Here is a 55,565-nt window from a genome sequence, read left to right on the forward strand (position 1 = left end):
GCCCGGAATTACCGGGCCGTCGTCACTCTCGCTGCCATCGTCCTATGGCTGCGATAAGTGTCCACACCACCTAGCGCTTGCCTTCGATTGCGATCTCGACGAGGTACGGCCGCTGCGCCGCGACAGCCTTTGCGACGGCACCGGCAATGTCGTCGGCCTTCTCGACCCTGACCGCCTCGACGCCCATGCCGGCCGCGAGATGCACGAAGTCGAGCGCGGGGCCGGTGATGTCCATGTTCTGATAGGGATGCTGGGTACCGGCCTCAAAGTTCTGGCGCCAGACGTCCACATTGTGCTTGAGGATGCGGTACTCGCGGTTGGCCAGCACCACGAACACGATCGCAAGCCTGTGGTGCGCGGCGGTCCACAGCGCCTGGATCGCGTACATCGCCGAGCCGTCGCCGGAGATCGCGACCACCGGACGATCCGGCATCGCGACCTTGACGCCGATCGCCCCGGCGAGGCCCTGGCCGATGCCGCCGCCGCGGCCGCCGAAATAATCGCCGAAGCCGCGATAGTCGAAGGCGCGCGCGAGATCGAGGCTCGCCGTGATGCTTTCATCAACGATGACGACATCATCGGGCAGGCCGCGACGAAGCTCCGCGGTGACACGCGGCATCGCGGTCGGCTGCCGGTCCCGGCTTTTCTCGACCCGCGCGCGATAAGCCTCCTTCTCCTTCGCCTGCAATTCGGCCAGCGCGGCATTGCGGTTCTGCGCGGCCTGCCTGAAGTCCGCGCTGGCCTTTGCACGTACCGCCTCCGTCAAGGCACCGACGCTGACGGCGATGTCGCCGACGATGCCGGCATCGAGCCGGTTGTTGAGCGCGAGACGCTCGGCCGAGGCTTCGATCTGCAGCACGGACGCGCCGTGAGGGATGTGGCCGCCAGGCGCAAACCAGATGTCCTCAAAGAACGGGCCGCCGACCAGCAGCACGAGATCGGCATCGCCGAGCGCCTTGCGCACCTGCCTTGCGTCGCCCGGAAGCGACTGACGATAGCTCGGATGGCTGGTCGGGAACGGCGCGTGATGGCGGAGCCCCTCGAACCACACGGTGGCGCCGATCGCTTCCGTGAGCACCACCAGCGCCTGCTCGCCGCCCGATCGTGCCACGTCGTCGCCAGCGATGATGGCCGGCTTTTTCGACTTCAGAAGCAGCGCGACAAACGCTTCGATGCCGGCCGGATCGGGGCGCGGCGAGCGCCACAAATTGTCCGGCGCCAGAGCATCGACCGCGGTCTCCTGTTCCATGACGTCGATCGGCAGCGACACGAACACCGGCCCCTGCGGCGCATCGGTCGCCACCTTGAACGCGCGGCGCATGATCGGCGCGATCTCGTCGGCGCGCTCGATCTGCACGCTCCACTTGGTCACCGGCGCCGCCATCGCGACGAGGTCATGGCCGAGCAGCGGATTCTTCAGCCGCATTCGCGTATCCTGCTGGCCGGCCGTCACGACCACGGGCGAACCCGCCTTCAGCGCGCCGTACAGCGAGCCGATGCCGTTGCCGAGGCCGGGAGCGACGTGCAGGTTCGCGACCGTGACACGCCCCGACGCCTGCGCGTAGAAGCTGGCGGCGCTGACCGCGACACCTTCATGCAGTGCCATGATGTACTCGAGTTGCGGAAATGCCGGCAGGCTGTCAAGCAGTGGCGTTTCGGTCGTGCCAGGATTGCCGAAGATATGACGCACGCCGTGCGACACGAACGATTCCATCAGCACACGACGCCCGCGCATTCGCTCCCTCTCGATTGTTCTGATCCGTTTTGCGCATCATCGGCCGGGGAGCGCCCCGTGGCAACCGTGCGAGACGGCCAGCATCCGCGCGCCCGGCTGCGTCTTCCGCATGGCTACAAGGCGCCGCCGCGCCAGCGAGGCCGCGGCCCTGCCACTTCCGCGGCCGAACCAGCCAAAGAAAAGGGCCACCGTTTAGGTGGCCCTTTTGCTTATTTCTTGAGGTTGGCGGCAAACAGCTTTGCGGCTTCGGCCTTGGATTCCTGATCGGCCTTGGCGTCGTATCTGAGCGGCAAATTGAACTTCTTGCCGAGCTCGGTGGCTTCGGGGTTGGTGAACGCGTGAACCGCGCCGGGATACTCGACGATGCGGTAATCGGCCTTCGCGGCGTCGAAATCCTTCTTCAGCGCATCATACTGCTCGCGCTTCACGAACGGGTCGTCCGCGCCGTTCAGGATCAGGATTTTCGCCTTGACGGTGCCCGGCGCCGGTGCGGGGGTATTGAGACCGAGCGAGGCGTGGAAGCCCGCGACGGCGGCAAGATCGGCGCCAGTGCGCGCCATGTTCAGCACCACCGCGCCGCCGAAGCAGTAACCGACGGCGCCGATCCGCTGCGGATTGACCGAGGCCTGCTTGGCGAGTTGCTCGCGCGCGGCATTGAAACGCTGCTCCATCACCTTCGGGTTCTTCATCACCGAGCCCGAGAGCGCGCCGGCATCCTTCGGGTTGTCGGCGGTCTTGGCGTCGCCGTACATATCCGCGACGAACGCCACGTAGCCCTGCTCCGCGAACTTCCGCGCCTCGCTATGGATATGCGGGGTGATGCCCCACCATTCGTGCACCATGACGATGCCGGGCCGCTTGCCCTGGGTCGCGTCGTCATAGACGACGAAGCCCTTCATCGTGGTCTCGCCGTCGGTATAGGTGACCGGCTCTTCCTTGACCGCTGCGTGCGCGCTCGCGACCATCGCGATGGCGCAGAGTGCTCCCACTATGTTCGTTATGATCGTTCGCATGCTGACCTCCTGCGGGTTTGGCACGACGCGACATTGGCATACCAGCGAATCCTGCGCTAGGCTTTGGAAAGCGGAGCCGCTTCGCTCGCCGGCTGCGCATCATCTCCCGAGCGCGCCAACATTTCTGTCGGTTGCTGATCTGTGAACGATGTTGCGTCAAGGTCAGCGCGTCGCCGTTGCTGAGCTTGTCGCGCTATCGATGAACGCAACCGGCGTGCCCTTCGCGACACCGGCCGCGACGCGCTGCGCGTCCCAGTTGGTGAGCCGGACGCAGCCGTGAGACTCCGCCTTGGAGACCTTGCCGGGATCGGGCGTGCCGTGAATGCCATAGCCTTCGTCCGAGAGGTTGATCCAGACCACACCGACCGGGTTGTTCGGACCGGGCCTGATCGTGAACGGCGTCTTCGATCTGACGCCCTTGAACGCGTATTTCGGATTGTAGCGATAGGTCGGGTTCTTGTTGATCGCCGTCACCTTGAGCGTTCCGCTCGGCGTCGGCTTCTCCGCGCTACCGACGGTCGCAGGATAGAAGCCGAGCAGCTTACCTGCTGCATCGAACGTGCTGAGCGCCTGCCGCGTCTTGTCGACCTCGACGCGCGCGACCTGCGGCGGTTTTCCGGCGTCGACGACGTTAGCAACCGCAATGGTCTCGCCGGCCTTGTCGAACTTCTGTCCCGGATTGAGCGCCTGAAGCAGCGCCTCGCTCATGTGGAATTTTTCGGCGAGCGCTTCGCGCGGACTGGTATAGCCCAGCGCCGGCAGGCTCTTCATGCTCTCCATCCTCGCGGGGATCCTCTTCGCGAACGGCCCCTTCACGTCGGCGTCGACGATCGTGTAGCTGACGATCGCAGGCCCTTCGCTGGCGGTTGTGAGCCCGCTCCAGAGCTCCGGCGTCACCGCCTTGTCGAAGGACAATCCATTCGCGTCGGCAAACGCCCGGAGCGCCTTCTGCGCGTTGTCGCCCAGCTTGCCGTCGATCTCGCCGGGAGAAAAATGCGCGCGGTCGAGCAGGATCTCGAGCTTGGCAACGAAGGCGTTGAGCTGACGACGGTCCGGCAATTTTGCCGGCGGCGCCGCCACGTCGTTGATCGCGGCCGCATCAAGACCCGCGGCCACCGCCGGCGCGGCCGACACAAGCAAAAGTGCAATCGCAAAACGTGCAACGGAAAACGGTCGGAACATCGTGCATCCCAACGTGATCATCTTCCGTAAAGCTACGGAAAGCGTCGAAGTTCCAATGCGAACAGCGGCGAAGTTCCACGGCGAAACAGCTGATTTCGCGGCTTCGCCGCAATCGACCCGCTAAAAAGTCGTGATCCGAAGTGCATTTGCGCGCAACTCACATCACAATTCAGGTCTCTGGAAGCAAATGCGATTTGTCATCGCGGCGCTTGCCGCGTTTCTTGTCTTGATGCTCGACTTCGATCGTTCGCCCGGCTCGATCAACGCCTCAACCCAAGCCCCGACATTCTCGCGCGACGCGACATCCGACGCCGTTCCGTTTGCCGCGCGCTTTATCGAAAGCGCTGATGCCAGCGAGGCGCCCGCTGCGACGGACGCGGACAAGACGCCCGCGCCTGCGGCGCAGCCGAGCGATGCCGCGGCCGAGCCGCAGCTGTCCGCGATCGACAAATTCTGCCACAGCCTGAAGGACGCGGCGCAGGCGAGCGAAATCCCCGTTGCGTTCTTTGCGCGGCTGATCTGGCAGGAGAGCCGCTTTCGCTCGAACGAGATCAGCCATGCCGGTGCGCAGGGCGTTGCGCAGTTCATGCCGGAGACGGCGGCCGAAGTCGGGCTCGACGATCCCTTCGATCCGCTGCAGGCGTTGCCGGCATCCGCAAGACTGCTGCGCAAGCTGCGCGACGATTTCGGCAATCTCGGCCTGGCGGCGGCCGCCTACAATGCCGGCAGCGGCCGCGTCCAGAAATGGCTCGCCCGGCAGAGCGAGCTGCCGCGCGAGACCCGCGACTATGTCCGGATCATCACCGGCACCAAGGCGGAGGACTGGATCGAGCGTGCCGACACGCTCGCCATCCGCATCGACTTGCCGGGCGAAGCGCCGTGCGAAGGCATAGGCGGCCTCTCGAAGGCGAAGGATGTCGCCTTCGTCGCGGCGTCGCCGGCGTCCGCGGTGACGACGATCATCCGCAAGGCCGAGGCCGCGCGAGAGGCGGCAAGGTCGGTCGCCGGCCGCGCGCGCAAGCGGCTCGCGCTGCTGCTCAGAAAGAGCTCGCCGGGCGCGGCCCGGCTCGGCAAGGCGCGCCCGACCGTCGTCGCCGCCAAAACGAAATCCGGCAAGACCCGCGCCATTCACGTCGCCTCGCGCGCGCGTTCGTCGAGCTGAGGCCGCGTCACGACGCGTGCACCGCCGCAAGCGTGGGCCGGCGATATTTCCGCTCAGGAAACTGAGCGCACTGGTGTATGTTGCCGGTCGTTTTCAGATCGGTTTGCTTACAATTTTCGTTTCCCAGTGGGCGTTGTCATGACGTTGATCGATGGTTTGGGTTATCTGGCGTCGGCGCTTGTGTTGCTGACGTTCTGCATGAGTACGATGTTGAGCCTGCGCGCTGTCGCGATATTCAGCAATCTGGCATTCATCAGCTATGGATTGGGCGACCGGATCTACCCGGTGCTCATCCTGCATATCATTCTGCTGCCCCTGAACGTGGTGTTGCTGTTCCAGATGGTTCGGCTGCTTCGGAAAGCGAAGCGTGCTGCAGCGACGGACCTTTCTCCGAACTGGCTGCAGCCGTTCATGCAGCCGAAGCATCTCAAGGCGGGAGAAACGATCTTCCGGAAGGGCGACGACGCCGACCTGCTGTACATGGTCGTGTCCGGCGAGGTCAGGTTTCCCGAGATCGATCGCGGGGTATCGGCGGGTGAACTGTTCGGCGAGATCGGGCTGTTTTCGCTCGAGCGCCGCCGCACGCAAACCGCTCAAGCCGCGACCGATGTAGATCTGCTCTGGATCAGCGACAGCGCACTGAGGAAGCTGTGCGAGCGCAACCCGGGACTGTCGCTGTATTTCCTGCGCCTGACGGCGACGAGGATGACGGAAAACGCAGCTCGCGCAATCGGGGTCGGCGAGGTGGCGCCCAGTCCGGCGTAAGGTGCGCCGCCTCGCTTGCCGGCGCTACGGCGCGGACGACGCCGCAAGGCTCGGCAGCGGCGCAAACTGCATCTCTGCAACGGCCGAGCCGGCGTATGCACTGGCGATCAGGATCATGACTCGAATGGCGACGAACATGGTGCCTCCTCAGTCTTGTTGTTGGTCTTTCAATGCCAAAGACTTCTTTCCCGCCGGTGAGGAAAGCTGGTTGCCGCAACCTTGAAGGCATTGGTAAGCGGGCCGTTTACGCAAGCTTCTGTTCATGAGTTGGGAACCGTATCGGCCGATCGGCCTCGGCCCTAAACGCGCGGTTCACCGTCACCGGGCATTGTTCGCCTCAATCAAGAAGGCGCAAGCACAATGCCGATTTTCAGGACGATCCTTGTTGTCGTATCGATTTTTCTTGCCGGTTTGTACGTCTACGACAGCTGCCACAGTGATGGGCTCGCCATGCCGGTTTCGGTAAACGAAATCCTTGCACGGCGCTGGCCGGAACCGGACGCGTTTCATCCGACGGCGGCCCCAGCGTCCGCGGCTGCCGGCACAGTGACGCCGGCCGCGCGCGTTAGGGAAACGTTTGCGATGTTCATCCCCAAGGATGCGCGACGCCATCCGATGCAGCGCAGCCTTTAGAGCATGATCCGGAAAAGTGGAAACCGGTTTTCCGAAAAGATCATGCTCAAACAAGGAGATGAGATCATGATGCGATTCTGTGGAAACGCATCATGATCTAGCGGCCTCGAGTCAGCCCAGCGACGCGCCGGCCTTGGCGCGGCTTATTCCGAGCGTCACGATGCGCTGCAGGAGATCCGGATAGTCCAGCCCGTCATGCCCGGCGGCCGTCGCGAACTCCTGGCTCTTGGCGATTTCGGGGTTGGGATTGGCTTCGATGAAATACGGAACGCCATTGGTGGACAGGCGGAAGTCGATGCGCGCATAGCCATCGAGCCCCAGCGTCCGGTAGATGCGCTTCGCCAGCCGTTGGATATGGGCGGATAGTTCCGGCGTGAGATCCTCGGCCGGGCCATCGACAATCCCGACGCGCTCCTGATAGCTGGTATCGTGCTTGACCTTTTCGGTGGCGATCTGGCGCGCGGCAGGGCCGCCCATGCTGCCGAATTTCAATTCCCACACCGGCAGCACCCGCAGCCGGTTGTTGCCGAGCACGCCGACATAGAGCTCGCGTCCCTCGATGAACTGCTCGGCGATCGCGGCCGTTCCGATCCGCTCATGGATGAAGGCGACGCGCTCCGCGAGCTTCTCGTCGGTATCGACGATCGACGCCTGCGAGATACCCAGCGATCCATCGCTGCTCAGGCTCTTGACGATCAGCGGCAGCTCGAGACGCGGCGGCCGCTTGACCTTGCGGCGCATCGGAAACACGGCGAAGGCCGGCACCGGGATCCGGCGATGGTGCACCAGCGTCTTGGACAGATCCTTGCCGCGCGCCAGGATCAGGCCGCGCGGATTGCACCCGGTATAGGCGATCTTCATCAGCTCGAGATAGCTCGCGATGTGCTGGTCGTACACGACGTCGTAGTGAAACTCCTCCAGCAGCGTGAACACGACGTGCGGCTTGAAGCCCTCGATCTCGTCGCGTACCGGCTTGATTTCCTCCTGCACGCCGAGCGGACGTACCTCATGGCCGGCCGCGCGCAGGGTGCTGACGACGTCGTATTCCGTCTTCCACTCGTTGATCTCCCGCGCGCTGTATCCATCGCTGGAGTCGGGCGGCACACAGTCCGGGTGCATCAGCACCAGAATGCGAAGCTGTTTCATAGCGCGATCCATTTCCGGCGCGACGGGCCGAACAGCGCGTGCATGGTCTTGGCGGTCAGCAGAATGGTGAAGTTTGTCACGAGCTTCTGCTCGGGGCCGACGGCACGCAGATTGAGCTCGCGGCAGCGCGAGATCATATCATCGAGCACGGCATCGAGCGTCAACTGGTTCTCGCCGGTCCACCGCGCCACCAGCTGCCTGATCTGGGCGCGGTGCCGCCTGATGAAGGCCGCGGCCGGCGGACGCCGATAATGCCGCGGATCGGCGGAGAACAGCTTGGAGAGATCGCGGTCGTAGGTCTTCGGCGGCGTGAAGGCGTAGAATGCCTGCTTCTTCCTGTAGTGCTCGGCGAGCGTTTGCTTGAGCGTATGCAGCGGATCGACCCGCTCGCGCGTCGGGAGCAGCGGCCGCTTGCCGGCGATCTCGCCCATCAGCTCGTCGACATATTCGAGCTTCTTCAGCGCGGGCCAGCCGGCATAGCGCGTCCGCCAGTTCGAGCGCGGCCGCAGCCACACCGCGAAGGTCTCGGCGAAGTCCTCATCCGGATGGCTCTGCGCGTACCAGAGGCGAAGATGCTGGACATAATTGCGGCTGGCCGGATTGGGCCGGTAGTAGCGCGGATAGTGCTGCGACGACGGGCCGAACAGCTGCTGCCAGCGCCGGCGGCGCTGCAGCTGGTAGCCGTGCTGCACGGCATGCCCCGCCTCGTGGCGGAGAATCGCCATGCACTCGGACCACGAGGCGCCCTCGACGTCGAGCATCATCTTCTTCTCGAGCTTCATCAGGCGGGGATGGGCGAGGTAGAACGGGATCGCGATGCCGGGCACATCTGCCGGGCTGAACCATTCGCTCGAGATCCACGTGTGCGGCCGCAACCGGATGCCGCGCTCCTCGAGCTCCTCATAGAGCGTATTCACACAATCGGCGAGCCAGGTGCCCTCGACGGCAACCCTCAGACGATTGAGCGGTTGCGCGAGCAACTGCTCGTCCGTCAGCTTTTCCCAGGCAAATTTGCGGCGCGGCATAGGCTTCCAAAGTCTAAAACAAATCGGACTCTGGATGGTGTCATAGGTTGCCGCCGGCAACAACCGCCGGGCCTTCGCGGCGAGCCTCCGGCCAATGCCGGCATCGGGCCGGCCCGAGTGTCCGCCTTGGGCGGCGGGCAGCGCGCCGAGCCCGATTCGCCGGCTCAAGGCGACGCCCATCTGGCGTCCTACGGCCTGACCCAGCGTTGCACGGCCGCGGCGGTGTCGGCCGGCCTGGTGTTGAAGCAGATGGCGGCATCGGGGGCGAGCCGGTGCACCAGATTCAGGATCGTCTCGAACAGCAAGAGCCGCTCCGGCGGCTCGCGCAGCCCGGCACCGATCACGACGCAGTCGTAGCGGCGCGCGTTGAGGGCCGCCGCCGTCACGGCTTCCGCCGTATCGCCGAGGTCGATCAGGCAGCTCTCGACGTCGTAGCCGAGCGTCCGCAGGCCGTCGATCTGCGCGTCGAGATAGCTGCGCACCAGTTCGGGCGTGAACTGCGGCATGACGGACAGATCGACGAAGGTCGGGTCGAGGCCGATCGCCAGCACGGATGGCTTCGTCATGGTGGCAGTTCCCGGTCCGAGAGAATTTCGTCCGAGCATGCCGCAGGTTTGAGTCGAAATCGCGGACACGACGACCCGCAGCAACCTTGTGAAGCCCGGGTGAGCGAAGCGACACCCGGGGTTGCTCGTCGCAAAGACCCGCATGTCGCTTCGCTCATGCGGGCTACATGGTTTCGCTCCGCCGGAATCGCGGAGCCGTCAGCGGCAGCCATGATCCTGCGCGGCACGCGCAGCGATTGCGGCGCGCCGCTTGAGGAACTCGCGCTCGCGCGAATTGCCGGCTAATGCGGCGGCGGCCTCGAACGCGGCATGCGCCTCCGCGAAACGGCTCAGCTTATTCAGCAGATCGCCGCGCACGCTCGGCAGCAGATGATAGGATTTCAGCGCCGGCTCATCGGTGAGGCCGTCGACGATCGCGAGCGCAGCAAGCGGCCCCTCGGCCATGCCGATCGCAACTGCGCGGTTGAGCTCGATCACGGGTGAATCCAAGAGCGCGGCGAGATCGCCGTACAGCGCGGCGATGCGGCGCCAGTCGGTCGCGTCCGGTGTTCCGGCTTCGGCGTGGCAGGCGGCGATCGCGGCCTGCAGCACATAGAAGCCGCCGGCGCCGCCGAGCTCGCGGGCACGCGCCAGCGCGAGCTGCCCGCGGCGGATCTGCAGGCGATCCCACCGCGCACGGTTCTGGTCCATCAGCAGGATCGGCTCACCGGACGCATCGGTGCGCGCCGCCATCCGCGAGGCGTTGAACTCCATCAGCGCCAGCAGGCCGTGCGCCTCCGGCTCCGATGGTGCGATCGAGGTCAGCACGCGGCCCATGCGCAGCGCCTCGTTGCAGAGCTGCGGCCGCAGCCATTCGTCGCCGCTTGCCGCGGTATAGCCCTCGTTGAAGATGAGGTAGACGACCTCGAGCACGGAGGCGAGCCGCTCGGACAGCTCCTCGCCACGCGGCGTCTCATAGGCAAGGCCTGACTCCGACAACGTGCGCTTGGCGCGCACGATGCGCTGGGCGATGGTCGCCTCCGCCTGCAGGAAGGCGCGCGCGATCTCCTCGGTGGTGAGGCCGCAGATCATCCTGAGCGCCAGCGCGGCGCGCGCCTCCCGCGACAGGCGCGGATGGCAGGCGGTGAAGATCAGCCGGAGCAATTCGTCGCCGATATCGTCGTCGAGCGCGGCATCGAAGTCGGGCATGGTCTCCTGCTCCCGCGCCAGGTCGTGCGCGATCACGCCGTGCTTTTCGGCCAGCATGCGGTTGCGGCGCAGATGATCGAGCGCGCGGCGCTTGGCCGTCGCCATCAGCCAGGCACCGGGCTTTTCCGGCACGCCATCGGCCGGCCAATGCTCGAGCGCGGCGACCAGCGCTTCCTGGGTCAGGTCCTCGGCGAGCGGCACGTCACGCAGCATCCGCGACAGGCTGGTGATCAGCCGCGGCTGCTCGATGCGCCACACCGCAAGAATCGTGGCCTGGATGTCGGCGGCCGTCATCGCCGCCGACCTGGATTCTCGTCCTGACGCGTTTTCTTCACGCGAACCGGCGTCCACTTCGCTTGCGAACGCCCTGTTCGCGCGGCGCATCAGGCGCAGGCGGACACATCGACCTGACAACCGCCGTCGGCGCCCGGGGTGGCGAATGGGCGAACCTCACAGGTTCCCTCCCAACCCGGCATATGCTCCTTGTGCAGCTGCATGAACTCCACGGCGGCGGCGACCGCCTCTTCCTTGTTGCGGAGCTCGAAGATCGCATAGCCGCCGATCATCTCCTTGGTCTCGACGAAGGGCCCGTCGACGACGTTGAGCTTGCCGTCGGTGATGCGGACCTGGGCGCCCATCGCGACCGGCAACAGCCCGCCGGTGTCGATCATGCGGCCCGCCTTGATTTCCCGCTCGGCAAGCCTGCCCATCGCCTCCATCAGAGCCGGCGTCGGCGGGCCCGGGGGCTGGGGCGAGGTGACGATATACATGAAGCGCATCGGAAAACTCCTGTTGGGCGAGACGCGGCGATGATCGCCGCAAGACCGGCTCGCTATGGGGAACGACGATTTGGGAGGGGGTGAATCGACAGCGGAAAGGGAATTTTTTTCAGGCAGAAGCAAATCCTTGGCGTCCCTGCGAAAGCAGGGTCCCATAACCACAGGGTTGAGTTGCTGAAGCGAGCCATGGCCACAGCCGCGCAAAACCAACCGGCATCGTGGCTATGGGTCCCTGCTCCCGTGCGCAATTTCGCACTAGGCGCGGACGACACGGAGCTTGTGGCAATCCCGTAGCCGGGTGAGCGAAGCGATACCCGGGGAATGCACCGGCGAAATCCCGCATATCGCTTGCGCTCATGCGGGCTACGAAGCCAGCCCCGACCTACTGCTCCCGCAGCATGATCAGCGGATCGGCGCTGTCCGGGACACGGCGCCACTGGGCGTTGTCGTCGGCCTCGAACTGCCAGGTCTCGCCTTTGGCCGACATCAGGATCATCTGGCCGTGATCGAGCCGCCACATGGTCGGGTTGAAGGAAGCGACCGCGGGATCGCATTTGCCCTTCAGGAACACCTGGAAATTGTCGTTGCCGGCGTCGGTGTTGGTCAGCACCAGCGTGCAGATCGCCTGGCCGTTGCCGCGCACCATCGACCAGTCGCCGATCATCTGGTCCATCGATTTGGCGAGCGAGCGCGCCGCGGCAAGGTTTTGCAGGATGTAGACGCCCTCGTTGGTGCGCATGCCTTCGAAGATGCCGGTTTCGACCTCGGTGAAATCGATCACGGTCTCGCCGGCGGCATTGTGCAGCCGCACGATGTCGCCGAGGCCCTTGATGCTCCAGCCGGTGATGTCCTTGGTGAAGGGCAGCGCGGCGGCGCAGGCGGGCTCGAGCTCGAGCTTGAAGCCTTGCGGCGCCGTATCGCCCTTCAGCGTCACGACGCAGGTCTTGCTGCGCTCGGTGGTGGCGAGCTCCCACTGCCCGATCATGTCCTTCTTCAACGTCGTGACGTCCTGCGCCGCTGCCGGACCGCACGCGGCCAGCAGCAGACACAGCACGGCGTTGAAGCGGGACAACGACATCAGCGATCCTTGACGGGCGTTTCGGCAACCGGCGTCAGCGGCGGCTTGCCGGCGAACCAGTTCTTGATATTGTCGACCACGAGCTGGTCCATCGCGTTGCGCGTCACCACCGAGGCCGAGCCGATATGCGGCAGCAGCACGACGTTCTGCATCGCCTTCAATTCGTCGGGCACGTTCGGTTCGGCCGCGAACACGTCGAGACCGGCGGCCAGGATGGTGCCGGACTTCAGCGCCGCGACCAGCGCCGGCTCGTCAACCACCGAGCCGCGCGCGACATTGATCAGCACGCCGCGGGGACCGAGCGCCTTCAAGACGTCGGCATTGATCATCTTCGCCGTCGAGGCGCCGCCCGGCACGATGACGATCAAGGTGTCGACCGCCTTCGCCATCTCGATCAGATCGGGATAGTGCTTGTAGGAGACGTCCTTGGACGGATTGCGCGAGTGATAGGACACCGGCACCCGGGACGCATCGAGCCGGCGTCCGATCGCTTGGCCGATCCGGCCCATGCCGACGATGCCGATCTTGCGGTCGCGCAGCGAGCCGACGCTGAGCGGATAATTCTGGGTCTGCCACAGCCCGGAGCGCACATAGCGGTCGGCCTTAACGAACTCGCGCAACGTCGCGATCAACAAGCCCATCGCGACATCGGCGACCTCCTCGGTCAGCACGTCGGGCGTATTGGTGACCACGATATTGTGATCGCGCGCATAGGCGGAATCGACGTGGTCGTAGCCGACGCCGAAGCTGCCGACGATCTCGAGCTTCGGAAACATCGCCAGCGCGGTCTTGTCGGTCGCCATCGTGTGATAAGTGACGGCGATGCCGCGGATCTTGGCCATCGTATCGGGCGTCAGCCGCTCGAGGTCGCCGCGGCTCTCAGCGCGGTGCAGCACGTATTGATCGGGAAAGCCGTTTTCGAGGATTGGCCGGATCGGTCCATAGATCAACAGATCGATCTTTTCGGAAGAAATCGGGGCCATCAACTGTCCTTTCCTAACGCGCTTTCATGCCAACGCCGCAACAACAGGTGCGAAACTAGCGCCAGCAACCCATAAATGACAATCCCGGCCAGCGATAGCAGCAGAAGTGCCGCGAACATGCGGGGAATATTCAGCCGGTAGCCCGATTCAGCGATCCGGAAGGCGAGGCCCGAGCCGGCGCCGGCGCTGCCCGCCGCGATCTCCGCGACCACGGCGCCGATCAGCGACAGCCCGCCGGCGATGCGCAGACCGCCGAGGATATAGGGCAGCGCCGCGGGCAGCTTCAGGAACAGCAGCGTCTGCAGCTGCGAGGCGCCATAAAGTTGAAACAATCCGGCGAGGTTGCGATCCACCGAATTGAGGCCGAGCGTCGTGTTCGACAGCACCGGAAAGAACGCCACGATCCAGGCGCAGACGATCACCGCGGTCTGCTGCTGCAGATAGATCAGGAGCAGCGGCGCGATCGCGATGACGGGCGTGACCTGCAGCACCACCGCATAGGGAAACAGCGAATACTCCAGCCATTTCGACTGGTTGAACAATAGCGCCAGCACGATGCCGCCGACTGCCGCGGCAACGAAGCCTTCGAGCGTGGTCAGCAGCGTGACGCCGAGCGATTGCGACAGGATGGGCCAGTCCGCAACCAGCGTCTTCAGCACCAACAGCGGGCTCGGCAGCACGTAAGGTTGGATGCCATAGCCGCGGACGATGGCTTCCCAGAACAGGAGGCCAGCGGCGAACACCGCAAGCGGCAGCAGAAAACGGACGAGGTCCTGCGGAGATTTCATGCGCCCGCCTGCCCTGCATAGGATGGCGCCAGCGCGCTGGAGACCTCGCGGCAGAACGCGGCGTATTCGGCCGAGGTGCGGAACTCCTCGCCGCGCGGTTCCGGCGAGGTGATGCGAAACTCGGCGCCGATCCGGCCCGGGCGGGCGGTCATCACGATCACGCGCTCGGACAGATAGACCGACTCGAACACCGAGTGCGTCACGAAGATGACGGTCTTGTGCAGACTGCGCCACAGCGACAGCAAGTCGTTGTTGAGCCGAAACCGCGTGATCTCGTCGAGCGCCGCGAACGGCTCGTCCATCAGAAGGACATCCGGATCGGTAACTAGCGCCCGCGCCAGCGACACCCGCATCTTCATGCCGCCGGACAGTTCGCGCGGATAGGCTCTCGCGAACTCCGCAAGCCCGACCTGATCCAGCGCCGCATCGACCCGCGCGTCGGCGTCGGTCGCAGGCAGGCGGGCAAGCTTCAGCGGCAGGCGGACATTGTCGCGCACGGTAGCCCACGGCATCAGGGTCGGCTCCTGAAATACGAAGCCGATGCGGTGGCTGCCGCGCTGCTCCGCGCCATGATGCGAGACCTCGACCGTGCCGGCGCTTGGCGTGGCGAGACCTGCAATCAGCCGCAGCGCGGTGGACTTGCCGCAACCGGAGGGCCCGAGTAGCGAGACGAACTCGCCGCGCCTCACGTCGAGGTCGAGCGGCCCGAGTGCCCTCACGCCGCTGTCATAGGTCTTGCTGACGCCGCGCAGGCGCACAGCCGACGCTGCATCAGATCCAGACAACGCAGGCTCCGCCATCGCCCGTCCGCACCCGTCAGTTCTTCGGCCGGAGCTCGGCGCCGACAGCCTTGTTGACGAAGCGCAGCGTGTAGCCCTGGCGATAGTCGATAGCGCTCTTGACCACGCCGGCGCGCACCATCTTGTCGAAGAAGCTCGCCATCCGCTCATCGGTCATGGCGCCGATGCCGTTCTTGATGGAATCGCCGGAATCGACGATGCCGTGCTCGCGCATCTTGGCGACGCAATAGGAGAGCAGCTCGTCGTTCATGTCGGGATTGAGCTTCTTGATCATCGCATTGCCGGCCGAGTTGTCACCGTAGACGTAGTGGTACCAGCCGACGATCGAGGCATCGACGAAGCGCTGCACGAGGTCAGGCTTCTTGTCGACCAGGTCGCGGCGGGTCTCGATCAGCGTCGAGTAGGAGTTGAAGCCGTAATCGGCGAGCAGCAGCACGTTCGGCCTGAAGCCGGCGGCTTTCTCGACCGCGAAGGGCTCCGAGGTGACGTAGCCCTGCATCGCGGTCTGCTTGTTCACGATGAAAGGCTGCGGGTTGAAGGTGTAGGGCTTCACCTTGTTCTCGTCGAAGCCATATTCGGACTTCAGCCACTGGAAGTAGCTGGTGATGCCCTCCTTCGAAATCAAAAGCGTGAGCGGCTTCAGATCCTCGATCTTCGTGGCCTTGACCTCGGGATGGGTCAGGAAGACCTGGGGGTCCTTCTGGAACATGGCGGCGACGGCGACCAGCGGCACGTTGTTGGTGACGGCGTCGAAGGTCTGCAGCGAGTTCGCGCTCATGAAGAAGTCGAGCTTGCCCGCGATCAGCAGCATGCGGTTGTTCTCGTTGGGACCGCCGGGCACGATGGTGACGTCGAGGCCGTATTTCTTGTAGGTGCCGTCGGCGAGCGCCTGGAAGAACCCGCCATGCTCGCCCTCGGCGACCCAATTGGTGCCGAACGAGACCTTGTCCAAGGTCTGGGCCCGCGCCGGGGCAAGCGCCGCGGCAACGCAAAGCGCGGCGGTCAGAAGGCTTGTGGTTAACGCTCGCAGCAAAAAGGCCGGGATCATGGTTGGACTCCGTCGATCATTATGGCCCATGATGGAAGGCGGGAAGACGTGGACCGCGCCCGGAGACGCGAACCCGTTATGATGTTAAACAAACTAGCCTGCAAATCCATCCCGTGAAACGCTTGTATTGAAACGACCGGCTTGATGACTTCTCAGCTTCCGCCCCGCGACTGGACCGCCATCCACTGGTCCGATATCGCCAGGGATACGGCCGCGCGCTGGATTGCGGTGCTGCCGCTGGCCGCGACCGAGCAGCACGGGCCGCATCTGCCGCTCGGAACCGACGTCATGATCGGCGAGGCCTATCTTTCGCGGGTGCGAGAGTTGCTGCCGGCGCCCACTCCCGCCACGTTCCTGCCGTTGCAGCCGGTTGGCATCTCAACCGAGCACATCGATTTTCCGGGTACCTTGACCTTGCCGACCAACGTGGCGCTGAAGAGCTGGATGGCGCTCGGCGAGAGCGTGGCGCGCGCAGGCGTCAGGAAGCTCGTGATCGTGACCAGCCATGGCGGCAATTCCGCCGCGATGCAGCTGGTGGCGCAGGATCTGCGCGCGCACCATCAGATGCTGGTGGTGACCACGAGCTGGTCGCGCTTCGGCGCGCCCGACGGGCTGTTCGACGCTGGCGAACTGCGCCACGGCATCCATGGCGGCGCGGTCGAGACCTCGATCATGCTGGCGAAATATCCGCACGCCGTGCGCAAGGATGCGATCGCGGACTTCAAGCCGGCCAGCGTGCGGATCGAGAAGGATTATCGCTTTCTGTCGACGCAGCGGCCGGCGCCGTTCGCCTGGCAGGCGCAGGACCTCAATCCGAGCGGCGCGATCGGCGATGCGACCAAGGCCTCGGCCGAGAAGGGCGAGAAGCTGATCGAGCACGGCGCGCGCGCGTTCTGCGAGCTGCTCGCCGACGTCGACAGGTTCGATCCCAGCGTATTTCGCGGCAAATGACCGCGATTGCTTCGTCCTGACAAGCGCGACGAAACAATTCGCGAAACCAAATTTCCGCCCCGGTCTTCGAACCGGAACCGGACAGCCTCCGTCCAACGGGCATGCGGACCACACCGGTGCCGCCCACACAGGATGGAGTATTCCATGTCGATCAAGACCAAGTTCGCCGCCCTCGCCCTCACCGCGCTCGCCGTGACCGGCACCATCGCGTCCACGACGTCGCAGGCTGAAGCGAAGCCCTATGGCTGGGGCTGGGGCGTTGGCGCAGGTCTCGTCGGCGCTGCCGTTGTCGGCAGCGCGATCGCGGCCAGCGACGGCTATTACTACGGCGGTGGCTATCGGCGCTGCGGCTGGGTGCGCCAGTTCGACGCCTACGGCAATTACATCGGCCGCGTGCGCAGCTGCTCCTACTGATCGACGCAATTCCCAGGGTTGCGGATCCTGTGTTCGGCACGGGTCCTCATCCACCCCGTGCCGCAACCGACCCGTCCGGTGATCCCCCCGGGCGGGTCAATTCTTGAACGCGGCAATCACAGATACTTCGCGACCAGTCTGAAATCGCGTAGCACGGCTCGCCCTTTCGGCCCCGATGCCTTCAGCGTGTCCTCGAGGCTGTGCCCGATGTGATCGTGGATCAGCGCCTTCTTGGCGCTCTCGATCGCGCTCTCCACCGCCTGCAATTGCTGGGCGATCTGCGCACAGGGCCGGCCCTGCTCGATCATCTCGACGATGGTGTCGAGATGGCCGTTGGCGCGCTTCAGGCGCCTGGCGATCGCAGCGTGCGGATGGTCGTCGGACATCTGGCTCTCCTATCCTCCCCGGAGGATAACCGTGATCCTCCCCGGAGGATAGCGGAATCGGCTTGACAGGCCATTGTCGCGGGCGTAGTGCCCGATGATCGGAACGTTCGTTCCGCGCCGGGGGTTCTATCTCCGGAGACAAGTCGATCCACGAGCCAGCACAGAAGGCACATGGGCAGTAGCAACTCAGGCGACAGTAGTCCGGCGATGCCGGGACTGGTGACGCCGTAACACAGCAAGACTGATCGCGCAGATCTCGCCTGCGTGGACGGGTGGTCGGGCCCAAGCTGACCACTGCTTCTCACCGGCCTGCCGCGACCAGCGGAAGTGGAGGTGAGCGATGTTCGAAAAGCTCGCAAAATTCCGGCAAGCAAGCCCGCGGCGCGTTGTCGAGCCGCGGCGCATGCCGCCGCCGGCCGCCATTCATTGCAATGACAACCTGCCGGGCTTTCGCCGCCTGGCGGGCCGCCGCCGGCGTCCAACCCCGGCCTGTCATTGGGTCCTGATCGACGGCCGCCTGGAATGCCGTTGGATCGTCGACGACAGCGGCGGTGATCTCGATCAGCAGCGACGCGCCGCAGCGAAGCCACGGCTGTGCGCTTAGGCCGACCGTGAGGGCGGGCTTGATAACGACAGTGCTGGCCGCTCCCTCTCCCCGTTCTTGCGGGGAGAGGGTTGGGGTGAGGGGCCGTCTCCGCGCACACGGTAATAGCTGAGTTCGCGGAAGCTCCCCCTCACCCGGATCGCATCTGACGATGCGATCCGACCTCTCCCCGCACGCGGGGCGAGGTGAAGCGGCGCCCGCTGCTCGGTCGGAAGTAGTCGTCTTGGTTTAGGAGGCCGACATGGACGAAGGACCTAGTCGTCCCGTTGCGCGCCATCGCGGCGCGGCAGCGGGATCATTGAGCTGCATCAGATCTGGAAATGCCGCTGCTCAGGGCAGCGGAGACGTGCGCGCCTGACGACGCCTGCGTCCCTCCCGCCGTGCCGAAAGGCGGCGAGGAGACGCGAAATGACCGAAAGCAAGACCACACAAACCGCCATTCTCGACAGCGCGCATGCCGGCGACATCCACGGCGCGCTCGGCAGCATCGCGCGCGACGACACCGCGCCGCGCGCGACCTTGCTGGCCCGGCTGAAGACGCTGCTGGCGATCGTCGGCCCCGGCCTGATCGTGATGGTCGGCGACAACGACGCCGGCGCGTTCGGCACCTATACCCAGGCCGGACAGAATTACGGCACCGCGCTGCTGTGGACGCTTCTGCAGCTGATCCCGGTGCTCTACGTCAACCAGGAGATGGTGGTGCGGCTCGGCGCCGTCACCGGGGTCGGCCATGCGCGGCTGATCTTCGAGCGCTTCGGCAAGTTCTGGGGTGCCTTCAGCGTCATCGACCTCCTGGTATTGAACGCGCTGACCATCGTCACCGAGTTCATCGGCATCACGTTTGCACTTCACTTTCTCGGCGTCTCGCAGTTCTGGGGCGTGTTGGCCTCGGCTGTTATCGTGATGCTGGCGGTCTCGACCGGCGACTTCCGCCGCTTCGAACGCTTCGGAATTGTGCTGGTCGCCGGCAGCCTGCTGCTGGTACCCGTGATCCTGATGGTGCATCCGCCGGTCGGGCAGATCGCGGCGGACTTCTTCGTGCCGAAGATGCCGCAGGACGCCAAGCTCAGCGAGGTGATGCTGCTGATCGTCGCCATCGTCGGTACCACGGTGGCGCCGTGGCAATTGTTCTTCCAGCAGAGCTACATCGTCGACAAGCGGATCACGCCGCGTTTCATCCGCTATGAGCGGATGGATCTGTGCATCGGCATCGTGCTGGTGGTGGTCGGCGCCGTCGCGATGATCTCGTTCTGCGCGGCAGTCTTCGCAGGAAAGCCCGAATTCGGCAATTACACCGACGCGCTGGGGACCGCTGTGGGCCTCGAGACATATGCCGGCCGGCTGCCGGCGGTGCTGTTCGCCCTTGCGCTGCTCGATGCCTGCATCATCGATGCTGCGGCAGTCTCCCTCGCGACCGCTTATGCGATCGGCGACGTGTTCGCGGTCAAGCACTCGCTGCACCGCAAGCCGTGGGACGCGAAGGGCTTCTACAGCGTCTATTGCGGCCTGATCGTGCTCGCGGCGGCGCTGGTGCTGACGCCGGGCACGCCGCTCGGACTATTGACCAACGCGGTGCAGACGCTGGCCGGCGTGCTGCTGCCGAGCGCGACCGTGTTCCTGCTGCTGCGGTGCAACGATCGCCACATCCTCGGGCCCTGGGTCAATTCCCTCAGGCTGAACCTGTTCACCGGCGCGGTGGTCGCGGGGCTGGTGATGCTGTCGGTGATCCTGACCGCCGCGGTGCTGTTCCCCGATCTCGGCGAGGCGTGGATCATCGGCATCCTCGTCGCCGGCAGCCTGCTCGCGTTGTTGGTGACGGCAGCCGTCAAGTTCTACGGGATGTCGTCGCGCGGAAACGCGTCCTTCCGCTTCAATCGCAAGCCCTCGCTGGTCGACCGCGACAGCTGGCGGATGCCGCCGCTCGACCGGCTGCCGCCGGCGCGGCTCAGCCCGCTGAGCCGGATCTGGATGATCGTGCTGCGCGGCTATCTCGTCGTCGCCGCCGGCCTCGTGCTGCTGCGGATCGTCCAGCTCGCCACGGTGGGAGCGTGACCGCGCTCAGTCGCGGCCGGCGATGGAGCGCGATCGTGCTGCTCAGGCTGGCGAGCGCCGTCCTGCGCGGCGCGGCCGCGCTCCACCGGAAACGCACAATCTCAAACGCCGGGCTGCGGACGGCGCTGTCGCTGGCGCGATGTGTCGAACGGGCCGGCGCGCGGGTCATGCTCGGCAGGGCATCGCAGCCGGCACTCATCAACACAAAGGACGAGAACAGTGACCGCATCGATTGAACGGTCGGGTCGCGACCGGTTTGCCATGGACAGGCGGCCGATCGCCGCCGATGTGGCCCGCCACCTCGCGCTGTTACGTGACTGTCACGGTGGCGTGCAAATCGGAACGGTATTGGGCGCGCCTCAGTTGCTATTGCGAATTATTTGCAATAAGCAGCCGGGGATGCTAGGTGCTGATCTGGCTTGGGATGGGACGACACAGATCGGACCGGGGACGGCGGGCGATGATTTCAAATCTCGGGTGGCAAGCGGCCACCAAATCTGCAGTGATGCCGGGCGAAACCGCCACTCGTTCGCGGAAAGCCGCGTCATGACCTGCGTCCGCCTCTTCCGGGTCCAGATCGCCGCCGGCGCAGCGCTCGGTGCGGCAACCTTCGGCGCGCCGGCGACCGCGGCCGATCTGGCGCTCAAATCCCCCGCCGCCAGGTCGGTCTACAGCTGGACCGGATTCTATGTCGGCGCCCATGTCGGTTATGGAGACGGCACGCTGGGTCCCGGCACCAATCCGATCCTGGAACAGGGCGTGTTCTTCCCGCCCACCATTACCGGCGGGATCGGCGGCTTCCAGGTCGGATACAACAAGGAGTTCGCCAACCGCTTCGTGCTCGGCGTCGAGGCGGATGCGACCTTCACCGGCCCGACCGACCTGCCGCGGCGGGTGCTCGGCCCCTTCAATTCGTCGATCGACTATGTCGGCACGCTGCGCGGCCGCGCCGGCTACTCCTTCGGCACCTGGATGCCTTACGTGACCGGCGGTTTCGCCTGGGGCCACAGCCAGGTTCGGGTCAACGATGCCGCGGGCGAGGTGATCTCGGAGCCCGGGCAGTACCAGACCGGCTGGACCGTCGGCGCCGGCGCCGAATTCGCGGTGAGCGGCAATTGGACCGCCAAGGTCGAATACGACTATGTCGACCTGTCGCGCCGCACGCTCGGCCTCAATGATTTCGGCCTGCCCGGCGTCAGCATCGACCCGCGCATCCATTTGCTGAAATTCGGCCTCAACTATCAGCTCGGCGACTCGCCATGGTCGGCAACGCCGACGCGCACCGCGCTGCCCGAATCGAGCGACTGGAGCGTGCACGGCCAGACGACGCTGCTGCCGCAGACCTATCCGTCCTTCCGCTCGCCCTATGCCGGCACCAACAGCCTTCCCGGCGCGGGGCAGTTGCAGCAGACCTGGACCACGACGGCGTTTCTCGGCGTGCGGCTCTGGGAAGGCGGCGAGTTCTACTTCAACCCGGAAACCGCGCAGGGCTTTGGCCTCAACGGCACGCTCGGCCTTGCCGGCTTCTCGAACGGCGAAGCCCAGAAGGCCGGCGCGCCGTTCCCGAAAATCCGGCCGCAGCGCTACTACTTCAAGCAGACCTTCGGCTTCGGCGGCGAGCAGGAAGACGTCGCCGACGGCCCGAACCAGATCGCCGGCAAGCGTGACATCGATCGCCTCACGCTCGTGGTCGGGCGCTTTGCGGTCGGCGATTTCTTTGACGGCAATTCCTACGCCAAGGACCCGCGCGCCGATTTCATGAACTGGGCGATGTGGGCGTCCGCCGCCTACGACTTCCCGGCCGACTTGCCCGGCTACACCCGCGGCGCCGTGGTCGAGCTCAACCGCAAGGATTGGGCGGTGCGCGCCGGCGTGTTCCAGGTGCCGAACGCACCGAACAGCGACGTTCTGGTGTTCAACACCGGCGGCGCCGTGGTGGAATTCGAGGGCCGCTATTCGATCTTCGACCAGCCCGGCAAGCTGCGCGTCGGCGTGTTCGGCAACCGCGGCAACACCGGAAATTACGCCCAGGCGCTCGCGATCGAGGACGCCAATCCGGGGCTCGACATCAACGACGTGATGGCCGGCATCCGCAAGGACAATCTGAAATACGGCTTCTATCTGAACGGCGAGCAGCAGATCGCAAAGGATGTCGGCCTGTTCGGCCGCCTCAGCTGGAACGACGGCCGGACCGAGATCCTGTCGTTCACCGATGTCGATCGCAGCGTGTCGGGCGGCCTGTCGATCAAGGGCAGCAGGTGGGGACGGGCGAACGACACGATCGGCATCGGCGGCGCGATCAACGGGCTGTCATCAGCGCATCGCGACTACCTTGCCGCCGGCGGCCTCGGCCTTCTGATCGGCGACGGCGCGCTGAACTACAGCCCGGAGCGGATCTTCGAGACCTACTACGCCTATCAGGTGAACAAGAACCTGACGCTGACCGCGGACTATCAGTTCATCACCAACCCCGCCTACAACGCCGACCGCGGCCCGGTGCACATCTTCTCCGGCCGCATCCACGGCGAGTTCTGAGGTTCACCACATCCCACGTCGTCCCGGGCAAGCGCAGCGCGACCCGGGACCCATAACCACCGCTGATTGTCGTTAGAGCGGCTGAGGAATCCAACCACACGATCCTGTGGTATGGGTCCGGCTTTCGCCGGGACGACAGCGAGTTTGCATCGCCAGCGCGCGTAGCCCGGATGAAGCGCAGCGAAATCCGGGGCGCTCGATCCGCGCGCGAAAAAACCGGATTGCGCTCCGCTCCATCCGGACTACGGACTCTTCTGGCAATGGGCTGAATTGGTTCACGAACGCCCTCTCCCCACTCAGATATATGTAGACCCCCCGGGCTTGCCGCAAGCCCGGGGTCATCCCGTAGAACGCGCGCCCCAAACGAACGGAGGAGTGCGGGATGCGGAAACATGCTGTCGTGATTGCCGGCGGAGGTCCGACCGGGCTGATGCTGGCGGGCGAGTTGGCGCTGGCCGGAATAGATCTTGCGATTGTCGAGCGGCGCGCGGGGGAGGACCTGATCGGCGCTCGGGCCGGCGGCCTGCACGCGCGCACCATCGAGGTGCTCGATCAGCGCGGCATCGGCGACCGCTTCGTCGCGCTGGGGACGCGCCATCCGGCAGTGCTGTTCCATTCGCACCTGGTTCCGCTTGAGATCACCGACTTTCCGACCCGGCGCAATTTCACGCTGGGGCTCCGGCAGAACCATATCGAGCGCCTGCTCGGCGAATGGGTCGGCGAACTGGCGGTGCCGATTATCCGCGCGCGCGACGTGACCGGCTTCACGCAGGACGACGCCGGCGTCGACGTCGAACTGTCGGATGGCCAATTGCTCCGGGCACAGTATCTCGTCGGCTGCGACGGCGGCCGGAGCCTCGTCCGCAAAGCGGCCGGCATCGAATTCGCCGGGTGGGATCCGACCACGAGCTGGCTGATTGCCGAGGCCGAGATGGCGGGCGAGCCGGAATGGGGCTTTCGCCAGCACGACACCGGCACCTCGGCGATCGGCAAGGCGGACGCTGGCGGGCGGGTGCGGCTGGTGCTGGCCGAGCGGCAACTCGGCACCGACCGGGAGCCGACCCTGCGCGACGTCAGCGAGGCGCTGGTCGCCGCGTACGGCACCGATTTCGGCATCCACAGTCCGGGCTGGATCTCGCGCTTCACAGACATGACCCGGCAGGCCGTGACCTACCGCAAACAGCGCGTGCTGCTGGCCGGCGATGCCGCCCATGTGCATCCACCGATGGGCGGCCAGGGCCTCAATATCGGCGTGCAGGACGCGGTGAACCTGGGCTGGAAGCTGGCCCAGGTGGTCAAGCAGATCGCGTCGGACAGCCTGCTCGACACCTACGAAGCCGAACGGCATCCGGTGGCGGCCCGCGTGCTGCGCAACACCATGGCGCATGTCGCGCTCAACCGCACCGATCCGCGCACCAAGGCGTTGAACGAGATCGTCTCCGACCTTCTGCGCATGGACGTGCCGCGCAAATGCTTTGCCGCGATGATGTCCGGCCTCGATCTTCACTACGATCTTGGCGACGGCCATCCGCTGCTCGGACGCCGCATGCCCGATCTCGATCTGGTCACCGCCAACGGCCCGGTGCAGGTCTTCGCGCTGCTGCAGCGGGCGCGGCCGGTTCTGCTGAATTTCGGCGAGCCCGGCGGCATCGCCATCGCGGGATGGACCGACCGGGTTCAGCTGGTCGATGCCGAGTATCGCGGCGCATGGGAGCTTCCCGCGCACGGCACGGTTTCGGCCCCGATCGCGGTGCTGGTGCGGCCCGATGGCTATGTGGCGTGGGTCGGAGAGGGAACGCGCGCGGGGCTAACCGAGGCGCTGACCAAATGGTTCGGCGCGTCCGCCGGTACGCAATGAGCGTAGCCCCTACCCCGCCGGCTGGAACGAATCCGCGCGCGCCATCGCCCAGGCGTCGCGGAAGCGGCGGTCCTGGGTGCCTTCGAGCAGTTCGCCGGGGCGCAGCGTCGGATAGAGCTCGGCGAAGGAAGAGACCTCGGTGGTCGAACTCCGCTGCGAGAAGTGGATCGGGCGCAGCTCCTTGGTGTGCTCGAGGCCGGCGGCGGCGAGCAGCTCGGTCAGCGCGTGCAGGGTCGAGTGGTGGTAGTTGTACACGCGGTCGATCTTGTCGGGCACATAGAGCGCGCGGTTGCGGATCGGGTCCTGCGAGGTGACGCCGGTCGGGCAGCGATCGGTGTGGCAGCTCAGGGACTGGATGCAGCCGAGCGCGAACATGAAGCCGCGCGCCGAATTGCACCAGTCGGCCCCGATCGCCATCGCGCGCGCCATGTCGAAGGCGGTCGCGATCTTGCCGGAGGCACCGATCTTGATGCGATCGCGCGCGCCGATGCCGACCAGCGCGTTGTGGACGAAATTGACGCCCTCGCGCATCGGCATGCCGAGATGGTCCATGAACTCGAGCGGCGCGGCGCCGGTGCCGCCTTCATTGCCGTCGACCACGATGAAGTCGGGATAGAGTCCGCTCTCGTGCATCGCCTTGCAGATCGCCAGGAATTCCCAGGGATGGCCGATGCACATCTTGAAGCCGGCCGGCTTGCCGCCGGACAGCTGGCGCATCCGGGCGACGAATTCCATCATCTGCAGCGGCGTCGAGAACGCCTTGTGATAGGCCGGCGAGATGCAGTCCTCGCCCATCGGTACGCCCCGGATCTTGGAAATCTCCTCGGAAACCTTCGCCGCCGGCAGCACGCCGCCATGGCCGGGCTTGGCACCCTGGCTGATCTTGAGCTCGACCATCTTGATCTGATCGTCGCCCGCGACGCTCGCGAAGAGATCCGGATTGAAGGTGCCGTCGCGGTTGCGGCAGCCGAAATAGCCGGAGCCGATCTCCCAGATGATGTCGCCGCCCATCTCGCGGTGATAGGGGCTGACACCGCCCTCGCCGGTGTCGTGGGCGAAGCCGCCCTTCTTGGCGCCGGCATTGAGCGCCCGCACCGCGTTCGGGCTCAGCGCGCCAAAGCTCATCGCCGAGATGTTGAAGACCGAGGCCGAATACGGCTTGGTGCAGTCCGGGCCGCCGACGGTGATGCGGAATTTCTGGTCGGCCTTCGGCTTCGGCGCCACCGAGTGGTGCATCCACTCATAGCCCTCGCGATAGACGTCCTCCTGGGTGCCGAACGGCCGCTTGTCGAGCACCATCTTGGCGCGCTGGTAAACCACCGCGCGGGTGTCGCGCGAGAACGGCATGCCGTCCTTCTCGCTCTCGAAGAAATATTGCCGCATCTCCGGGCGGATTTCCTCGAGCAGGAAGCGGACATGCGCCGAGATCGGGTAGTTGCGCAGCACCGCGTGGTTCTTCTGGGTGAGGTCGCGAATGCCGAGCAATGTCAACGCGCCGAAGATGACCAGCGGGATCAGGACGATCCTGAAGACCTTGTGATCGAAAATTCCAACCAGCAGCAGGAGCGCGGTGACGACGGCGCAGATGGTCAGCACGATGAAGCGCGGCGAGAACGGAAGCAGCACTGTATCCATGAAATTCCTCCGGTCTGCCCAAATGACCTGTCGGCCGCGAGCCTAATCCAACTCGCGGAACAAGTGCACTACGGTTATACGGCCGAGCAGTCACAGATGTGACAACCGCCCGAATGGGCGGGTGCGGATACCGGTCAAACTAAAACGAAATCGACTTTTGCACTGCAACGAAGGGGAGCGCATGCGATAACCTGCCGTCGCAGGGCGCGCTGCCAAAATATCGAAAACAACCCCATGCAAAGGAGCCGGCGACGTGCCGGCGCTCGACCAGGCACCTTGACACGTCGGGCAAATCAGCGGCATTATTCTATTATCCCGAAATCGTGATGTGAATCTGCGGCTCCTCCAACCCGTCATCCCTGCCTGGTGCGCAATTGCGCACGGGAGCAGGGACCCATACGCTGCGGCGGACCTTCATCGATCACGCCGATCGAGGCACCTTCATCGCCAAATTCGTCCACGACTACAATCGAACCAGGCTCAAATGCCTCCGCTACCAGGCCCCAATGCGGGCCCTCGCCAATCATACGGGACCAAACACTTTCGCAGGGACGACGATGGGGATGGTTCTCGATTCGAGGCGTCGCACCACGCGGTGTCATCACCCGCGCATGTGAGTGCGCTGCAGAGGAGATGAGGAGAGAGCACCGTTCGCCTAATGCTCGTGCGGCTGCAATTCGTGCGGGATGTGGCCAGGCTTCAGGCCGTCGCCGTCGAGCCAGGCGTTGGTGGTGTCGAGCGCCCGCGTGATATGATCCGAGGTCCGGGAGAAATCGTAGGGCGAGCCGACCAGCGGGCAGAGCGGCGGCACCACGAAGTACTCGACATCGGGCCCGATGTTCTCGAGCTCGTTGACGAGCTGCCGCGCGATCAGGAGCGTCAGCGCGTGCAGGGCATTGGCGAGCGCGCCGACCGGCGGCGCCTGGTTGGCGCAGGCATGCCCGGTCGGCAGCACAATCAGCCGTTTGGCGCCGTGCCTGACCGCGACGCGGACCGGCGTGTTGCTGGAGATCGCGCCATCGGCCAGGAAACGATCGCGGTAATGCACCGGCGTGAACGCGCCGGGGATCGCGGTCGATGCGACGATCGCCTCGGCGGTCGAACCTTCCGACAGCACCACGCTGTCGCCGCTGATGATGTCTGTGGTGACGATGTGGATCGGGATCCGCGCGTCCTCGAGATTGCGGAACGGGATGTAATCGTCGATCAGCTTGCGGACGCCGTCATGCGGGATCAGGAAGTCACGCCGCCACAGGAAGCTCACCAGCGTCCGCCAGGTCACCGGAAACACGTCCTGACGGCTGAGGCCGCGCCAGATCTCGGCCAACCGCGCGACGCCCGAGACCGTCGGGTCGCCGGCGTAGAACGCGCCGTTCAGTGCGCCGACGCTGGAGCCGACCACCATGTCGGCAACCACGCCATGCGCGGCCAGCGCCTGCAGCATACCGACCTGGATCGCGCCAAAGCTGCCGCCGCCGGCAAACACAAAGGCGGTTTTCGGTGCATCCGGATCGGTGATGGACAAGGTTCTGCTCCCAAATCGCCGCGTTCGCGCAAAGGCCGCGCGGCGTTGGGGGCGTTATAGCAGCGTGGCAATGGTGCGCACTACAAACACCATCGTCGTCCTGGCCTAGTCTAGTGAGCAATTGCGCACGGGGCCGGGGCCCATAACCACAAATGCAAAAGGCTGAAGCCCGGTGGGGCCTCAGCCTTCGTCCAATCAGCAACGGTGGTTATGGGTCCCGGGTCGCGCTTCGCTTGCCCGGGACGACACCGGTTAGCGCTCGACGAACGCCTTCTCGATCACGAAGTGACCGGGAGTGTTGCCGCTGCCTTCCTTGAAGCCGCGCGTCTCGAACAGCTGCTTCAGCTCTTCCAGCATCGCCGGGCTGCCGCACATCATGATGCGATCGGTCTCGATGTCGAGCGGGCCCTGATGCAGGTCGCTGAACAGCTGGTTGGAGGTGATCAGATCGGTGATGCGGCCGCGGTTGCGGAACGGCTCGCGCGTCACGGTCGGGTAGTACGAGAGCTTCTCGGACAGCAGCGGCCCGAACAGCTCGTCGTCGCGCAGCTTGGCGACCAGCTCCTCGCCATAGGCGAGCTCCGAGACCTGACGGCAGCCATGCACCAGCAGGATCTGATCGTAGCGATCATAGACCTCGGGGTCCTTGATCAGGCTGGCGAACGGGGCGAGGCCGGTGCCGGTCGACAGCAGCATCAGCCGCTTGCCGGGAATCAGGTTGTCGGTGATCAGCGTGCCGGTCGCCTTGCGGCCGACCAGAATGGTGTCGCCCTCGCGGATCTTCTGCAGCTTGGAGGTGAGCGGGCCGTCCTGCACCTTGATCGAGAAGAACTCGAGCTCTTCCTCGTGATTGGCGCTCGCCATCGAATAGGCGCGCAGCAGCGGCCTGCCGTCGACCTCAAGGCCGATCATGGCAAACTGCCCGTTCTGGAAGCGGAAACCGGAATCGCGGGTCGCCCGGAAGCTGAAAAGCGTATCGGTCCAGTGCTGAACGGAAAGAACTTTCTCTCGATAGAACGCGCTCATGGGTTTTCGTTTTCTCGACTGACCAGAATTAGAATGGTTTGATTTCTAGACGGCTCGCGACGGCGCGGAAGTGGCCGAAATCACTGAAGATCTCGCGTGTCCATTGCGCCAATGCAGGAGATAGTCAAGATCAACTGGCGTGCAATTGCGATCTCAGAATGGCAGTCGTTCGATTTCGCGCAGAGGTTCAACGACGTCATCGTTAACACGTGGCGCTGTACGTAATTTACTTGCTGAGATCGGCATCGATCTGGCAATTAATTGCTACAAAAACCGCGGTGAAGGGAAAATGATCTCGTGGTCCTGATCAGCCAGCGAATCTTCCTGGAAACCATCAAAAAATATTGTTTGGCGCACGCGATTGCCGTCGAGGTGCGGTCCGGCGGCTGGCTGGTCACCATGACCAAGGGCAACGCGCGGCGGCTCGCGATCGGCTACGACGTCGGGCTGAACAGCGCGGTCGCGCATCAGGTCGCCAACGACAAATCGGCCTGCGCGGACGTGCTGACATCGGCCGGCGTCCCCGTCATTCCGCATACGCTGTTTTTGGGCGCGAAGCTCAGCAAGCACATCCCGGGATCGGACTCGCTGGACGCGATGCAGCGTCTGCTCGAGCAGCATCCGCAGGGGCTCGTCATCAAACCCAATGAGGGGACCTCCGGCGAGCTGGTGTTCCGCGTGACGACGCGGGCGCAATTGGAGACCGCGGTCGCGCGCGTCCTTGCCGCACATCCAAGTCTCGTCATCTCGCCCTATGTCGAGATCGTGGACGAGGTGCGCGTCGTGCTGCTCGATGCGCGCGCGCTGATCGTCTACGGCAAGGCGCGCCCGTCGGTGACTGGCGACGGCATCCAGTCGCTGCGCGCGCTGGCGCAGGCGAGCGCGACGGCCGAGCAACTCAAGACCATCACCGAGGATTTCGATGCCGCCGCGCTCGACGCCGTTCCGCCCGCCGGCGAACGGCTTCTGCTGAACTGGCGGCACAACCTCGATGCCGGCGCGGAGCCCGTGCTGCTCGCCGATGACGCAATGCGCGAGGCCTGCGTCGCGCTCGCGATCAAGGCCGCGCAAGCCGTCGGCATCCGCTTCGCCTCGATCGACGTCGTGCGCACGGATGGCGCGTGGAAAATCCTCGAGGTGAACTCCGGGGTGAAGATGGAAGCGCTGGGGCGCCGGCATCCGGCGTTGGTCGAGGCGGCGTATTCGGCGGCGCTGGACGAAGTGTTCGCGTAGCGTTTCCCTGCCCGACGACCCGGGCTCGCCGGCGCCATCCTGCACTGTGAGCGCCCGATCAGTCTTGCGGGTGCTCCTTTTCATAGGCGGCGACGATCAATTCCGATTGCTCGACCTGTGCCATGAGACGGTCGATCTCGGCTTGCGTCTCCGGAAACACGTCAGCCCCCGCCGTATTTCCGGATTGCAATTCCGCGATCAGTTCCCGGTTCTTCGCAATCTGCTCCCGGTGCCAATCGATTTCGGGATCGTCTTGCATGGGCCACCCGTCGGCGAGATCTACGACGCCAGCTCTCGCAGCAGCATGGGTGGATAAACCGGCTTCTCGAAAAACTTGACGCCCTCAGGCAGCGCGCTGTCCGGGGGCCGGCCCGAGATGACCATAACGCGCACGCCCGGGTCGCAATCGACGGCCAAGCGTGCAAGCTCGACGCCATCCATTTTGCCCATGAGCTTGATATCGGTAACCACCAGCGACGGATGACGCATCTTGATGGCCAGCGCTGCCGTCTCGGCGTCCTCGCACTGGATGACGTCGAAATGGCCTTCTTCCAACAACAGCGCAATCATGTCGCGCTGGATCGTGTCGTCTTCGACCACAATTGCTATTTGACGAATTGGTCTCGCGTAAGCCATGGCGACCTCCGAACGATCAACCAGAGTTAATGATCGAGGACGCTGATGGTTCTGGTTCCCGCTTCATGAGGGACTGTTCCGGCAGACCTTTGCAGGTTCCGTGCGGAACAACTTTGCAGGTTTCAGCGTCATCGATGGGCGACAAGCCGGACGAGCCGAATGGTTCGGGCCTGAGCAAGGGAATTCTTGCGAGATAGTGCCAGGAGGCAGAGCTCATGAAGAACGTTGTGCAGTCGGATCAGGATCCTTGCGAACCCTACGGGACTAACGTGACGGCCGGCGCGACAGGCTATGCGTCCTCTCGACGATTGATCGAGGATCAGGCGCTTAAACGACCCGCGCTCGCCAAGCGGCCCAGGATGCAGCACGAGACGACCGATCCGCTCCGCGCTCGCCTGCCGCACGACGTCATTTCCGAAATGGAAGCAGAGCTGAAGCAACAGGTCGATCGAATCGTCGCCGAACGACATTAGCCGGTGAAGCGACGAGTTCGCAGACCGCAACAGCCGAATCTTGCCTGCCGATGATGCTCCAGAGATCGCGGCGCGTGGACACTCGAAGGAAGATCCCGCCGGATCGACGGAGCTTTGATGGGAGCGATTCTTGGGCGCGCGGTTTTCCAGGTCATGGTTGTTCTGGCGGCGGTCGGCATCGTTGCCCTCGCATGCATGGCGGTTCGCGGCGGCTGACGCGGGGGCGGCGGTACGGCCGGCACCGAAGTTCTGACCGTCATTTTGATCGATTCAGCGCCTTGCTCATCCTGCGCAAGGGAGTACGCTTCCGTGCATTGATTGATCCGGAAACAGATTATGCGCAAACTTCTTTTGAGCTTCGTCGCACTCGCGGCGTTCGCCGCCGCCTTCAATCCTCCGGCCGCCAACGCGGTGTTTTGGCGCGGCGTCACGGCGCCGACGAATATCGACATCCACGGCTACCCGATCATCAAGGAGCCGCCTCCGAGCACATGCCAGTTGATCCATGTGAACGGATACTGGGTCCGGCAGTGCCTGGATTTGTCGCGGCGCTATTGGCGGTGAACGGCGCGCACCGGGCTTTCCGACCTCTCCCGCAAGGGGAGAGGCCTAAATTCGCGGCTAGTTCGACCCGCCCGGCGAATCGTCGAGCGCCTTGAAGGCCTCTTCGAGCTGCGGTGACAGCGCGACGTTGAGCTTCTCGCCGGTCGGCAGCCGGGCGACGAACCATTTGTTGTAGAGCGGGACGATGTCGCGGTTCGAGGCCAGCCTGCGGAACGCGCGCTCGACCACGTCCTTCATCTGCGGCTCGCCCTTGCGGTACATGATGCCGTAGGGATCGTAGGACAGGTAGTCGCCGGTGACGCGGAATTTGTCCTGCGACTTGTGCCGCGCGATCAGGCCGTGGAGCAGGATGTCGTCGGTCGCGAACGCATCCGCCTTGCCGTCCACCAGCATCTGGTAGGACTGCTCGTGGTCGGGGGCGGTGACGATGTTGAGGCCGAGCTTTTGCTTGGCGTCGACATTGTGCATCGCCTGCTCGTTGGTGGTGCCCTTGGTCACCACCACCGTCTTGCCCTTCAGGTCGGCGACCTGGGTGACGCCGGAGGCCTTCGGCACCATCAGCTTGGTGCCGGCCACGAACATCAGCGGCGAGAATGCGACCTGCTTGCCGCGCTCGGCATTCGCCGTGGTCGATCCGCATTCGAGGTCGATCTTCTTGTCGACGACCGCCGGAATGCGGTCGTCGGAGGTAACCTTGACGTAGTCGACCTTGAGATTGGCGTCGTCGACCTCGGTTCCGATCTCCTCGACGATCGCATCGCACAGCTCGAGGCTGTAGCCGATCGGCCGGTTGGAGTGATCGAGGAACGAGAACGGCGGCGAGCTTTCGCGATAGCCGATCCGCACCGTGTGCGTGGCCTTGATGTTGGCGAGCGTGGGGCTGAGCCCCTCGCCCGCCGGCTGTGCGGACGCCGGTGCGGCGAGCAGGCTTGCCGCCAGCAGACAAGCTGACAGCAGGCATGTCGACAGGAGAGGCGCCTCAGCCCGTATCGGCCTCCAGCGGGCGCGATGCATGCATCCCTCCCGTCAATGGCCGGCCATCACGGCGCCGGGCACCGCATCCTGCGGCACCGCGTCGTCTGGCCCGAGCTCGTGCTCGGGCTTCAACTCACCCTCCCACTTCGCGACCACGGCGGTCGCCAGCGAGTTGCCGATCACGTTGGTGGCGCTGCGGCCCATGTCGAGGAAGGTGTCGATGCCCATGATCATCAGCAGGCCCGCCTCGGGGATGTTGAACTGCGCCAGCGTCGAGGCGATCACCACCAGCGACGCGCGCGGCACGCCGGCGACGCCCTTGGAGGTGATCATCAGCGTCGCCAGCATCGCGAGCTGCGTGCCGAGCGACATCTCGATATGGTAGGTCTGCGCGATGAAGATGCTCGCGAAGGTGCAGTACATCATCGTGCCGTCGAGGTTGAAGGAATAGCCGAGCGGCAGCACGAAGGCCGAGATGCGCGAGGAGGCGCCGAACCTGTTCAGCCCCTCCAGCGTCTTCGGATAGGCCGCCTCCGACGAGGCGGTCGAGAACGCGATCATCAGCGGCTCGCGGATCAGCCGCAAAAGATGGCTGTAGCGCGGCCCGATCACGATGAACCCGACGACGACCAGGATGCCCCACAGGATCAGGAGCGAGAGATAGAATCCGCCCATGAAGACGATGAGCTTCCAAAGCACGCCGAGGCCGTTCTTCGAGACGGTCGCCATGATCGCGGCCCACACCGCGAGCGGCGCGAACAGCATCACATAGCCGGTGACCTTGAGCATGATGTGCGCGAGGTCGTCGATCAGGCTCATGATCGGCTTGGCCCGTTCAGGCATCGCACCGAGCGCGACCGCGAAGAACACCGCGAACACGACGATCTGCAGAATCTCGTTCTGCGCCATTGCGTCCGCGATCGAGGTCGGGATCAGATGGGTGAGGAATTTTTCGATCGAGAACGCCGACACCGGCAGCCCGGTCGACTGCGCCTTGTCGGGCAGCGTGCCGGGGAAGTTGGCGCCGGGCTGCAGCAGGTTGACCATCACGAGGCCGAGCAGCAGCGAGACGAAGGAGGCGGAGACGAACCAGCCCATGGTCTTGGCAAAGATGCGGCCGAGCTTGGCGCCGCTTCCCATATGGGCGATGCCGCCGACGAGGGTCGCGAAAACCAGCGGCGCGATGATCATCTTGATCAGACGCAGGAACAGCATCGCGATCAGGTTGACGTCTGCTGCGATCTCGGCACGGCTGTCAGGAAAGTAGTTGAAGACAATCGTCCCCATCGCGATGCCAAGGACCATCGCAATCAGGATATACTGCGTAAACCTGCTGGACATTCTTTTACCCCCGTAAGTTCCCGGCGGAGGGCAAGTGTGGCAGATTTACGCAGCTACGCAACACGCTTCGCGTCCAGCGCGACTTTGCCGAAACGTTCCCGTTGTGGAATGCCAGCGCGCGGACTAGCGTTCATGCAGCGCACAATCTGTGCAAGGCGCTGCGCGCCTCGCAGTCAATTGCATGCGAAACGACCAACGCCAAGGGAAGGCAAAGCGAAGGCAAAAGGGGGAGACACCACCAATGAACGACACCGTCAATCGCCAGATCCTGCTTGTCGAAAAGCCGACCGGCAAGCTTGGCCCCGAGCATTTTCGTCTGACCACGGGGACGATCCCCACGCCGAAGGACGGCGAGGCGCTGGTGCGGACGCGCTACATCTCGCTCGATGCCGCCAACCGCGCCTGGATGCACGGCGCCACGTACCGCGCTGCGGTGGAAGCCAACACCGTGATGGCCGGCGGCAGCATCGCCGAGGTGATCTCGTCGAAGGATTCTAGCCTGAAGCCCGGCGACATCGTGTTCGGCGACACCGGCTGGCAGGATTATGCCGCCGTGCCCGCCAAGCACCTGGCAAAGATGCCGAAGCTCGAGCCGATGACGCATCTGCTCAGCGTCTACGGCGTTGCCGGCCTGACCGCCTATTTCGGCCTGCTCCACGTCGGCAAGCCCAGGGAAGGCGAGACCGTGGTGGTGTCGGCGGCCGCGGGCTCGGTCGGCTCGATCGTCGGCCAGATCGCCAGGATCAAGGGCTGCCGCGTCGTCGGCATCGCCGGCGGCAAGGACAAGTGCCATTGGCTGACCAGCGAGCTCGGCTTCGACGCCGCGGTCGACTACAAGGACGGCGCGACCTACAAGGCGCTGCGCGCGGCGGCGCCCAAGGGCATCGACGTCTATTTCGACAATGTCGGCGGCGACATTCTGGAAGCCTGCCTGGCGCAGATGAACAATCGCGGCCGCATCGCCTGCTGCGGCGCGATCTCGCAATATGACGGCGTCCTCTCCGCGCACGGCCCGCGCGGCGTGCCCGGCCTGATCGTGGTGAAGCGGCTGATCATGCAGGGCTTCATCGTGATGGACTACATGGACCAGCGCGACGCCGCACTCGCCGACCTGCAGTCCTGGGTCGCCTCGGGCAAGCTCAAGGTGCAGGAGGACGTGATCGACGGCCTCGAGAACACGCCGCAGGCGCTGATCGGGCTCTTGGCCGGCGAAAATCGCGGCAAGCGCATGGTGAAGGTGTAGGCGGGGAACATCTCCGAACCCGTCATCCCCGCGCAAATGCTTCGCCTTTGTCGCTGGAGGAGCGCGTAGCGCGTCTCGAAGGATGCACGGCCCGGCTGGTGGCCGTCGCCCCTTCGAGACGGCCGCTTCGCGGCCTCCTCAGGGTGACGGGGATGCAGCGCAATCTCTCCCCTCGTCGTCCCGGCGAAAGCCGGGACCCATAACCACAGGGTTGAGTCGTTAGAAAGCTGTGGCCCCAGCGTCGTGCAACAATGACCTTCGGTGGCTATGGGGTCCCGGCTCCCGTGCGCAATTGCGCACTAGGCCGGGACGACATCGAGTATGTTGCGTCATCGAGAGTCATCCATTCACGGCCTCTCAAGGGCACGGTGATAGGTTTGAATGCGCAGACCTAATGCGCCGTGCCCGACGCCCGTGGAGCGGCTTGCGGCGCCGTCTTGCCTTTCTTCGCCTTGCGCCAGTTCTCAAAACTCTGCACCACGACGAAGAACGCCGGCACGAACAGCACGGCGAGGCAGGTCGAGGCGATCATGCCGGAGAACACGGTGATGCCGATCGACTTGCGGGCGTTTGCGCCGGCGCCGGTCGCGATCACCAGCGGCAGCACGCCGAGGATGAAGGCGAACGACGTCATCAGGATCGGCCGGAATCTCGCGCGTGCCGCGTCGATCGCCGCATCCAGCACCGACCGTCCGTCGCGCAGATGACGTTCCAGCGCGACCTCGACGATCAGGATCGCGTTCTTGGCCGACAGCGCGATCAGCAAGATGGTGCCGATCTGGGTGTAGAGGTTGTTCTCGATATTCAGGCTCAGCAGCACCAGCGTCGGGCCGAGCAGCGACAGCGGCACGGCCAGGATCACCGAGATCGGCGCGTACCAGCTCTCATATTGCCCGGCGAGCACGAGATAGACCAGCAGCAGCGCCAGCGCGAACACGTAGTAGATCTGACTGCCGACCTCCTTCTCCTGGTACGACATCGCCGTCCACTCGAAGCCCGACCCGGGCGGCAGCGTCTTGGCCGCGATCTCCTCCATCAGCGCCATCGACTGGCCGGACGAGTAACCCTGCGCCGGCAGCCCGATGATGGAGGCGGACGGATAGAGGTTGTAGAGGCTGATCAGCGACGGTCCGATCGAGGGCGTGATCTTGGCGACCGTGCCGAGCGGGATCATGTCGCCGTTGCTGTTGCGCACCATCATGTTCTCGATGTCGCGCAGGCTCAGGCGGTACTGTGCCTCGGCCTGGGTATAGACCTGGAAGGTGCGGCCGAACTTGGTGAACTGGTTGACGTAGCTGGCGCCGAGATAGGACGACAGCGCCGCGAAGATCTGGTCGGGGGTGACATGCAGGGTCTGCGTCTTGATGCGATCGACGTCGACGTCGAACTGCGGCACCATCGAGCGGAACGACGACTGGACCCGCTGCAGCGCGCTCTGGGTCTGTGCATTGGCCACGATCGCCCCGGTGACCGCCTGCAGCTTGCCGTAGTCGGCATTGCCGTCGCGCAGCTCGACCTGCATGGCAAAGCCGGCGGCGTTGCCGATGCCCTGGATCGGCGGCGGCGGGATCACCAGGATGCGCGCCTCCGGGATCACCGCGAGCTTGTCGTTGAGCCCGTAGACCAGCGAGCGCAGATCCTCGCCCGGCCCGCGCGCGCCCCAGTCCTTCAGGATCAGATAGGCGACGCCGGCATTGGCGAGGCTCGAGGAATTGTCGAGCGCCGAGATGCCGGCGATCGAGACCACCTGGTCGACGCCGGGCGTCTTGCCGGCGATCCTGGTGACCTCGTCGAGCACGTGCTGGGTGCGGTCGAGGGCCGCGCCGTCGGGCAATTGCACCGCGGCGAGCAGATAGCCTTGGTCCTCGATCGGAATGAATCCGGTCGGCACCCGCGACAGGCCGTAGCCGGCAAGCCCGATGATGACAAGCGCAACGGCGACCGAGGTCTTGGCATGCCCGGCGATGCCGCTGACCAGCCGAGTGTAGCCGCGCTCGAGCCGGTCATAGACCGCGTTGAAGCCGCGATAGAAGAAATTGCGCTGCTCGGGCGGCGCGGGGGGACGCAGCCATAGCGCGCATTGTGTCGGCTTCAGCGTCGCGGCGTTGACGGCGCTGAGCAGCGCGGTGGCGGCGATCACCAGCGCGAATTGCGCGTACATCCGCCCGGTCAGCCCGGGCAGGAACGCCGCCGGCAGGAACACCGAGATCAAGACCAGCGTGATGCCGACGATCGGCGCGAACAATTCGTCCATCGCCTTGATCGCGGCGTCGTGGCCCGACATGCCGCGCTCGATATTGTGCGCCGCGCCCTCGACCACGACGATGGCGTCGTCGACCACGATGCCGATCGCCAGCACGATCGCAAACAGCGTCGACAGGTTGATGGTGAAGCCGAGCGCCGCCATGGCCGCGAACGCGCCGATGATCGTGACCGGCACGGTGGTTGCCGGCACCAGCATCGCCCGCCAGTCCTGCAGGAAGACCAGGATCACGACCAGCACCAGCAGGCCGGCCTCGAACAGGGTCTTGTAGACCTCCTCGATCGAGGCGTTGACGAATTTGGTGGTGTCGAACGGCGTGTCGTATTTGATGTCCTGCGGGAACTGCCTGGCGAGCTCCGCCATCTTCTTCTCGACGGCCTTCTCGACCTGCAAGGCATTGGCGCCCGGCGACTGGAACACGCCGATGCCGGTCGCGGGCTTCTGGTTCAGCGAGAAGATCTGGCTGTAGGTCTGCGCGCCGAGCTCGACCCAGCCGACGTCGCGGACCCTGGTGACGTCGCCGACATTGCCTGTCTTGACAATGATGTCCTCGAACTGGCTCTTGTCGTCGAGCCGGCCGTTGACGTTCAGCGTGTACTGGAACGCCTGGCCCGCCGGCGTCGGCGGCGCGCCGACCTGGCCGGCGGTGACCTGCTGGCTCTGCTGCTGGATCGCCTGGATGACGTCCTGCGGCACCAGCCCGCGCACCTGCAGCTTGTTCGGATCGAGCCAGACCCGCATCGAATATTGCCCGGCGCCGAACACCGTGACGTTGCCGACGCCCGGAAGGCGCGACAGCTCGTCCCGGATGTTGATGGTGGCGTAGTTCGACAGGAACAGGCTGTCATAGGTCTTGTTCGGCGAGGTCAGCGTCACGAACAGCAGGATCGAGGTCGACCGCTTCTGGACCGTGACGCCCTGGTTCTGCACCGAGGTCGGCAGCTGCGACAACGCGCTGGAGACACGGTTCTGCACCAGCACCTGCGCGAAATTGAGATCGGTGCCGATCTTGAAGGTCACCGTCAGCGTATAGGTGCCGTCGGCGCCGCTGTAGGACTGCATGTACAGCATGTCCTCGACGCCGTTGACCTGCTGCTCGATCGGCAGCGCCACGGTATCGACCACCGTCTTGGCCGAGGCGCCGGGATAGCGCGTCGTCACCTGCACCGTCGGCGGCACCACGTCGGGATATTGCGCGACCGCGAGATTGTACAGCGCCACGCCGCCGATCAGGATCATCAGGATCGCGATGACGTTGGAAAGGACCGGGCGCTCGATGAAGAATTTCGAGATCATGGCGCGTGCGTCCTATTTGGCGGCTGTCGGCGCCGCGTCGGCCTTCTGCACCTGCGGATCGACCTTCTGCCCGGGGATCGCGCGCAGCAATCCGGCAGTCACGATGCGGTCATCCGGCTTCAGGCCGCTCTCGATGACGCGCAGCCCCTCATCGAGCGGGCCGGTCGTCACCTTGCGCTGCTCGACCACATTCTCGGCATTGACGACCAGCACGTAGCGGCCGGCCTGGTCGCTGCCGATCGCGACGTCGGGCACCAGCAGCGCGTTGTCCTGCTTGTCGAACGGCACGCGAACGCGGACATAGAAGCCGGGCAGCAAAGTGCGGTCCGGATTTGCGAACACGCCGCGGACCGCGAGCGTGCCGGTCGACTGGTTGAGGGTCGGCGAGATGTAATCAAGCTTGCCCTTGTGCGGATAGCCGGTCTCGGTCTGCAGGCCGACCTCGACCGGCAACTGCCTGAGCTCGTTGACCGACAGACCACGACGGCGCGCTTCATCCCGCACGCGCTGCACGTCCTGTTCGTTGACGTTGAAATTCACATAGATCGGATCGAGCTGCACGATGGTGGCAAGCTGCGTCGGCGACGTCACGCCGACCAACTCGCCGATCGAGACCAGGTGATTGCTGACGATGCCGTCGAACGGCGCTGCCACGTTGGTGTAGCCGTAGTTGACCGCCGCGATCCTGGTGTTGACCTGGGCCTGCTGCAGGCTGGCCTGGGCGTTGTCCCGGGTGGAGGTCGAGGTATCAAGGGTCGCCTGCGAGACCGCCTGCCGCTGCACCAGATCGGTCTGCCGCTTGAAGTCGAGCTCGGCCTGCTTCAGCGTCGCCTGCGCGCCGACCTCTGCGGCCTGCGCCTGTTCCAGCTTCAGCTTGTAGGTCTCCGGCTCGATCGTGAACAGCGTGGTCCCCGCCTTCACGAAGGAGCCGTCCTGATAGTTGATCGCCTGCAGGAAGCCCTGCACGCGCGCGACCAGATCGACGGTCTGGATCGGCGCGGTGTTTCCGGTGGCGTCCAGATAACGCGTGACGGCGCGCTGCACCGGAGGCGCAACCTCGACCTTGGGCGGCGGCGGCGCAACAAAACTGTTTTGCTCGCAGGCACTTAAACTGACGAAGGCCGATACGACGAACGCGATGCGCGCAAGCGGTGCATTTCGCAGCCGCACAAAACTGCTCCGACCGAAATGTGCCGACGCGCGCGCATGCCTCATGTCCGAGCCTCGATTCAAATGACTAAATTTAAAGATCTCGTGACGGGCAAAAAATCCGCCTGCTTCATCCATAGCAACAATCCGCTTGCAGCGGAACTCGAAAGCGAAAATGATGCCGCTCGCCGAGGTTGCTACAACAAGACTTTTTCAGAACTCAGTTCAGTTGAGCCGGAGACATCCGGCGCGACCAGAGGATTAATTCAGATGATCAATGCGTTGACACGAGCAACGAAGCTGTCCGCATGTCTTGCGCTTGCAGCGTTCATGAGCACCGCACCGGCCTTGTCGCAGGCGCCGACCCAGGCGCAGCGCGACGCCATCAAGTCGCAATGCCGCAACGACTACATCGCCCATTGCTCAAGCGTACCGCCGGGCGGCGAAGCCTCGCTGCAATGTCTGCAGAAGAACATGGTAAGCCTCGGACCGGGCTGCGCCAGCGCGGTGAAGGCCGTCGAAGCTCCGGCTGCCGCACCGAAGGCAGACTCCGCGCCCGCGGCGGCCAAGACCGAGGCTGCGCCCGCGGCAACGGCCAAGCCCGCCACCGAAGCCGCCGCGCCGAAGGTGGCCGGGACGCCGTCCAACACGCAGATCTCCGCGATCCGCAGCGCATGCCGCTCCGATTATCCCAAGGTTTGCGCGGGCGTGCCGACCGGCGGCGCGGCGGCGCTGCAGTGTCTCGAAAAGAACAAGGGCAAGCTTTCGCCGGCCTGCGAGAAGGCCGTGGCCGCCGCTGGTGGCGGCGCCGCCGCGCCGGCCGCCGGCGCTGCAGCGACGACAGCACCAGCCGCGGCGCCGGCCGTGATCGCGTTGCGGCCGCTGCGACCGCGCGAAGAGCTGTTCGTGCTGCGCTCGGCCTGCGGCGCCGACGTCCGCTCGATCTGTGGCGGCGTCCAGCCGGGCGGCGGGCGGATCGTGCAGTGCCTCGCGGCCAATGCCGGCTCGCTGTCGCCGGCGTGCCGCGACGTGCTGGCGCCGTTCGCGGCGCGGTAATCGTGTTGTCACGCTAGAGACCGGAGAAGGGAGCAAACAATGCTGCGTATCGTCCTGACCGCCGCGCTGCTTTGCGGCGCAACCGCCGTCTACGCGCAGGAACTGACCACCGCGCAACGCGACGCCTGCATGGGCGACTACGAGAAGTTCTGCAAAAGCGTGACGCCCGGCGGCGGCCGCATCATCGCCTGTCTCGCCAAGCAGAGCGACAAGCTGGCGCCCGCCTGCAAGAAGGTGCTGGCGGAAGCGGAAAAGAAATAGCCGCGCCGGCGGTGAGACGACAGGTGCCCGGCGATTTGCGGGCACGGAGCCGTAGCACCTTGTTGCCACCTGCAGGCCAAGCATACCTCACCCGGGAGAAGGAATTTCATGCGTTCAATATTGCTGATCGCCGCAGCCCCGCTGTCCTTTGCCGCGACGATGACCTTTGAGTCCTCCGATGCCAACGCGGTCGTTTGCGCGCGCGGCGTCTATCGCGCCGGCTGCGCCGGCCCCAACGGCGCGGTCGTCGCCCGCAAACCCGTCGCCGCCGGCTGCCGCTGGGTATGGGTCGACGGGGTCAAGGCCCGCCGCTGCTACTGAACCCTTCGGCCCCACGCGGCTAGTCGCTGCACGCATTTTCCCTCTGGCGTTCCCGCCGGAGGGCGATTAGTCTGGACCCAAATTGTAAGTACACTGTCAATCTGGGAGGCAGACGTTGCGGATCGCCGTGATCGGCGGAGGGCCCGGCGGGCTCTATTTCGCCTATCTCTGGAAGAAGCGTCATCCCGACGCCGAGATCGACCTGTTCGAGCAGAACGCGGCCGGCGCCACCTGGGGCTTCGGCGTGGTGTTCTCCGAACAGGCGCTGGACTTCCTGCGCGCCGATGACCCCGAGACGGTCGACGCCATCGCCCCGCTTATGGAGAGCTGGAAGAACATCACCCTCAATCTGCGCGGCGAGAGCGTCGAGATCGACGGCGTCGGGTTCTCCTCGATCGGCCGGCTGGCGCTGCTGACGATCCTGCAGGAGCGCGTCCGCAGCACGGGCGTCACGCCGCGCTTCGACACCGTGGTGCAATCGGTCGACGAGCTCAGGGGTTACGACCTGATCGTTGCCGCCGACGGGCTGAACTCGATGGTCCGCCGCGACTTCGAGGCCGCGTTCGGCGCATCGGTCTCGCATTCCACCAACAAGTTCGCCTGGTACGGCACCACGAAGACCTTCGCGACGCTGTCGCAGACCTTTGTGGCCACCGAACGGGGCAGCTTCAACGCCCATCACTATCGCTATGCGAAGGACATGAGCACCTTCCTGGTCGAATGCGACGCGGCGACCTGGGCGGCCTACGGCTTCGCCGACAAGAGCATCGAGCAATCGCAGGCGATCTGCGAAGACGTATTCGCCGCGACGCTGGACGGCCACCGGCTGATCTCGAACAAGTCGGTGTGGCGCAATTTCCCGTGGATCTGGAACGAGCGCTGGTCGCACGGCAACATGGTGCTGATCGGCGATGCGCTGCATTCGGCGCATTTCTCGATCGGCTCCGGGACGCGGCTTGCGATCGAGGATGCGATTGCGCTGACCAAGGCGCTGGAGAGCGAGAGCGACATTGGCGCCGCGCTTGCCCGCTACGAGAGCGAGCGCAAGCCGATCGTGAAGAAGCTCGTCACCGCGGCGCGGACCAGCGCCGACTGGTATGAGCATTTTCCCGCGCACATGACGCTCGACCTGATGGATTTCGCCTACAGCTACATCACCCGCTCCGGCCGGATCGACGAAGCGCGGCTGCGCGCGATGTCGCCCGCCTTCATGGCCCGCTACGCAGCCGCAAAGGGACAATCATGACCGGGATCGCCGACCACGTTCCGCTGGACAATCCCGGTGCGCGCGAGATCGGCTTTACGATCCCCGAGCGCTACAATGCGAGCCGCATCCTGTTCGACAATCTCGCCAACGGAAACGCCGAGCGACTTGCGCTGACCGGCCCTGCCGGCACGCGAACTTATCGCGAGCTCTGCACTGAGGCCGCACGCTGGGGCCACGCCTTCCGATCGCTCGGGCTGCAGCGCGGCGACCGAGTCCTGCTGTTCCTCGACGACACCCCGGCCTATCCGGCGGCGTTTTTCGGCGCGGTGCGCGCGGGCTTCGTGCCGCTCCTGATCAACACGCTGACTACACCGGATCTGTTGCAATTCTATCTGTCCGATGCAGGCGCGCAGGTCGCCGTCGCCGATGCGGAATTCTGTGCGCGCTTCAACGCGAAAGCCTGCAAGGACACGCCGCTGCGTACGCTGGTGGTGGTCAACGGCGCCGCCGGTGATCACGCGGTTGCCGAAACGCGCGAGGCCGGCGACTGGCTGCAAGGATTTCCGACCGAGCTCGACGCGGCCGACACCCACCGCAACGAGATGGCGTTCTGGATGTATTCGTCGGGCTCGACCGGCCGGCCCAAGGGCATCGTGCATCTGCAGCACGACATGGCCTATAGCGAGCGCGCCTTTGCCCGCAATGTGCTGAAGCTTTCGCCAGGCGACATCTGCTTCTCGGTGCCGAAGACCTTCTTCGCCTACGGTTTCGGCAACTCGATCACGTTTCCATTTTCCGTCGGCGCCGCGACGCTGCTGCTGCCGGGCCAGCCGAAACCGGCCGCGATCTTCGCGGCGATCGGGCAATATCGCCCGACCGTGTTCTTCGGCCTGCCGACGCTCTACATCTCCCTGACCAAGGCTGAAGGTGCCGACACCGCCGATTTCTCCTCGCTGCGGATGGCGGTCTCGGCCGCCGAAGTGCTGTCAGCCGACGTCTTCAACGGCTGGAAGCGGCTCACCGGGCTCGAGATCATCGAAGGCCTCGGCTCGACCGAAGTGCTGCACGTCTATCTCAGCAACCGCGCGGAACAAAAGAAGCTCGGCGCCGCCGGCCTGCGCGTGCCCGGCTACGAGATCATGCTGCGCGACAGCGATGGCCGCGAGGTCGGCGACAATGAGGAAGGCATCCTGTGGGTGCGCGGCGATTCCGCGACCCCGCTGTACTGGAACCGGCCGGACAAGACCGCCGAGACCGTGCGCGAGGACGGCTGGATCTACACCGGCGACCGCTTCATGCGCGACAGCGACGGCTTCCACTTCTTCCGCGGCCGCGCCGACGATCTGATCAAGATCTCCGGCCAGTGGGTCTATCCGCTGGAGGTCGAGCTCTGCCTCGCCGATCACCCCGACGTCCGCGAATGCGCCGTCTACGCCGCCGAATTGCCGGACCGGCGCATGACGCTGCGCGCCGTGGTTGTCATGAACAAGGCCGGCTTCGACACAGCCGAAGCGACGCGGCGGCTGCAGGACTACGTCAAGACAAGGCTGTTGCCGTACAAATATCCGCGCGAGGTCAAATTCATCGACGAGCTGCCGAAGACCGGCACCGGCAAGATCGACCGGCAGGCAGTGATGCGGATGTAGGGCGTTGGTTGATGGACGCGGCCACCGCAAATTCAATGTCGTCCGGCGAAAGCCGGGACCCATAACCACAAATGCTTGTGGCGCGAGGACTGGAGCCCCAGCCTGCCACAACAACGGCCATCGGTGGTTATGGGTCCCGGATCGCGCTTCGCTGTGCTCGCTTGCCCGGGACGACGAGCATTAGCTGCCCGCCATCCAGCCACACATTCGATGTCGTCCCGGCGAAGGCCGGGACCCAACCACAAATATTTGCGGCGCGACGGCTGGAGCCCCGGCTCGCCATAACAACGGCCTTCGGTGGCTATGGGTCCCGGATCGCGCTTCGCTTGTCCGGGACGACGAGTAGTTAGCTAGCCGCCCAGGCCCGTCCCGCCCTACAGCCACACATTCAACGTCGTTCCGGCGAAGGCCGGGACCCATAACCACAAATATTTGCGGCGCAAAGGCTGGGGCCCCAGCCTGCCATCACAACAGCCTTCGGTGGTTATGGGTCCCGGATCGCGCTCGCTACGCTCGCTTGTCCGGGACGACGAGCATTAGCTGCCCCGCCATCCCGCCACACATTCGATGTCGTCCCGGCGAAGGGCGGGACCCATAACCACAAATGCTTGTGGCGCGAAGGCTGGGGCCCAAGCCTGCCATCACAACAGCCTTCGGTGGTTATGGGTTCCGAATCGCGCTTCGCTTGTCCGGGACGACGAGTAATTAGCTGCCCAGCCCCGTCCCGCCATACAGCCAGGCGATGTCATCGCACCACTCGACCTGCGACTTCGCGCTCATGATCGCGTTGCGGATGCGGGCGTGCTCGCCTGCGGGATGGTAGACGTGTTCGCCGATCGCGCGTGACATCAGTTGCACGCGCGCGGTGCGCGGGAAGCGTTGCGCGCTGTAGGCCTCCAGCGCCGCTGTCTGGTCATCGTGACTGGCCAGCATGTGCGACAGGCAGACCGCGTCCTCCATCGCCTGGCAGGCGCCCTGCGCGAAATATTGCAGCATCGGATGCGCGGCGTCGCCGAGCAGCACCACGCGGCCGTCGATCCACTGCTCGTTCGGATCGCGGTCGCACAACACCCAGAGCTTCCAGTTGGTGCCGTGGCGGATGATGTTCTGCGCCCGCTCATGGACGTGGGTAAAACCCTTCATCACCTCGGCCTCGGACACCGGCTTGCCTGCAACCGGCTCCGGCGCATTGTTGTGATAGGTGACGACGAGGTTGAACACCTTCCAGCCCGACAGCGGATAATGCACGATGTGGCATTTCGGGCCGGCCCACAGCGTCGCCGCATTCCAGCGCAAATCCTCCGGCATCTGCTCGGTCGGGATCACCGAGCGATAGGTGGTGTGGCCGGAGACGCGCGGCGGGCCGTCCGCCGTCACCTGCTTGCGGATGTTCGACCACAAGCCATCGGCGCCGATCAGAAGCCGGCCGGTGATCCGCTCGCCATCGGCGAGCTTTGCCGTCACCGACGAACCATCCTGCTCGTAGCCTGCCACCTCGCTGGACACGCGCAGTTCAATCAGCTCGTGATTCTGGCACGCGCGCAGGAATACGCCATGCAGATCGCCGCGATGTACCACGGCATAGGGATTGCCAAACCGCGCGCGAAAGGCGTCGCCGAGATCGATATGGGTGATCTCGTCGGCGGTCAGCGCATCCATCAGCCGGAGCTGATCGATATAGACGGCCATGTTGCGCGCGGCCTCGCCGACACCGAGATAGTCGAAGGCGTGGAACGCGTTCGGGCCGAGTTGGATGCCGGCGCCGATCTCGCCGAGCGCGGCGGCCTTCTCCAGCAGGATCGAGCGGATGCCTTTTTGCGCGAGGCCCAGCGCCACGGCAAGGCCGCCAATGCCGCCACCCGCGATCAGGACAGGTCTCGTCTCCGCCATCAGCCCGACCTCCCGAGATGTTCGAGCGCGTCCTCGGCGCGCAGCGGCACCCGCGACGCCTCGTTGTTGAGGTCGACGAGCTGGGTCAACAGCGCCAGCAGCGTCTTGCGGTCGGCCGGCTTCAGCGGCTGCAGCATCCGCGCCTGCGCCTTGTCGACCGAGGGCATGATGTCGCTCAACACAGCCGCGCCGGCCTTGGTAAGATAGAGCAGCTTGACGCGCTTGTCCTCGGGCGCCGGCTTGCGCAAGATGAACTCCTTGGCCTGCAGCCGTTCGATCACGTTGCCGAGCGTGGAACGGTCGAACGCGATCACCGCCGAGAGCCTCGTGGCGTCGATACCGGGATGGGTCGAGATCGTGACCAGCGCGGCGTATTGCACCGGCGTCAGGTCGAACGCCCTGCACTCCTCGATGAACAGCGCGACCGCGATCTGCTGCATCCGCCGGAACAGGTAGCCGGGCGCGGTATAGACCGCGTCCATGGTGACAGGCGCTGGTTTGTTATTCGGCATCGGGCTGCTTGTCCGGAGCGGCGTCGGCAAACGCCTTGATTTGCTTTGCCGCGGCCTCGGCCTTGAGCAGGCGCGGATAGGCCGAAACGTCGACGCCGAAGCGCCGCGCATTGGCGAGCTGCGGCACCAGGCAGAGATCGGCCAGTGTCGGCGCATCGCCAAAGCAGAACGGGCCGGACTCCGCCGCGATCAGGGTCTCGCAGGCCGACAGTCCCTCGCGATTGGCCCAGGCCGCCCATTCCGTCACCTGCTCCTCGGGCAGGCCGAGCTGACGCAGCCGCGCCAGCACCTTCAAATTCTGCACCGGATGCGTATCGCAGGCGATCGCCTGCGCAAACGCCCGCACCTTGGCGCGCCGCAGAGGATCTTTCGGCAAGAGCGGCGGGTTGGGATTGGTCTCGTCGAGCCATTCGATGATCGCGAGCGACTGGGTGAGGATCGCGCCGGCGTCGCTCTCCAGGGTCGGTACCAGCCCCTGCGGATTGATCGCGAGATAGGCCGGCGCGCACTGCTCGCCCTTGCGCAGATGATGCGGCAGATGCTCTGAGGTGAGCCCCTTCAGGTTGAGGGCGATCCGGACCCGGTAGGACGCGCTGCTCCGGAAATAGCCATGCAGCTTCATCGGAACCTCCCTTGCATTATTCTGGTTTGACGCGTTTTCTTTGCGCGAACCGGTATCCACTTCGCTCGAAAACGCCATGGCTTGCTTCATTGACGCTAGCCATATTGTCAGTATACTGTCAATTAAATTGCACCGACAAGAATGATGGGAGGCTTGCCATGGAAGCCGTGCAGAAGACCCCGGAGCGCGAGGCATTCTACAAGAAGATCGACGGCCAGAACCTCTCGGCGCTGTGGAACGTGATGAACGATCTGATCACGCCGGAGCCGAAAAGCGCCTGCCGTCCTCACTTGTGGAGGTTCGACCAGATCCGCGACTACATGAACGAGGCCGGCAAGCTGATCACGGCCAAGGAAGCCGAGCGCCGCGTGCTGGTGCTGGAAAATCCCGGCCTGCGCGGCCAGTCCAAGATCACGACCTCGCTGTTCGCCGGCGTGCAGATGGTGGTGCCGGGCGACATCGCCCCCGCCCATCGCCATGCCCAATCGGCGCTGCGCTTCGTGCTCGAGGGCAAGGGCGCGTTCACCGCCGTCGACGGCGAGCGCACCGCGATGTCGCCGGGCGACTTCGTCATCACGCCGTCGATGACCTGGCACGATCATTCCAACGAAACCAATGAGCCGATGTTCTGGCTCGACGGGCTCGACATCCCGATGGTGCAGTTCTTCGACTGCTCGTTTGCCGAAGGCGCCAAGGAAGATCAGCAGTCGATCTCCAAGCCGGCCGGCGCCAGCTTCGCGCGCTACGGCCACAATCTGCTGCCGATCGACCAGAAGCGAACCTCGAAGACCTCGCCGATCTTCAACTATCCCTATGAATACACCCGCGAGGCGCTCGAGAAGGCCAAGGCCAGCGACGAGTGGGATGCCTGCCACGGCCTGAAGCTGAAGTTCTCCAACCCCGAGACCGGCGATTTTGCGATGCCGACCATCGGCACCTTCATCCAGCTGCTGCCGAAGGGTTTCAAGACCGCGCGCTATCGCGCAACCGATGCGACCGTGTTCGCCGCGATCGAGGGCAAGGGCCGCACAAGTATCGGCGACCAGACCTTCGAATGGGGACCGCGCGACCTGTTCGTGGTGCCGAGCTGGCACTGGGTCACCCACGAGGCCGATGCCGACTCCGTGCTGTTCTCGTTCTCCGACCGCCCGGTGCAGCAGAAGCTCGACCTGTTCCGCGAGGACAGGGGCAACGCATAACGATCGTCTGCGCAAGGCACGCAGCGCCCACCTCACGTCGTCCCGGCGAAAGCCGGGACCCATAACCACCAATCTTGATTGGTTGAACGCGTTGGAGCCCCAGCCTTTTTCTAACAACCACGCCTGTGGTTATGGGTCCCGGCCTTCGCCGGGACGACACTTTGTGTGTGGCGGCAGCGCGCCCTTACCGCCAGTGCAGCAACCGCGTCTCGAGCAAATTGATCAGCTTCCCCACCGCAAGCCCGAACAGCGACAGGATCACGACGCCGGCGAGCAGCTGATCGGTCTGCATCAGATTGCCGGCCTGCAGCACGAAGGCGCCGATGCCGTATTGCGCGCCGATCATCTCGGCGCTGACGACGAGCAAGAGCGCCACCGATGCGGTGATGCGGAAGCCGGCGAGGATCGAGGGCAGCGCGCCCGGCCAGATCACGCGGCGCACGATGGCGTGGAACGGCACGTTGAAGCTCTGCGCCATCCGGATCAGGTTGCGCGGCACGGCATCGACGCCGCTATAGACCGAGATCGCGGTCGAGAAGAACACGCCAAGCGCAATGGTCGCGATCTTCGGCTCCTCGCCGATCCCGAGCCACAGAATGAGCAACGGCAGCAACGCGATCTTCGGAATCGGAAACAGCGCCGAGATGAAAGTGATGCCGACGCCGCGCGCCATGGTCGACAGCCCGATCGCGAAGCCGACCACGACGCCGGCGGCCGTGCCGATGAGCCAGCCGGTGCCGATCCGCATAATGGACCACGACAAGTGCTGCCACAACGCGCCCGACATCGCGAGCCTATAGATCGCGACCGCGATCGCCGACGGCGCCGGCAGGAACAGCGGATTGACCCAGCCTGCGCTGCCGGCGAGCTGCCAGAGCGCGATCACGAGCGCGAGCGCGATCCAGCCGGCATGGCGGCTGCCGCCAGACGTGAAGCCGGCGCCGCGAAACGCGACCGGGCGCGTCGTCTCCGCCGACTGGTCTTTCGCTTCCTGCGGCGCGCGGTCAAGCATGCTGGACCTCGCGTTCGGCATCGATCGCTTCTTTCCGGATCAGCGACCACAGCTCACTTTGTAGCGCGGCCATCGGCCCGCGCGCGTCCATCGTGCCGCGCTCGGCGCGGGTCATCGGAATGGTCACGATTTCCCGGATACGACCGGGGCGGCGCGACAGCACCACGACGCGGTCGGCGAGCCGCACCGCTTCCTCGAGATTATGCGTGACATAGACCGCGCCCATTGCGCCGTCGGCGAGCAGACGCACGAAATCCTCCATCAGGAGCTCGCGGGTCTGCGAATCCAGCGCCGACAGCGGCTCGTCCATCAGCAGGATCGCGGGGCGAACCGCGAGTGCCCGCGCAATGCCGACGCGCTGGCGCATGCCGCCGGACAGTTGCTTCGGATAGGCGCTGCGGAAATCCGACAGCCCGGTGCGGCGCAGCGCATCGTCGATCACGGCGCTGCGCTCGCCGGCGCTCAAACCCGTATGCAACAACGGAAACGCGACGTTGTCCTCGACCGTGCTCCACGGCAGCAGCGCAAAATCCTGGAACACGAAGGTCAGCGGATTGAGGCTATCAGCCGGCGCCGCGCCGCGCAGCTCGGCGGCACCTTTGCTCGGCCGCAGCAGGCCGCCGAGGATCGACAGCAGCGTGCTCTTGCCGCAGCCGGACGGACCGACGATCGCGACAATCTCGCCCGCGCGGACCGTGAAGGAGACATCGTCGAGAACGTCGAGCGCGCCGAAGCGATGGCTGATATGGTCGGCGATCAGGTCCATCTACCGGCTCACTCTTTGACCCGTCATCCTGAGGAGCGCGCACTTGCGCGCGTCTCGAAGGATGGACGGCCGGTCACTATCGGGGCCGTCGATCCTTCGAGACGCCGCTTCGCGGCTCCTCAGGATGACGGGGATAGAGCGGTGTCTGCGGTCTAACATCAATCCGCCTTCACGTAATCCTTGGCGATGATCGCATTGGCATCGAAACCCTTGTCCACGAAACCCTGCCCCTGCAGCCATTTGATCTGGTTGTCGAGGTTCTTCACGTCGAGCTTGCCGTCGGGATCGATATAGGCGCAATTGCCGACCACCTGCGCGACCGGCAGGTTGGTGTATTTGGCAATGATCTCGAGCAGCGGCCTGGTCTTGTCGTTGATCGGCGCCACGCCGTCCTTGATCGCAGTCAGGATCACGTCGTGATATTCGTGGTCGGCACGGGTGAGCGCGGTGAGCAGCCTGGTCACCAGCGGTGCGTTGGTCAGCGCCTTCGGCGACGCGAAGATGGCGCCTAACTGCCACGGCGTCTCGTCGCCGACCCAGCCGAGCAATTTCGCGCCGTTGGAATCCATCAGCGTCCGCGCGGTCGAGACCGGCAGCAGCGCGGCGTCGACGGTTTCGCCCTTCAGCGCCGCGGCTGCGTTCGACAGCGACTGCAGCGGCACCACCTTCACCTCGGACAGCTTGAAGCCGTATTTGTCGGCGAGCAGGCCGAGCGAATAATGGAAGCTGGAGCCGACCTGGGTCACCGCGACGCGCTTGCCCGCCAGATCCTTCGGCGTCTTGAGGCCGGCGGCATAGGCGTTGTTGCTGGCGAAGTAGCCGATCAGGGGATAGCCGGCCTTCTCGCGGCTCATGCCGCCGATCACCTTCAGCGTGCCCTTGCCGGCGAGATTATAGAGCCCCGCGGTGACGGCGGTGATGCCGAAATCGACATCGCCCGACGCGGTCGCGACCGCGATCGGCTGCGCCGCGTCGAAGAACTTGAGCTCGACGTCGAGGCCGGCGTCGCGGAAATAGCCCTTGTCCTGCGCAATGAACACCGGCGCCGAGGACGACAGGCGCAAGACGCCGATCTTCGCCTTCAGGAGATCATCGGCCCGCGCGAGACCGCTCGCGGCCCACACCAGGAGACCCGCGAGTGCGAGCCGCGCCCAACGCTTCATTGCCGTCCTCCGCTTACAATCCCTCGGGCACGGCCTGATCGCGGCCGATGAACGCGCCCTGTGTGCCGAGCTGTTGTTGCAACTTTTCGACGGAAATGTCGCGCGGAATCGTATTGCCCGACAGCGCGAGTGCGGCTGCGGTTCCCGCCGCCTCGCCCATCACAAAGCAGGCACCGGAGACGCGCGCCGCCGATTGCCCCTCATGGGTCATCGAGGCGCAGCGGCCGGCGACCAGGAGATTGTCGACGCCCTCCGGTACCAGCATGCGGTACGGCAACTCGTTATAGCCGCGGCTCTCCGGGATCGGCGGAAACTCGAAGATCACATCACCCGGCACATGGGATTCCTTCGGCCAACCATTGACGCCGATCGAATCCTCGAACGAGGCGCAGCCCAGCACGTCCTCGCCTGACAGCATATATCCGCCGATCACACGCCGCGTCTCGCGGATGCCGAGCTGCGGCGGCAGATCGACGATGTAGGAATTCTCGAAGCCAGGCACCGTGCGCAGGAACTTGAACGCTTCGACCGCCTGGCGGCGCCCCTCGATCTCGCCGCGCGTCATGTCGTCAGGATCGATACCGGAAATGGCGCCGCCGTCGCTGCGCGTCACCTGGGTGAAATTCACCCGCCATTCGATCTGCGATTTCTGCGGCCGCACGATCGCCGACTTGCGCGGGAATGTGTGGGTGCCGGCGGCCTCGGCCTCAGCCATCAGCGCCGGGATGGTGCGCCAGGCATCGCCGGCCTTCGCTGGATCGATGCCGTTGAGGCGGAACATCATCGAAGGGTAGAGCATGCCGCCGGCATTATCGCCGACTTCATGGGGCGCACCGGCCCACACCGCGAGATCGCCGTCGCCGGAGCAATCGATGAAGATGCTGGCGCGCACGGCCTGACGGCCGGCCTTGGTTTCCACCATCAGCGCACGGATATGCGAACCATCCATGACGACGCCGGCGCCGAGCGCGTGGAACAGAATGTCGACCTTGTGATGTGCGAGCAGATCGTCGGCCGCGATCTTGTAGGCCGCGGTGTCGTAGGCCTGCGCAAGGATCTTGCCGAGGATCAGATGTGGCGCGTTCAGCCCGCCGAGCCGGTCAATCCGCGCCAGGAGGTCGGAGGCGATGCCCTGCACCACGCGGTGCATCTCGCCGAAGATGTTGGCGTGCAGTCCGCAGAAGTTGGTCACGCCGGCCGCGGTGCCCATGCCGCCGAGAAATCCGTAACGCTCGATCAGGAGCGTCCGCCGTCCGGCACGTGCCGCGCCGACCGCTGCCGCGATGCCGGCCGGTCCGCCGCCAAGCACCACCACGTCATATTCGCCATAGACCGGGACCTGCCGCGCAGGTTCTTCGATCGTGCTCGCTCGCATCATTTCCGCCCTGAACAAAGTTGATTGGGCCAACTATGAATTGATGCAGATTGCAGTACAATCTACCAAATTATGTAATCAGCTTTCGCGAATCGAGAAAGGCGAGCAAGGCAGATGGATACGCTGGTCAATCTCGAAGCCTTCCTTGCCACCGCCGATGCCGGCGGCTTTTCCGCCGCGGCGCGCAAGCTCAACGTCGCGACATCCGTCGTCGCCAAACGCGTCACCCAGCTCGAGGAGCGGATCGGCACCGCGCTGTTCTACCGCTCGACCCGCCAGTTGCGGCTGACCGAGGCCGGGCAGCAATATGTGCATCGCGCCCGCGGCGTGGTTGCCGATGTCGGCGATCTCTTGTCGCGGATGGGCGAGAAGCAGCGCGACCTCTCCGATCATCTGCGCGTCAAGGCGCCGACTTCGCTGACGGTGGCGCGGCTCGCCGATGCCTTCACGATCTTCCAGAAGCAGAACACAAGCGTGAAGCTCGAGATCGTGATGATCGATCGTCCGGTCGATCCGGTGACCGAAGGTTTTGATATCGCGATCGGCGCCTTCCCGCATTCCTTTGGCGGCGTGGTTGACGAGCCCTTGTGCCGGCTGCCGCGTCTCGTATGCGCCTCGCCGGCCTATCTGAAGAAGCACGGCACGCCGAAGCATCCGCGCGACCTGGTCGATCATCGCTGCCTCAGCTTCCTGCCGACCGGACCGGAATGGCCGTTCGAGGGACCGCGCGGCCGCATCAATGTCCAGGTCCGCCCGATTCTCTCTTCGAACGAAGGCCGCGTGCTGACGCAAAGCGCGGTCGCCGGCAACGGCATTGCGCTGCTCTCGCATTATCTGGTCGCGGACGCGCTGCGCGACGGCGCGTTGCAGCCGGTACTCACCGACTTTCCTATTCCGGAATTGTGGGTCAAGGCCGCCGTTCCCGAGCGCCGCATCGATGCCGCCGCGGTGCAGGCGCTGCTAAGGACATGAAAAAATCGCTGTCGCAGCCGCTGTGATGCGACGCCGGCCTTGCCGTTGGCATGCCGACCCGAGACAAGGACGCGAAAGGATCGCCCGCTTGAAACTCCCGATCTCAATGTCGTTTGGTCTCATCATCGTCGCTGGGCCCGCGGCCGCGATCGAGACCTGCCGCTTCATTGAGGCCAAGGCGGAGCGCGAGGCCTGCTACCATCGGCAAGAGCAGGAACTTGCGGCGAAGCGCAAGCCCGAGCCGCCGGTGACGCGGTCGAGCGAATCGAAGACGTTCGATCAGCTGCAGCAGATGCGCCGCGACGACGAAGAGGTCTATCGCAGCATGCGCGGCATCTGCCGCGGCTGCTGAGCTTACGCGCCGCCGCCCCACCGGCCCGCGCGCTTCTCGGCGAACGATGCAAGCCCTTCGGCAGCTTCCGCGGTCTGCCGCTTGGCTGAATGCAGCTGGACGAGGCGCTTGTAGGCCTCGTCGTCCACCGCCATGCCGCCGAACGAGCTTTCCATCGCGAGCTTCTTGGTCTCGGCCATCGCATCCGGGGCATTGCCGAGCAGCTGCTCGACGACCTTGGCGCCGGCGCTGTCGAGATCGGCCAGTGGCACCACCTCATGGACGAGGCCGATGCGGCGGGCATCCTCGGCGCCGAACCGTTCGCCGGTCAGCGCATAGCGGCGCACCTGGCGGACGCCGATCGCGTCGCAGAGCTGCGGGATGATGATCGCCGCGGTCAGGCCCCAGCGCACCTCGGTGATCGAGAACAGCGCATTGTCGGCCGCGATCACGATATCGCAGGCCGAGATCACGCCGGTGCCGCCGCCGAAGCAGCCGCCCTGCACCAGCGCGACGGTCGGGACCGGCAGCGTGTTGAGACGCTGCACCGCCTCGAAGGTGGCGCGCGACGCCGCCTCGTTCTCCTCGAACGATTTCGGCCGCACGCCGTTGATCCATTTCAGGTCGGCGCCGGCCTGGAAATGATTGCCGTTGCCCTTCAGTACGACGACGCGCACCGGCCTGGTCGAGAGATCGTCGATCGCGGCCAGCACGCCTGCAATCAGCGCGCCGTCATAGGCATTGTTGACCTCGGGACGATTCAGCGTGACGGTCGCGACACCCCGCGCATCGAGGCTCCACAGGACTGGGCTGGCCGACATGACGTTGCTCCCTCGTTCGGCATTGCTGTTATCTTGTACTGGCCTTGCACTATGGCGAGAGCGGATGCCTTGATCCATCACTTTCGAGCGCGCGCGACCGCGCCACGCGCATGACGGGTTGCGCGATGCCCCGCGCTTGTGGAAACTGACCGGGCACGTTGCGGAGAATTGTTCCACTCATGCGTATTTGCATTTTCGGCGCGGGCGCCGTCGGCAGCCACTTCGCGATCCGGCTCGCACGTGCCGGCCATGATGTGGCCTGCGTGATGCGCGGGCCACATCTCGACGCGGTCAGGACCAACGGACTGACGCTGAAGGTCGGCGACACCAGCATCACCGCGAAGGTGAAGGCCTCAGCCGA

The 55,565-nt window shown here is 65.0% G+C and carries 53 protein-coding genes and 1 pseudogene (1 of these 54 running past the window's edge); 23 read left to right on the forward strand and 31 right to left on the reverse strand.

Features of this window, described 5'->3' with window-relative positions; genetic code table 11:
• Positions 1-70 precede the first annotated feature (70 nt).
• The 3 genes from Q2M23_RS33230 to Q2M23_RS33240 form a co-directional block, all read right to left on the reverse strand.
• Positions 71-1,735: a thiamine pyrophosphate-binding protein gene (locus tag Q2M23_RS33230; RefSeq protein ID WP_316398312.1), complete on the reverse strand. Its 1,665-nt coding sequence runs from the start codon at positions 1,733-1,735 to the stop codon at positions 71-73.
• 209 nt (positions 1,736-1,944) lie between these two features.
• Complete coding sequence (locus Q2M23_RS33235; protein WP_316398313.1) at positions 1,945-2,748, reverse strand: dienelactone hydrolase family protein; 804 nt, start codon at positions 2,746-2,748, stop codon at positions 1,945-1,947.
• Between the two features lie 162 nt (positions 2,749-2,910).
• On the reverse strand, positions 2,911-3,930 hold the full coding sequence (locus tag Q2M23_RS33240; protein WP_316398314.1) for a L,D-transpeptidase family protein: 1,020 nt from the start codon (positions 3,928-3,930) through the stop codon (positions 2,911-2,913).
• A 187-nt stretch (positions 3,931-4,117) separates the two neighbouring features.
• Here Q2M23_RS33240 and Q2M23_RS33245 point away from each other — a divergent pair, with 187 nt between their 5' ends.
• From Q2M23_RS33245 to Q2M23_RS33255, 3 genes are all read left to right on the forward strand, one after another.
• The gene (locus tag Q2M23_RS33245) at positions 4,118-5,092 is read left to right on the forward strand and encodes a lytic transglycosylase domain-containing protein (protein ID WP_316398315.1); all 975 of its coding nucleotides are present in this window, start codon (positions 4,118-4,120) and stop codon (positions 5,090-5,092) included.
• 138 nt (positions 5,093-5,230) lie between these two features.
• Positions 5,231-5,857 carry a Crp/Fnr family transcriptional regulator gene (locus Q2M23_RS33250; RefSeq protein ID WP_076832668.1) on the forward strand — a complete coding sequence of 209 codons (627 nt, stop codon included), beginning with the start codon at positions 5,231-5,233 and terminating at the stop codon, positions 5,855-5,857.
• Positions 5,858-6,217: 360 nt separating this feature from the next.
• A complete protein-coding gene (locus Q2M23_RS33255; RefSeq protein ID WP_316398316.1) occupies positions 6,218-6,490 on the forward strand; it encodes a hypothetical protein in 273 nt (90 codons plus the stop codon).
• Positions 6,491-6,601: 111 nt separating this feature from the next.
• Here Q2M23_RS33255 and Q2M23_RS33260 read toward each other — a convergent pair whose 3' ends face one another.
• From Q2M23_RS33260 to Q2M23_RS33305, 10 genes are all read right to left on the reverse strand, one after another.
• Entirely contained in the window at positions 6,602-7,636 is a 1,035-nt protein-coding gene (locus Q2M23_RS33260; RefSeq protein WP_050382451.1) for an ATP-grasp domain-containing protein, read from the reverse strand.
• Complete coding sequence (locus Q2M23_RS33265; protein WP_316398317.1) at positions 7,633-8,841, reverse strand: putative zinc-binding metallopeptidase; 1,209 nt, start codon at positions 8,839-8,841, stop codon at positions 7,633-7,635. Before Q2M23_RS33265 ends, Q2M23_RS33260 begins: the two co-directional genes overlap by 4 nt.
• A gap of 8 nt (positions 8,842-8,849) precedes the next feature.
• The gene (locus Q2M23_RS33270) at positions 8,850-9,227 is read right to left on the reverse strand and encodes a hypothetical protein (RefSeq protein ID WP_076832674.1); all 378 of its coding nucleotides are present in this window, start codon (positions 9,225-9,227) and stop codon (positions 8,850-8,852) included.
• 198 nt (positions 9,228-9,425) lie between these two features.
• Entirely contained in the window at positions 9,426-10,709 is a 1,284-nt protein-coding gene (locus tag Q2M23_RS33275) for an RNA polymerase sigma factor (RefSeq protein WP_057020111.1), read from the reverse strand.
• A gap of 89 nt (positions 10,710-10,798) precedes the next feature.
• Positions 10,799-11,194 carry a YciI family protein gene (locus Q2M23_RS33280; protein WP_076832680.1) on the reverse strand — a complete coding sequence of 132 codons (396 nt, stop codon included), beginning with the start codon at positions 11,192-11,194 and terminating at the stop codon, positions 10,799-10,801.
• A 382-nt stretch (positions 11,195-11,576) separates the two neighbouring features.
• Positions 11,577-12,272, reverse strand: coding sequence for an AprI/Inh family metalloprotease inhibitor (locus tag Q2M23_RS33285; RefSeq protein WP_057020113.1), 696 nt, complete (start codon positions 12,270-12,272; stop codon positions 11,577-11,579).
• Positions 12,272-13,255: a 2-hydroxyacid dehydrogenase gene (locus Q2M23_RS33290; RefSeq protein ID WP_076832688.1), complete on the reverse strand. Its 984-nt coding sequence runs from the start codon at positions 13,253-13,255 to the stop codon at positions 12,272-12,274. The genes Q2M23_RS33285 and Q2M23_RS33290 overlap by 1 nt, the downstream gene beginning before the upstream one ends.
• Positions 13,255-14,043 carry an ABC transporter permease gene (locus tag Q2M23_RS33295; protein WP_316398318.1) on the reverse strand — a complete coding sequence of 263 codons (789 nt, stop codon included), beginning with the start codon at positions 14,041-14,043 and terminating at the stop codon, positions 13,255-13,257. The genes Q2M23_RS33290 and Q2M23_RS33295 overlap by 1 nt, the downstream gene beginning before the upstream one ends.
• Positions 14,040-14,843 (reverse strand): ABC transporter ATP-binding protein, encoded by an 804-nt coding sequence (locus tag Q2M23_RS33300; RefSeq protein WP_316398319.1) that lies wholly within the window; start codon positions 14,841-14,843, stop codon positions 14,040-14,042. Before Q2M23_RS33300 ends, Q2M23_RS33295 begins: the two co-directional genes overlap by 4 nt.
• A 16-nt stretch (positions 14,844-14,859) precedes the next feature.
• On the reverse strand, positions 14,860-15,891 hold the full coding sequence (locus tag Q2M23_RS33305; RefSeq protein WP_316398320.1) for an ABC transporter substrate-binding protein: 1,032 nt from the start codon (positions 15,889-15,891) through the stop codon (positions 14,860-14,862).
• 144 nt (positions 15,892-16,035) lie between these two features.
• Between Q2M23_RS33305 and Q2M23_RS33310 the strand changes: the two genes are divergently transcribed.
• Positions 16,036-16,842 carry a creatininase family protein gene (locus tag Q2M23_RS33310; protein WP_316398321.1) on the forward strand — a complete coding sequence of 269 codons (807 nt, stop codon included), beginning with the start codon at positions 16,036-16,038 and terminating at the stop codon, positions 16,840-16,842.
• 144 nt (positions 16,843-16,986) lie between these two features.
• A complete protein-coding gene (locus tag Q2M23_RS33315; protein ID WP_057020179.1) occupies positions 16,987-17,256 on the forward strand; it encodes a hypothetical protein in 270 nt (89 codons plus the stop codon).
• Between the two features lie 116 nt (positions 17,257-17,372).
• On the opposite strand, the gene Q2M23_RS33320 is transcribed toward Q2M23_RS33315, so the two are convergent.
• On the reverse strand, positions 17,373-17,642 hold the full coding sequence (locus Q2M23_RS33320) for a metal-sensing transcriptional repressor (protein WP_057020119.1): 270 nt from the start codon (positions 17,640-17,642) through the stop codon (positions 17,373-17,375).
• Between the two features lie 340 nt (positions 17,643-17,982).
• On the opposite strand from Q2M23_RS33320, the gene Q2M23_RS33325 reads away from it, so the two are divergent.
• The 5 genes from Q2M23_RS33325 to Q2M23_RS33345 all read left to right on the forward strand — a co-directional run bounded on the left by Q2M23_RS33325 (position 17,983) and on the right by Q2M23_RS33345 (position 24,691).
• Positions 17,983-18,246: a hypothetical protein gene (locus tag Q2M23_RS33325; protein ID WP_057020120.1), complete on the forward strand. Its 264-nt coding sequence runs from the start codon at positions 17,983-17,985 to the stop codon at positions 18,244-18,246.
• 408 nt (positions 18,247-18,654) lie between these two features.
• On the forward strand, positions 18,655-20,298 hold the full coding sequence (locus tag Q2M23_RS33330) for an NRAMP family divalent metal transporter (protein ID WP_316398322.1): 1,644 nt from the start codon (positions 18,655-18,657) through the stop codon (positions 20,296-20,298).
• A gap of 35 nt (positions 20,299-20,333) precedes the next feature.
• Positions 20,334-20,534, forward strand: coding sequence for a hypothetical protein (locus tag Q2M23_RS33335; RefSeq protein ID WP_316398323.1), 201 nt, complete (start codon positions 20,334-20,336; stop codon positions 20,532-20,534).
• Positions 20,535-20,844: 310 nt separating this feature from the next.
• On the forward strand, positions 20,845-22,833 hold the full coding sequence (locus Q2M23_RS33340) for a carbohydrate porin (RefSeq protein WP_316398324.1): 1,989 nt from the start codon (positions 20,845-20,847) through the stop codon (positions 22,831-22,833).
• Between the two features lie 382 nt (positions 22,834-23,215).
• Complete coding sequence (locus Q2M23_RS33345; protein ID WP_316398325.1) at positions 23,216-24,691, forward strand: FAD-dependent monooxygenase; 1,476 nt, start codon at positions 23,216-23,218, stop codon at positions 24,689-24,691.
• A 9-nt stretch (positions 24,692-24,700) separates the two neighbouring features.
• Here Q2M23_RS33345 and Q2M23_RS33350 read toward each other — a convergent pair whose 3' ends face one another.
• From Q2M23_RS33350 to Q2M23_RS33360, 3 genes are all read right to left on the reverse strand, one after another.
• Positions 24,701-26,326 (reverse strand): FMN-binding glutamate synthase family protein, encoded by a 1,626-nt coding sequence (locus Q2M23_RS33350; protein ID WP_316398326.1) that lies wholly within the window; start codon positions 26,324-26,326, stop codon positions 24,701-24,703.
• A gap of 655 nt (positions 26,327-26,981) precedes the next feature.
• Positions 26,982-27,851 (reverse strand): patatin-like phospholipase family protein, encoded by an 870-nt coding sequence (locus Q2M23_RS33355; protein WP_082654003.1) that lies wholly within the window; start codon positions 27,849-27,851, stop codon positions 26,982-26,984.
• A 252-nt stretch (positions 27,852-28,103) separates the two neighbouring features.
• On the reverse strand, positions 28,104-28,877 hold the full coding sequence (locus tag Q2M23_RS33360) for a ferredoxin--NADP reductase (RefSeq protein ID WP_076832718.1): 774 nt from the start codon (positions 28,875-28,877) through the stop codon (positions 28,104-28,106).
• 297 nt (positions 28,878-29,174) lie between these two features.
• Between Q2M23_RS33360 and Q2M23_RS33365 the strand changes: the two genes are divergently transcribed.
• Positions 29,175-30,110 (forward strand): RimK-like protein, encoded by a 936-nt coding sequence (locus Q2M23_RS33365; RefSeq protein ID WP_316398327.1) that lies wholly within the window; start codon positions 29,175-29,177, stop codon positions 30,108-30,110.
• A gap of 58 nt (positions 30,111-30,168) precedes the next feature.
• On the opposite strand, the gene Q2M23_RS33370 is transcribed toward Q2M23_RS33365, so the two are convergent.
• Together Q2M23_RS33370 and Q2M23_RS33375 are read right to left on the reverse strand one after the other, a co-directional pair.
• A complete protein-coding gene (locus Q2M23_RS33370; protein WP_057020127.1) occupies positions 30,169-30,369 on the reverse strand; it encodes a hypothetical protein in 201 nt (66 codons plus the stop codon).
• Between the two features lie 20 nt (positions 30,370-30,389).
• Positions 30,390-30,746 carry a response regulator gene (locus tag Q2M23_RS33375; protein ID WP_076832727.1) on the reverse strand — a complete coding sequence of 119 codons (357 nt, stop codon included), beginning with the start codon at positions 30,744-30,746 and terminating at the stop codon, positions 30,390-30,392.
• 215 nt (positions 30,747-30,961) lie between these two features.
• On the opposite strand from Q2M23_RS33375, the gene Q2M23_RS33380 reads away from it, so the two are divergent.
• A complete protein-coding gene (locus Q2M23_RS33380; RefSeq protein WP_316398328.1) occupies positions 30,962-31,219 on the forward strand; it encodes a hypothetical protein in 258 nt (85 codons plus the stop codon).
• 336 nt (positions 31,220-31,555) lie between these two features.
• Positions 31,556-31,783 carry a hypothetical protein gene (locus Q2M23_RS33385; RefSeq protein ID WP_028337614.1) on the forward strand — a complete coding sequence of 76 codons (228 nt, stop codon included), beginning with the start codon at positions 31,556-31,558 and terminating at the stop codon, positions 31,781-31,783.
• A 57-nt stretch (positions 31,784-31,840) separates the two neighbouring features.
• Here Q2M23_RS33385 and Q2M23_RS33390 read toward each other — a convergent pair whose 3' ends face one another.
• Both Q2M23_RS33390 and Q2M23_RS33395 read right to left on the reverse strand, forming a co-directional pair.
• Positions 31,841-32,797, reverse strand: coding sequence for an amino acid ABC transporter substrate-binding protein (locus tag Q2M23_RS33390; RefSeq protein WP_316398329.1), 957 nt, complete (start codon positions 32,795-32,797; stop codon positions 31,841-31,843).
• Between the two features lie 12 nt (positions 32,798-32,809).
• Positions 32,810-34,099, reverse strand: coding sequence for a dicarboxylate/amino acid:cation symporter (locus Q2M23_RS33395; RefSeq protein WP_057020131.1), 1,290 nt, complete (start codon positions 34,097-34,099; stop codon positions 32,810-32,812).
• A 241-nt stretch (positions 34,100-34,340) separates the two neighbouring features.
• Here Q2M23_RS33395 and Q2M23_RS33400 point away from each other — a divergent pair, with 241 nt between their 5' ends.
• Positions 34,341-35,342 (forward strand): NADP-dependent oxidoreductase, encoded by a 1,002-nt coding sequence (locus tag Q2M23_RS33400; protein ID WP_316398330.1) that lies wholly within the window; start codon positions 34,341-34,343, stop codon positions 35,340-35,342.
• A gap of 391 nt (positions 35,343-35,733) precedes the next feature.
• Here Q2M23_RS33400 and Q2M23_RS33405 read toward each other — a convergent pair whose 3' ends face one another.
• Both Q2M23_RS33405 and Q2M23_RS33410 read right to left on the reverse strand, forming a co-directional pair.
• Positions 35,734-38,901, reverse strand: a complete 3,168-nt coding sequence (locus Q2M23_RS33405) for an efflux RND transporter permease subunit (RefSeq protein ID WP_253588203.1) — start codon at positions 38,899-38,901, stop codon at positions 35,734-35,736.
• Positions 38,902-38,913: 12 nt separating this feature from the next.
• Positions 38,914-40,071 carry an efflux RND transporter periplasmic adaptor subunit gene (locus Q2M23_RS33410; protein ID WP_316398331.1) on the reverse strand — a complete coding sequence of 386 codons (1,158 nt, stop codon included), beginning with the start codon at positions 40,069-40,071 and terminating at the stop codon, positions 38,914-38,916.
• Between the two features lie 249 nt (positions 40,072-40,320).
• Between Q2M23_RS33410 and Q2M23_RS33415 the strand changes: the two genes are divergently transcribed.
• From Q2M23_RS33415 to Q2M23_RS33435, 5 genes are all read left to right on the forward strand, one after another.
• Positions 40,321-41,106 (forward strand): cysteine rich repeat-containing protein, encoded by a 786-nt coding sequence (locus Q2M23_RS33415; RefSeq protein WP_316398332.1) that lies wholly within the window; start codon positions 40,321-40,323, stop codon positions 41,104-41,106.
• Positions 41,107-41,145: 39 nt separating this feature from the next.
• Positions 41,146-41,367, forward strand: coding sequence for a cysteine rich repeat-containing protein (locus Q2M23_RS33420; RefSeq protein WP_028336261.1), 222 nt, complete (start codon positions 41,146-41,148; stop codon positions 41,365-41,367).
• 108 nt (positions 41,368-41,475) lie between these two features.
• Positions 41,476-41,688: a hypothetical protein gene (locus Q2M23_RS33425; RefSeq protein ID WP_316398333.1), complete on the forward strand. Its 213-nt coding sequence runs from the start codon at positions 41,476-41,478 to the stop codon at positions 41,686-41,688.
• Between the two features lie 115 nt (positions 41,689-41,803).
• Positions 41,804-42,934 carry an FAD-dependent monooxygenase gene (locus tag Q2M23_RS33430; RefSeq protein WP_316398334.1) on the forward strand — a complete coding sequence of 377 codons (1,131 nt, stop codon included), beginning with the start codon at positions 41,804-41,806 and terminating at the stop codon, positions 42,932-42,934.
• Positions 42,931-44,541: a benzoate-CoA ligase family protein gene (locus Q2M23_RS33435; protein ID WP_410469803.1), complete on the forward strand. Its 1,611-nt coding sequence runs from the start codon at positions 42,931-42,933 to the stop codon at positions 44,539-44,541. The genes Q2M23_RS33430 and Q2M23_RS33435 overlap by 4 nt, the downstream gene beginning before the upstream one ends.
• Before the next feature lie 705 nt (positions 44,542-45,246).
• Here the strand turns inward: Q2M23_RS33435 and Q2M23_RS33440 are convergent.
• Genes Q2M23_RS33440 through maiA form a run of 3 tightly spaced genes read right to left on the reverse strand, consistent with a single transcriptional unit; the run spans position 45,247 to position 47,565 of the window.
• Positions 45,247-46,431 (reverse strand): 3-hydroxybenzoate 6-monooxygenase, encoded by a 1,185-nt coding sequence (locus Q2M23_RS33440; protein ID WP_316398335.1) that lies wholly within the window; start codon positions 46,429-46,431, stop codon positions 45,247-45,249.
• Complete coding sequence (locus Q2M23_RS33445; RefSeq protein ID WP_316398336.1) at positions 46,431-46,943, reverse strand: MarR family transcriptional regulator; 513 nt, start codon at positions 46,941-46,943, stop codon at positions 46,431-46,433. The genes Q2M23_RS33440 and Q2M23_RS33445 overlap by 1 nt, the downstream gene beginning before the upstream one ends.
• Positions 46,933-47,565 carry a maleylacetoacetate isomerase gene (gene maiA / locus Q2M23_RS33450; protein ID WP_076832895.1) on the reverse strand — a complete coding sequence of 211 codons (633 nt, stop codon included), beginning with the start codon at positions 47,563-47,565 and terminating at the stop codon, positions 46,933-46,935. The genes Q2M23_RS33445 and maiA overlap by 11 nt, the downstream gene beginning before the upstream one ends.
• Positions 47,566-47,723: 158 nt before the next feature.
• Between maiA and gtdA the strand changes: the two genes are divergently transcribed.
• Positions 47,724-48,764, forward strand: coding sequence for a gentisate 1,2-dioxygenase (gene gtdA, locus Q2M23_RS33455; RefSeq protein WP_316398337.1), 1,041 nt, complete (start codon positions 47,724-47,726; stop codon positions 48,762-48,764).
• 184 nt (positions 48,765-48,948) lie between these two features.
• On the opposite strand, the gene Q2M23_RS33460 is transcribed toward gtdA, so the two are convergent.
• From Q2M23_RS33460 to Q2M23_RS33475, 4 genes are all read right to left on the reverse strand, one after another.
• Positions 48,949-49,776 (reverse strand): ABC transporter permease, encoded by an 828-nt coding sequence (locus tag Q2M23_RS33460; RefSeq protein WP_168858953.1) that lies wholly within the window; start codon positions 49,774-49,776, stop codon positions 48,949-48,951.
• Complete coding sequence (locus Q2M23_RS33465) at positions 49,769-50,542, reverse strand: ABC transporter ATP-binding protein (protein WP_057020142.1); 774 nt, start codon at positions 50,540-50,542, stop codon at positions 49,769-49,771. Before Q2M23_RS33465 ends, Q2M23_RS33460 begins: the two co-directional genes overlap by 8 nt.
• A gap of 158 nt (positions 50,543-50,700) precedes the next feature.
• Positions 50,701-51,705: an ABC transporter substrate-binding protein gene (locus Q2M23_RS33470; RefSeq protein WP_253638026.1), complete on the reverse strand. Its 1,005-nt coding sequence runs from the start codon at positions 51,703-51,705 to the stop codon at positions 50,701-50,703.
• 13 nt (positions 51,706-51,718) lie between these two features.
• Positions 51,719-53,080: an FAD-dependent oxidoreductase gene (locus Q2M23_RS33475; RefSeq protein WP_316398338.1), complete on the reverse strand. Its 1,362-nt coding sequence runs from the start codon at positions 53,078-53,080 to the stop codon at positions 51,719-51,721.
• A 114-nt stretch (positions 53,081-53,194) separates the two neighbouring features.
• Here Q2M23_RS33475 and Q2M23_RS33480 point away from each other — a divergent pair.
• Together Q2M23_RS33480 and Q2M23_RS33485 are read left to right on the forward strand one after the other, a co-directional pair.
• Positions 53,195-54,078, forward strand: a pseudogene (locus Q2M23_RS33480) (LysR family transcriptional regulator).
• A 62-nt stretch (positions 54,079-54,140) separates the two neighbouring features.
• Positions 54,141-54,404 carry a type VI secretion protein gene (locus tag Q2M23_RS33485; RefSeq protein WP_253638030.1) on the forward strand — a complete coding sequence of 88 codons (264 nt, stop codon included), beginning with the start codon at positions 54,141-54,143 and terminating at the stop codon, positions 54,402-54,404.
• Positions 54,405-54,406: 2 nt separating this feature from the next.
• Here Q2M23_RS33485 and Q2M23_RS33490 read toward each other — a convergent pair whose 3' ends face one another.
• Positions 54,407-55,204, reverse strand: coding sequence for an enoyl-CoA hydratase-related protein (locus Q2M23_RS33490; RefSeq protein ID WP_316398340.1), 798 nt, complete (start codon positions 55,202-55,204; stop codon positions 54,407-54,409).
• Between the two features lie 179 nt (positions 55,205-55,383).
• Here Q2M23_RS33490 and Q2M23_RS33495 point away from each other — a divergent pair, with 179 nt between their 5' ends.
• Positions 55,384-55,565, forward strand: partial view of a ketopantoate reductase family protein gene (locus tag Q2M23_RS33495; protein ID WP_316398341.1) — the 5' end (the start) only. The gene runs 793 nt beyond the window's last position; only the first 182 of its 975 coding nucleotides appear in the window; its start codon is at positions 55,384-55,386; its stop codon lies beyond the right edge, outside the window.

The organism is Bradyrhizobium sp. 33ap4 (assembly GCF_032654765.1).
Taxonomy (GTDB): Bacteria; Pseudomonadota; Alphaproteobacteria; order Rhizobiales; family Xanthobacteraceae; genus Bradyrhizobium; species Bradyrhizobium australafricanum.

What these genes read in the sequence shown, in the direction of transcription:
- Q2M23_RS33230 (WP_316398312.1), bottom strand. Translation starts at nt 1,735, where the DNA reads ATGCGCGGGCGTCGTGTGCTGATGGAATCGTTCGTGTCGCACGGCGTG.
- Q2M23_RS33235 (WP_316398313.1), bottom strand. Translation starts at nt 2,748, where the DNA reads ATGCGAACGATCATAACGAACATAGTGGGAGCACTCTGCGCCATCGCG.
- Q2M23_RS33240 (WP_316398314.1), bottom strand. Translation starts at nt 3,930, where the DNA reads ATGTTCCGACCGTTTTCCGTTGCACGTTTTGCGATTGCACTTTTGCTT.
- Q2M23_RS33245 (WP_316398315.1), top strand. Translation starts at nt 4,118, where the DNA reads ATGCGATTTGTCATCGCGGCGCTTGCCGCGTTTCTTGTCTTGATGCTC.
- Q2M23_RS33250 (WP_076832668.1), top strand. Translation starts at nt 5,231, where the DNA reads ATGACGTTGATCGATGGTTTGGGTTATCTGGCGTCGGCGCTTGTGTTG.
- Q2M23_RS33255 (WP_316398316.1), top strand. Translation starts at nt 6,218, where the DNA reads ATGCCGATTTTCAGGACGATCCTTGTTGTCGTATCGATTTTTCTTGCC.
- Q2M23_RS33260 (WP_050382451.1), bottom strand. Translation starts at nt 7,636, where the DNA reads ATGAAACAGCTTCGCATTCTGGTGCTGATGCACCCGGACTGTGTGCCG.
- Q2M23_RS33265 (WP_316398317.1), bottom strand. Translation starts at nt 8,841, where the DNA reads ATGGGCGTCGCCTTGAGCCGGCGAATCGGGCTCGGCGCGCTGCCCGCC.
- Q2M23_RS33270 (WP_076832674.1), bottom strand. Translation starts at nt 9,227, where the DNA reads ATGACGAAGCCATCCGTGCTGGCGATCGGCCTCGACCCGACCTTCGTC.
- Q2M23_RS33275 (WP_057020111.1), bottom strand. Translation starts at nt 10,709, where the DNA reads ATGACGGCCGCCGACATCCAGGCCACGATTCTTGCGGTGTGGCGCATC.
- Q2M23_RS33280 (WP_076832680.1), bottom strand. Translation starts at nt 11,194, where the DNA reads ATGCGCTTCATGTATATCGTCACCTCGCCCCAGCCCCCGGGCCCGCCG.
- Q2M23_RS33285 (WP_057020113.1), bottom strand. Translation starts at nt 12,272, where the DNA reads ATGTCGTTGTCCCGCTTCAACGCCGTGCTGTGTCTGCTGCTGGCCGCG.
- Q2M23_RS33290 (WP_076832688.1), bottom strand. Translation starts at nt 13,255, where the DNA reads ATGGCCCCGATTTCTTCCGAAAAGATCGATCTGTTGATCTATGGACCG.
- Q2M23_RS33295 (WP_316398318.1), bottom strand. Translation starts at nt 14,043, where the DNA reads ATGAAATCTCCGCAGGACCTCGTCCGTTTTCTGCTGCCGCTTGCGGTG.
- Q2M23_RS33300 (WP_316398319.1), bottom strand. Translation starts at nt 14,843, where the DNA reads ATGGCGGAGCCTGCGTTGTCTGGATCTGATGCAGCGTCGGCTGTGCGC.
- Q2M23_RS33305 (WP_316398320.1), bottom strand. Translation starts at nt 15,891, where the DNA reads ATGATCCCGGCCTTTTTGCTGCGAGCGTTAACCACAAGCCTTCTGACC.
- Q2M23_RS33310 (WP_316398321.1), top strand. Translation starts at nt 16,036, where the DNA reads ATGACTTCTCAGCTTCCGCCCCGCGACTGGACCGCCATCCACTGGTCC.
- Q2M23_RS33315 (WP_057020179.1), top strand. Translation starts at nt 16,987, where the DNA reads ATGTCGATCAAGACCAAGTTCGCCGCCCTCGCCCTCACCGCGCTCGCC.
- Q2M23_RS33320 (WP_057020119.1), bottom strand. Translation starts at nt 17,642, where the DNA reads ATGTCCGACGACCATCCGCACGCTGCGATCGCCAGGCGCCTGAAGCGC.
- Q2M23_RS33325 (WP_057020120.1), top strand. Translation starts at nt 17,983, where the DNA reads ATGTTCGAAAAGCTCGCAAAATTCCGGCAAGCAAGCCCGCGGCGCGTT.
- Q2M23_RS33330 (WP_316398322.1), top strand. Translation starts at nt 18,655, where the DNA reads ATGACCGAAAGCAAGACCACACAAACCGCCATTCTCGACAGCGCGCAT.
- Q2M23_RS33340 (WP_316398324.1), top strand. Translation starts at nt 20,845, where the DNA reads ATGACCTGCGTCCGCCTCTTCCGGGTCCAGATCGCCGCCGGCGCAGCG.
- Q2M23_RS33345 (WP_316398325.1), top strand. Translation starts at nt 23,216, where the DNA reads ATGCGGAAACATGCTGTCGTGATTGCCGGCGGAGGTCCGACCGGGCTG.
- Q2M23_RS33350 (WP_316398326.1), bottom strand. Translation starts at nt 26,326, where the DNA reads ATGGATACAGTGCTGCTTCCGTTCTCGCCGCGCTTCATCGTGCTGACC.
- Q2M23_RS33360 (WP_076832718.1), bottom strand. Translation starts at nt 28,877, where the DNA reads ATGAGCGCGTTCTATCGAGAGAAAGTTCTTTCCGTTCAGCACTGGACC.
- Q2M23_RS33370 (WP_057020127.1), bottom strand. Translation starts at nt 30,369, where the DNA reads ATGCAAGACGATCCCGAAATCGATTGGCACCGGGAGCAGATTGCGAAG.
- Q2M23_RS33375 (WP_076832727.1), bottom strand. Translation starts at nt 30,746, where the DNA reads ATGGCTTACGCGAGACCAATTCGTCAAATAGCAATTGTGGTCGAAGAC.
- Q2M23_RS33380 (WP_316398328.1), top strand. Translation starts at nt 30,962, where the DNA reads ATGAAGAACGTTGTGCAGTCGGATCAGGATCCTTGCGAACCCTACGGG.
- Q2M23_RS33385 (WP_028337614.1), top strand. Translation starts at nt 31,556, where the DNA reads ATGCGCAAACTTCTTTTGAGCTTCGTCGCACTCGCGGCGTTCGCCGCC.
- Q2M23_RS33390 (WP_316398329.1), bottom strand. Translation starts at nt 32,797, where the DNA reads ATGCATCGCGCCCGCTGGAGGCCGATACGGGCTGAGGCGCCTCTCCTG.
- Q2M23_RS33395 (WP_057020131.1), bottom strand. Translation starts at nt 34,099, where the DNA reads ATGTCCAGCAGGTTTACGCAGTATATCCTGATTGCGATGGTCCTTGGC.
- Q2M23_RS33400 (WP_316398330.1), top strand. Translation starts at nt 34,341, where the DNA reads ATGAACGACACCGTCAATCGCCAGATCCTGCTTGTCGAAAAGCCGACC.
- Q2M23_RS33405 (WP_253588203.1), bottom strand. Translation starts at nt 38,901, where the DNA reads ATGATCTCGAAATTCTTCATCGAGCGCCCGGTCCTTTCCAACGTCATC.
- Q2M23_RS33415 (WP_316398332.1), top strand. Translation starts at nt 40,321, where the DNA reads ATGATCAATGCGTTGACACGAGCAACGAAGCTGTCCGCATGTCTTGCG.
- Q2M23_RS33420 (WP_028336261.1), top strand. Translation starts at nt 41,146, where the DNA reads ATGCTGCGTATCGTCCTGACCGCCGCGCTGCTTTGCGGCGCAACCGCC.
- Q2M23_RS33425 (WP_316398333.1), top strand. Translation starts at nt 41,476, where the DNA reads ATGCGTTCAATATTGCTGATCGCCGCAGCCCCGCTGTCCTTTGCCGCG.
- Q2M23_RS33435 (WP_410469803.1), top strand. Translation starts at nt 42,931, where the DNA reads ATGACCGGGATCGCCGACCACGTTCCGCTGGACAATCCCGGTGCGCGC.
- Q2M23_RS33440 (WP_316398335.1), bottom strand. Translation starts at nt 46,431, where the DNA reads ATGGCGGAGACGAGACCTGTCCTGATCGCGGGTGGCGGCATTGGCGGC.
- Q2M23_RS33445 (WP_316398336.1), bottom strand. Translation starts at nt 46,943, where the DNA reads ATGCCGAATAACAAACCAGCGCCTGTCACCATGGACGCGGTCTATACC.
- maiA (WP_076832895.1), bottom strand. Translation starts at nt 47,565, where the DNA reads ATGAAGCTGCATGGCTATTTCCGGAGCAGCGCGTCCTACCGGGTCCGG.
- gtdA (WP_316398337.1), top strand. Translation starts at nt 47,724, where the DNA reads ATGGAAGCCGTGCAGAAGACCCCGGAGCGCGAGGCATTCTACAAGAAG.
- Q2M23_RS33460 (WP_168858953.1), bottom strand. Translation starts at nt 49,776, where the DNA reads ATGCTTGACCGCGCGCCGCAGGAAGCGAAAGACCAGTCGGCGGAGACG.
- Q2M23_RS33465 (WP_057020142.1), bottom strand. Translation starts at nt 50,542, where the DNA reads ATGGACCTGATCGCCGACCATATCAGCCATCGCTTCGGCGCGCTCGAC.
- Q2M23_RS33470 (WP_253638026.1), bottom strand. Translation starts at nt 51,705, where the DNA reads ATGAAGCGTTGGGCGCGGCTCGCACTCGCGGGTCTCCTGGTGTGGGCC.
- Q2M23_RS33475 (WP_316398338.1), bottom strand. Translation starts at nt 53,080, where the DNA reads ATGCGAGCGAGCACGATCGAAGAACCTGCGCGGCAGGTCCCGGTCTAT.
- Q2M23_RS33490 (WP_316398340.1), bottom strand. Translation starts at nt 55,204, where the DNA reads ATGTCGGCCAGCCCAGTCCTGTGGAGCCTCGATGCGCGGGGTGTCGCG.